Genomic DNA, 57441 nt, shown 5'->3' on the forward strand with positions numbered 1-57441 from the left:
TCGCGAGCTGGTCGAGAAGATGAAAGAGCTCATCCCACGCCAGCAGTTCGACATTGCGATTCAGGCGGCCATTGGCAACCACATCATCGCCCGTGCGACGGTGAAACAGTTGCGTAAAAACGTTCTGGCAAAATGCTATGGCGGTGACGTCAGCCGTAAGAAAAAGCTGCTCCAGAAGCAGAAAGAAGGTAAGAAGCGTATGAAGCAGGTCGGTAACGTCGAGCTGCCGCAGGAAGCGTTCCTCGCCATTCTGCACGTGGGTAAAGACGGAAAATAATCCTATAAGGAGTTGGCATGGCGAACATGTTTGCCCTGATCCTGGTGATTGCCACCCTGGTGACGGGGCTGTTGTGGTGTCTGGATAAGTTTATCTTTGCCCCAAAACGCCGCGAACGTCAGGCCGCCGCACAGGCGGCCACGGGCGACCAGTTAGAGGCGAAAACCCTGAAAAAAGTCAGCCCGAAGCCGGGCTGGCTGGAAACCGGCGCTTCCGTCTTTCCGGTGCTGGCGATTGTGCTGGTGGTGCGTTCGTTTATCTATGAACCTTTTCAGATCCCATCCGGTTCGATGATGCCAACGCTGCTGATCGGTGATTTTATTCTGGTGGAAAAGTTTGCCTACGGCATTAAAGATCCGATTTACCAGAAGACGCTGATCGAAACCGGTCATCCGAAACGTGGCGATATCGTGGTGTTTAAATATCCGGACGATCCGCGTCTGGATTACATCAAGCGCACCGTCGGCGTGCCGGGCGATAAGGTGACGTATAATCCGGTCTCGAAAGAGGTGACGGTTCAGCCAGGTTGCAGTTCCGGTACGGCCTGTGGCAGTGCGTTAGCGGTGACTTACTCCGGCGTTGAGCCAAGTGATTTCGTGCAGACGTTTGCCCGTCGCAACGGCGGCGAAGCCACCAGCGGATTCTTCCAGCTGCCGAAAGGCGAGACCAAAGAGAACGGTATTCGTCTGAACGAGCGTAAAGAGACGCTGGGTGATGTAACGCACCGTATCCTGACCGTCTCCATCGCTCAGGATCAGCTGGGGATGTACTATCAGCAGCAGGGGCAGCAGCTGGCGACCTGGATTGTGCCACCGGGACATTACTTCATGATGGGTGATAACCGCGACAACAGCGCGGACAGCCGTTACTGGGGCTTTGTACCGGAAGCGAATCTGGTTGGCAAAGCGACCACCATCTGGATGAGCTTTGAGAAACAGGAAGGCGAATGGCCAACCGGCGTACGGTTAAATCGTATTGGCGGCATCCATTAATTCCTCATAAATGAGCACGTAGTCTCTTTAATTAGAGGCTACGTGAATTATTTCAGTGATAAATCTCTTCTGACTAACGACAACCCCTGTCGTTGCGTATAGAATATTCCCCCGAAGTTTAAGGTTGGCGCTGATTCAGTGCCACGGCACACGAAACCGCGTTGGCTCCCTCAGGACGGTTTCGTGTGCTGCATTTTTGACGCATTTATTCTATTGGTATCGCATGAACCCCATCGTAATTAATCGGCTTCAACGGAAGCTGGGCTACACTTTTCAGCATCAGGAGTTGTTGCAACAGGCATTAACCCATCGCAGTGCCAGCAGCAAACACAACGAGCGACTCGAATTTCTGGGCGACTCCATTTTAAGTTTTGTTATTGCGAATGCGCTTTATCATCGTTTCCCGCGTGTGGACGAAGGTGATATGAGCCGCATGCGCGCAACGCTGGTACGTGGCAATACGCTCGCCGAAATTGCCCGTGAATTTGAACTGGGTGAGTGCCTGCGACTCGGGCCTGGCGAACTGAAAAGCGGCGGCTTCCGTCGTGAATCTATTCTCGCGGATACCGTCGAAGCGTTAATCGGTGGTGTTTTTCTCGACAGCGACATCCAGAAGGTTGAGCAGCTGATCCTGAACTGGTATCAGTCGCGCCTGGATGAAATCAGCCCGGGTGATAAACAGAAAGATCCAAAAACCCGTTTGCAGGAGTATTTGCAGGGTCGCCATCTGCCGCTGCCATCTTATCTGGTGGTGCAGGTTCGTGGCGAAGCACACGATCAGGAATTTACCATCCATTGCCAGGTCAGTGGCCTGAGTGAACCGGTGGTTGGCACAGGTTCAAGCCGTCGCAAGGCGGAACAGGCTGCCGCCGAACAGGCGTTAAAAATGCTGGAGCTGGAATGAGCGAAGAAAAGAGTTACTGCGGTTTTGTTGCCATCGTCGGACGTCCGAACGTAGGCAAGTCAACCCTGCTGAATAATCTGCTGGGACAGAAGATTTCCATCACCTCCCGCAAGGCGCAGACCACCCGTCACCGTATTGTCGGGATCCATACCGAAGGAGCGTATCAGGCGATTTATGTCGATACCCCGGGTCTGCATATGGAAGAGAAACGCGCCATTAACCGTCTGATGAACAAGGCGGCGAGCAGCTCTATCGGTGACGTTGAGCTGGTGATTTTCGTGGTTGAAGGCACCCGCTGGACGCCGGACGACGAGATGGTGCTGAACAAGCTGCGCGACGGTAAAGTGCCGGTGATCCTCGCGGTCAACAAAGTTGATAACGTGCAGGAAAAAGCCGATCTGCTGCCGCATCTGCAGTGGCTGGGTAGCCAGATGAACTTCCTCGATATCGTCCCGCTCTCTGCCGAGACCGGTCTGAACGTGGATACCATCGCGGGCATCGTACGTAAGCATCTGCCGGAAGCGATTCATCACTTCCCGGAAGATTACATCACTGACCGTTCTCAGCGCTTTATGGCGTCTGAAATCATCCGTGAAAAGCTGATGCGTTTCCTCGGCGCTGAACTGCCATACTCTGTGACCGTGGAAATCGAACGTTTCCAGACCAACGAGCGCGGCGGGTATGACATCAACGGGCTGATCCTCGTTGAGCGCGAAGGGCAGAAGAAGATGGTGATTGGCAACAAAGGCGCCAAGATCAAAACCATCGGTATCGAAGCCCGTAAGGACATGCAGGAGATGTTTGAAGCTCCGGTTCACCTGGAACTGTGGGTGAAAGTGAAATCTGGCTGGGCCGATGACGAGCGCGCGCTGCGTAGTCTTGGTTACGGCGACGACGTTTAAGTCACTAAAACGTGGATGGATGGCAAAGAGCCTTTGTCCTTCACAGCCGTCCGTGGAGCGAAACCAGCCTGATGCTGGACGTCTTCACGGAAGAGTCAGGCCGCGTGCGCCTTGTTGCCAAAGGCGCACGTTCAAAACGTTCTAATCTGAAGGGCGCGCTACAACCCTTCACACCGCTGCTGGTACGCTTTGGCGGACGTGGAGAAGTCAAAACCCTGCGCAGTGCCGAAGCCGTCTCTCTGGCGCTCCCCCTCTCTGGTATTACGCTGTACAGCGGTCTGTATGTGAACGAGCTGATCACGCGCGTTCTTGAACATGAAACCCGCTTCTCTGAACTCTTTTTCGACTATTTGCACTGTCTGCAGGCGCTGGCGGGCGTTACCGGCTCGCCTGAACCGGTGCTGCGTCGCTTTGAGCTGGCGTTGCTCGGGCATCTGGGATACGGCGTCGATTTTCTGCACTGTGCGGGTAGCGGCGATCCGGTCGAAGACGCCATGACCTACCGCTATCGCGAAGAGAAGGGCTTTATCGCCAGCGTCGTTATCGACAACAGCACCTTCACCGGACGGGATCTGCGGGCGCTGGCGGAACGCGAGTTTCCCGATGTCAGCACCCTGCGGGCGGCAAAACGCTTTACCCGCATTGCGCTCAAGCCGTATCTTGGTGGCAAGCCCCTTAAGAGCCGCGAATTATTCCGGCAGTTTGTGCCGAAGCGTTAACGAATCAAAAGAAAACCGAGGATTGTCATGGCTGAATTACTGTTAGGCATCAACATTGACCACATCGCCACCCTGCGTAACGCGCGCGGGACGGCATATCCCGATCCGGTTCAGGCGGCATTCATTGCTGAGCAGGCGGGCGCCGATGGCATTACCGTGCATCTGCGCGAAGATCGTCGTCATATCACCGATCGTGACGTACGTGTCCTGCGCCAGACGCTGGATACGCGCATGAACCTGGAGATGGCGGTCACCGAAGAGATGCTGGCGATTGCCGTTGAGACCAAACCGCACTTCTGCTGCCTGGTGCCGGAAAAGCGTCAGGAAGTGACCACCGAAGGTGGGCTGGACGTGGCTGGTCAGCTGGATAAGATGCGTGACGCCTGCAAACGCCTGGCGGATGCCGGGATCTTGGTGTCGCTGTTTATTGATGCCGATGAAGCGCAGATTAAAGCCGCCGCCGACGTGGGCGCGCCGTTCATCGAGATCCATACCGGCTGCTACGCTGATGCCGAAGACGACGCCACCCGGGAGAAAGAGTTGGATCGCATCGCCAGAGCGGCCACCTATGCAGCGGGCCTCGGCCTTAAGGTTAATGCCGGCCACGGCCTGACCTACCATAACGTCAAAGCCATTGCTGCCATCCCGGAGATGCACGAGCTGAACATCGGCCATGCGATTATCGGTCGTGCAGTGATGAGCGGCCTGAAAGAGGCGGTAGCTGAGATGAAACGCCTGATGCTGGAAGCGCGCAAGTAATGGCTATCCTCGGCTTAGGCACGGATATCGTTGAAATTGACCGTATCGAAGCGGTGATTGCCCGTAGCGGCGATCGCCTTGCCCGCCGGGTGCTCAGCGATAATGAATGGGCCATCTGGAATACGCACCAGCAGCCGGTGCGTTTTCTGGCCAAACGTTTTGCGGTGAAGGAGGCGGCGGCAAAAGCCTTCGGTACCGGGATCCGCAACGGCCTGGCGTTTAATCAGTTCGAAGTGTTTAACGATGAATTGGGTAAACCGCGCCTCAGGCTGTGGGGCGAGGCGTTAACGCTGGCGGAAAAGCTGGGCGTGGTGCATATGCATGTCACGCTGGCGGATGAACGCCATTACGCCTGTGCCACGGTGATTATCGAAAGTTAAATCTTGTCCGCGTGGTGCATCAGGACAAACTTGTCCCACAGTTGCTCTTCGGATTCAGAGTGTGCCGGATCCTTCAGGATGGTATTGGGGATAGGGCACACCTTCTGGCAGGTTGGCGTCTCGTAATGGCCAATGCATTCGGTGCAACGGTCGCTGTTAATCTCATAAATGCTGTCCCCCATCGAAATCGCCTGGTTCGGGCATTCAGGTTCGCACATATCGCAATTGATGCATTTTTTGGTGATTAACAGCGCCATCAGGAAATTCTCAGAAACAACACAAACAGGGCGGGCATTATACGCTCATTCCCTGTTCAAACCAGTTTTTTTACCAGCGCCTCACTGTGGCGAATGCGTTCCGGAGCCCGCTCCAGATCCTGTTGAACCAGCGCCATGAACAGCAGGTCGGTCAGCAGCATCTGCGCGCTGGTGGAGGAGATAGCCGCGCTGCGGGTGGCCTGCTCTTCGGCAATGGTGTAAAGACAGCGGGTGGCCCGCTGCTGCAACGCGTTGGGGGTAAAGCCGGTGATCGCCAGAATTTTCCCGCCCACGCGCAGGGTTTCATCGGCGGCAAGGTTAATCTCCCGACGTTCGCCGGAATAGGAGATAGCCAGCAGCAAATCGTCAGGCGCCATCGCCTGCACGGTGGCCAGCAGGGCATGCATATCCTGTTCGACAATGGCGATCAGGCCGATCTTATTCAGCTTCCAGCCAAAATTGCGCGCCACCAGCCCGGACGCGCCGATCCCGGTGAGGATCACCCGCCGGGCCGCGTGCAGCATGGCGACGCTCTCCAGCAGTTTCTCCTCGCTGTTCACGTCCAGCGTGGCGTGCATCGCCGCAACTTTCTCCTTGATCAGCTTTTCGCCCACCAGGCGCATCGGATCGTCGCCGCGGATCTGGTTGTGCACCGGCATGGACTGCGGATTCGGATTGCTGGCCAGGGCTTCACTCAGCGCCAGCTTCAGCGCTGGAAAACCTTTAAAGCCAATTTTTTGCGCGAATTTGACCACGCTGGACTGGCTCACGCCCGCCTCGCTTGCCAGCTGCTGGGAGCTTAAATGGCGAGCACGATCGGGCTGGGTAAGTAAAAAGTCCGCCAGTTTTTTATCGCTCTGGGCAAAGCCCGCGTATCGCTGGCGGATACGAATTAAACAGTTCATAAAGACTCCTGGCGAAATGTGATGACTGCAGCAAATGCGAATTCTGCTCGCCTGAATGAATTTTATATTCCATTATAATGCGACTATTATGAATTAAAAATTCTTGAGGCACAAAAAAATGAATCTCGGCTCACTGGTATCAGAATCCCGCAATCCACAGACCCTGGATCTCGACGCGCTCTCCACGCTTGACCTGGTTAATCGCTTTAACCAACAGGATACGCTGGTCGCGCAGGCAGTGAAAGAGACATTACCCGAGGTAGCGAAAGCCGTGGATGCCGCCGCCGCCGCGCTGAAAGCGGGCGGGCGTATCATCTACATGGGGGCGGGCACCAGCGGGCGTCTTGGCGTGCTGGATGCCTCTGAATGCCCGCCAACCTTTGGCGTCCCGCATGGTCTGGTCATCGGCCTGATTGCCGGTGGACCGGGAGCGCTGCTAAAAGCGGTGGAAGGGGCCGAGGACAGCAAACCGCTCGGCGAAGACGATCTTAAAGCTCTCAACCTGACCGCGCAGGACCTGGTGGTCGGGCTGGCAGCCTCCGGGCGTACGCCGTACGTGATTGGCGGCCTCGAGTACGCGAACCAGACTGGCTGCACCACCGTGGCAATCTCCTGTAACCCGGGTTCACCCATTGCCCAGGTCGCCGCGATTGCCATCTCGCCGGTTGTCGGCCCGGAGGCATTAACCGGCTCCACCCGCCTGAAATCCGGCACCGCGCAAAAGCTGGTCCTGAACATGATCTCCACCGGGGCGATGGTGAAGTTTGGCAAGGTTTACCAGAACCTGATGGTGGACATGAAAGCTACCAACGTGAAGCTCATCGACCGGGCCTGCCGCATGGTGGTGGAAGCCACTGGCACCACCCGTGACGAGGCGGAAGAGGTGTTGAAACAGACCGGGTATGACGTCAAACCGGCCATTCTGATGATCTTAAGCGGGCTGGATGCCGCAGCGGCGCGCGCCAGACTCGACGCGCATCAGGGATTCTTACGTGCGGCATTAGAAAACTAAAGAGGCGTACATGGAAAAAACAGCAGCCCTCGCCAGCGATATCCTTGCGGGTATTGGCGGGGAGAACAACATTCTGCGTCTGGAAAACTGCATGACGCGGGTGCGGGTGGAAGTTCAGGATGATGACAAGCTCGATCTGGCGCGGCTGAAAAAACTGCCCGGGGTCAGCGGCTACGTGAAGCAGGGGGAGCAGCATCAGCTGATCGTCGGCCCTGGCAAGGCTGCGCAGGTAGTGGACGCCATGCGTTCCCTGATGGGCGGGGCGGTGATGGATGATGCCGAGCGTACCAAAGCCCAGGTGAAGGCCAAATACAAAGCCCCGATGAGCGACGCGCTGCGCCAGCTGGCCAACGTCTTTATTCCGCTGATCCCGGCCTTTATTGCCTCGGGGCTGATCACCGGGATCATCAATATCCTGAAACGCCCGGACATTGTTGGCGACTTCGCGACCCACTACCCCAACCTGCTGGGGATCCTCGGCATTTTCGGCAGCGCGGTCTTTGCCATCATGAACATTCTGGTGGGGGTCAACACCGCCAAAGTGTTCGGCGGCTCGCTGGCAATGGGCGGGGTGATGGCGGGGATCCTCTCCAGCCCACAGCTGGCGCAAATCACCCTGTTTGGGGAAGCGCTGCAGCCTGGGCGGGGTGGGGTGATCGCCGTGCTGTTGGTGGTGGTGTTGATGTGCTGGATCGAGAAACGGCTGCGCAACCTCCTGCCGGGCTCGCTGGAGCTGATCTTTAATCCGCTGCTGACAACCTTAATCACCGGCAGCGTGGCGATTATCGCCCTGCAACCGCTGGGTGGCGTGATCTCGGAATCCATTGCCCATGGCGCCTCCTGGGCTATCGATCGCGGTGGCTTCCTCGTGGGTGGGGTACTTTCGGGCACCTTCCTGCCGCTGGTGTTGACCGGCTTACATCAGGGCCTGGTGCCGATCCACGTTGAGCTGGTGCAGGCGCATGGTTACAACGCGCTGCTGCCTATTCTGGCGATGGCTGGTGTCGGGCAGATCGGCGCGGCAATTGCGGTGCTAATGAAAACCCGGAATGAACGCCTGAAAAAGGTCATCAAAGGGGCGCTGCCGGTCGGGCTGCTGGGGATCGGCGAACCGCTGATCTTCGGCGTGACCCTGCCGCTGGGCAAGCCGTTTATCGGTGCCTGTCTTGGTGGTGCGGTCGGTGGGGCGCTCATCAGTTACTGGAAAGTGGCGACCGTTATTACCTTCGGTATTTCCGGATTACCGCTGGCATTAACCATCGTGACCGGAAAAGTCATGCTCTATCTGTTAGGCTATCTGGTAGCGGTTATCGCCGGGTTCCTGTTTACCTGGCTGTTAGGGTTTACTGATCCAGAGGAGTAAGGTTTGGCCAATCACGAGCGTCGCGTAGTCTTTTTTGATCTGGACGGAACGCTGCATCAGCAGGATATGTTCGGCACCTTTATGCGTTATTTACTGCGCCGACAACCCCTGAATGCCCTGCTCGTGTTGCCTCTGTTACCCATCATCGGCGGCGTGTTGCTAGTTAAAGGCCGCGCCGCCCGCTGGCCGATGAGCCTGCTGCTGTGGGGCTGTACCTTCGGCCACAGCGAAGCGCGTCTTAAACAGCTGGAGAAAGAGTTTGTCAGCTGGTTTCGCGGGCATGTCACCGCCTTCCCGGTGGTGCAGGAGCGGCTCACCAACTACCTCAACGCCAACGATGCTGACATCTGGCTGATTACCGGCTCGCCGCAGTCGCTGGTGGAACAGGTCTATTTCGATACCCCCTGGCTGCCGCGCGTCAACCTGATTGCCACCCAGATGGGACGCGCATACGGTGGCTGGGTGCTGACCATGCGCTGCCTCGGCCACGAGAAGGTGGTGCAGCTGGAGAAGAAAATTGGTACCCCGCTGCGCCTCTACAGCGGCTACAGCGACAGCAAGCAGGATAACCCCCTCCTGTACTTCTGCCAGCACCGCTGGCGCGTCACGCCCCTTGGCGAACTTCAGCAACTGGAATGATTTTGTGATTATGCATAGCGGGTGTGTATAATGCGCCCGCTTTTCAGACTGGAGTATGCTGCGTTGTCCGACCTTGAACTTAATCATGAATACTGGATGCGCCATGCGCTCCAGCTTGCCAAACGCGCCTGGGAAGAGGGCGAAGTCCCGGTGGGCGCCGTGCTGGTCCACAATAACCAGGTGATTGGCGAAGGCTGGAACCGCCCGATTGGGCGTCACGATCCTACTGCCCATGCCGAAATTATGGCCCTGCGCCAGGGCGGTCTGGTGCTGCAAAACTACCGCCTGCTGGATACCACCCTCTATGTCACGCTCGAACCCTGCGTGATGTGCTCCGGCGCCATGATCCACAGCCGAATCGGCACGGTGGTGTATGGCGCGCGGGATGAAAAAACCGGGGCGGCAGGTTCGCTGCTGGATGTGCTCAGACATCCCGGCATGAACCATCAGGTCAACGTGATGGGCGGGGTGCTGGCACCAGCGTGTTCGGAGATGCTAAGTGAGTTCTTTCGAATGCGGCGTCAGCAGAAAAAGCAACAAAAGGCAGAATCGAAGTTATCGGGCGAGTAAGTTCATCCGGCGATACCACCGGATAACTTTGCGCCAGCTGCTGTGCCGCCTGCGCCTCTCTCTCTTTCTCCATCAGATACCCCACCAGGCTTATCTGGTATTTGCGGATATTCTCCACGTAGGCGTACGCCTCGTGTCCACGCGCATAGCCATAGGTTAATTTGCTGTAATACGGCTTCAGGCTCAGCATCGGCAGGCGCTGTTTGACGTCTGCCCAACTGTTGGGGTTGCCTTTGGTTTTGGCCGTCAGGGCGCGGGCGTCGATCATATGGGCATAGCCCATGTTGTAGGCCGCCAGCGCAAACCAGATCCGCTCCTCTTCCGGCACCGTCTCCGGCACCTTATCCATCATCGCCTGCAGATAGCGCGCCCCGCCGCTGATGCTCTGCTCGGCATCGGTACGGTCGGTCAGGCCCAGGCTCTGGGCAGTGTTTTTGGTCAGCATCATCAGGCCGCGCACCCCGGTAGGCGAGGTGGCGAGGGCATCCCAGTGCGACTCCTGATAGGAGATAGCGGCCAGCAGGCGCCAGTCAATCTCCTGGGCGTACTTCTCAAACAACGGCTGTAGATCGGGCAGCACATTATCCACCGCCCGCAGGAAGCTGCGGGTATCGACGTAGTCAAAGTCATCCCCATGGCCGAGGTATTTCTCCTCCAGACGCGCCAGGGTGCCGTCCTCATTCATCCCGTTGAAGAAATCGAGCATCGCGGCAGAGAGCGTCTGGTCACCATCGAGCGGGCTGAACCAGGTGACGGGCTGCTCGTCAGTGACGTCCAGCGCCACTGCCAGTTCAGGATGAACACGCTGGAACAGGCTGATGGCTACCGAGTCAGCGATAGTGTAGGGCAGTTTGCCGTCGATGACCTGCTGCAGCAGCGCCGTAGTGCCGAGCTTCTCATCCACCGTCCAGTTGAGGTCAGGGTACTTCTTCTCTTTCAGCGCCCGCAGGTCGTCAATCACCACATGCCCCGGGGCGACGGTGAGCTGTTCAGCGCTGAGGCTGGCAAGGGTGCGCGGGCGCAGGCTGCCGACGCGATAGACCAGCTGCTGCGAGACGGAGTAATAGGTGGGGCCAGGCTGATAGTTTTTGCTGCGCTCGCTGTTATAGACCAGTCCGGCGGCCAGCATATCGGCTTTGCCATTATCCAGGTCGTCAAACAGCTGGCTGATGTTCTGGCGCACGGTGATCCTGAGCTTAACGCCCAGATAGTCAGCAAAGTGCTGTGCCAGCTCGTAGTCCAGGCCAATCGCTTTGTTGTTGATGGCGCTGTAGGTCAACGGCGAGGAGAGGGTACTGACGCGCAGCTCCCCCCGCGCCTGAATGGCGGCGATGCGATTTTCGGCCTTGCCGAACCAGGGGATTGAAGGCCAAAGGGCCGCTGCCAGCAGCAAGGTTACGATGCCGATGAACAGATAATTAATCTTTAATTTTTTCAATAAGTTGATTCTATGCGCTGTCTATTATTCTGCTTTGTCGTCGCCACAGTAAAAACAAGTATTACCAAAGATTTCGCGGCATTTTGCGTAAAGTTACGCCACTTGGCAACTTATTAGCGGGATAGGCAACACCAATGGTTAAATGACGGCGTCGATTTTATTACGACGCAAACGGTTTCGTCGGCGCTCAGGATCCACTATAATGGCGCCCGTTTTCCCCCCTTGCGCACACTGTAAGCGCCTCCGGCGCTTCGAAGACGAGAGACTTATGATGGAAATTCTGCGTGGTTCGCCTGCACTGTCTGCCTTCCGTATCAACAAACTGCTGGCACGTTTTCAGGCGGCCGACCTTCCGGTAAGCAATATTTACGCTGAGTATGTCCATTTTGCTGACCTGAATGCTCCCTTAACGGCAGAGGATTTGGTCCGGCTTGAACGCCTGCTGAAGTATGGCCCAAGCCTGAGCAGCCATACCCCAAACGGTAAACTTCTGCTGGTTACGCCTCGTCCGGGCACCATCTCCCCCTGGTCTTCTAAAGCAACCGATATCGCCCGCAACTGTGGTCTGAGCCAGATTGACCGTCTGGAGCGCGGCGTGGCGTATTACGTTGAAGCCTCTACCCTGACTGACGCGCAGTGGGCCGTTGTGGCAACCGAACTGCACGACCGCATGATGGAGAGCGTGTTTGCCTCTCTGGACGACGCGCAGCAGCTCTTCTCCCACCACCAGCCAGCCCCCGTCCAGAGCGTGGACCTGCTGGGTGAAGGCCGTCAGGCGCTGATTGATGCCAACCTGCGTCTGGGCCTGGCGCTGGCGGAAGATGAAATCGACTACCTGCAGGACGCGTTCGTTAAGCTCAACCGCAACCCGAACGACATCGAACTCTATATGTTCGCCCAAGCTAACTCCGAGCACTGCCGCCACAAGATCTTCAACGCCGACTGGGTTATTGACGGCGAGCAGCAGCCGAAGTCGTTGTTCAAAATGATCAAAAACACCATGGAGAAAACCCCTGACCACGTGCTGTCTGCTTATAAAGACAACGCCGCGGTGATGGAAGGTTCCGAGGTGGGCCGCTTCTTCGCCGATCGCGAAGCAGGGCGCTATGACTTCCATCACGAGCCTGCGCATATCCTGATGAAGGTCGAAACCCATAACCACCCGACGGCGATCTCGCCGTGGCCGGGTGCAGCGACCGGTTCCGGCGGCGAAATTCGTGACGAAGGCGCTACCGGTCGTGGGGCAAAACCAAAAGCGGGTCTGGTGGGCTTCTCCGTTTCCAACCTGCGTATTCCGGGCTTTGAACAGCCATGGGAAGAGGATTTCGGTAAGCCGGAGCGCATTGTGACTGCGCTTGATATCATGACCGACGGCCCGCTGGGCGGCGCGGCGTTTAACAACGAATTTGGTCGTCCGGCCCTGAACGGCTATTTCCGTACCTACGAAGAGAAAGTGGAGAGCCACAACGGCGAAGAGCTGCGCGGCTACCACAAACCGATCATGCTGGCGGGCGGGATCGGCAACATCCGCGCCGATCACGTGCAGAAAGGCGAGATCGTGGTGGGTGCGAAGCTGATCGTACTCGGCGGTCCGGCGATGAACATCGGTCTGGGCGGCGGGGCGGCTTCCTCTATGGCCTCCGGCCAGTCTGATGCGGATCTCGATTTTGCCTCCGTACAGCGCGACAACCCGGAGATGGAGCGCCGTTGCCAGGAAGTGATCGACCGCTGCTGGCAGCTGGGCGACGCCAACCCAATTCTGTTTATTCACGACGTCGGCGCGGGCGGTCTCTCCAACGCCATGCCGGAGCTGGTGAGCGACGGCAACCGCGGCGGTCGCTTCAATCTGCGCGACATCCTGAGCGATGAGCCAGGCATGAGCCCGCTGGAGATCTGGTGTAACGAATCCCAGGAGCGCTACGTGCTGGCGGTGGCCCCGGATCAGCTGCCGCTGTTCGATGAGCTGTGCCGCCGCGAGCGCGCCCCGTATGCGGTGATCGGTGAAGCCACCGAAGAGATGCACCTCTCCCTGAGCGATACCCATTTCGACAACCAGCCGATTGACCTGCCGCTGGATGTGCTGTTGGGTAAAACGCCGAAGATGACCCGCGATGTACAGACCCGCAAAGCCAGCGGCAAAGCCCTCGATCTGCAGGGTGTGACCGTTGCCGAGGCGGTTAACCGCGTTCTGCATCTCCCGGCCGTGGCGGAGAAAACCTTCCTCGTCACCATCGGCGACCGTACCGTGACCGGCATGGTTGCCCGCGATCAGATGGTTGGCCCGTGGCAGGTGCCGGTGGCGAACTGCGCGGTGACCACCGCTAGCCTCGACAGCTACTACGGTGAAGCGATGGCGCTGGGCGAACGCTCCCCGGTTGCCCTGCTGGACTTCGCCGCCTCTGCCCGTCTGGCGGTAGGTGAAGCGCTGACCAATATCGCTGCCACCCAGATTGGCGACATCAAACGCATCAAACTCTCCGCAAACTGGATGGCCGCAGCCGGTCACCCGGGTGAAGACGCCGGGCTGTACGAAGCGGTGAAAGCGGTGGGTGAGGAGCTCTGTCCGGCGCTGGGTCTGACCATTCCGGTGGGTAAAGACTCCATGTCGATGAAGACCCGCTGGCAGGAAGGCAGCGAGCAGCGCGAGATGACCTCTCCGCTGTCGCTGGTTATTACGGCGTTTGCCCGCGTGGAAGATGTGCGTCATACCATCACTCCGCAGCTTTCTACCGAAGACAACGCCCTGCTGTTGATTGACCTGGGTAAAGGTCACAACACGCTGGGTGCCACCGCGCTGGCGCAGGTTTACCGTCAGCTGGGTGACAAGGCGGCAGACGTACGCGACGTAGCGCAGCTGAAAGGCTTCTACGACGCCATTCAGGCGCTGGTGGCGCAACGCAAACTGCTGGCCTACCACGACCGTTCTGACGGCGGCCTGCTGGTTACCCTGGCGGAGATGGCCTTCACCGGCCACTGCGGCGTGGAAGCCAACATTGCCAGCCTGGGCGACGACCGTCTGGCGGCGCTGTTCAACGAAGAGCTGGGTGCGGTAATTCAGGTGCGTGCTGCCGATCGCGAGGCGGTAGAAGCCCTGCTGGCACAGCACGGTCTGGGTGACTGTGTGCACTATCTGGGTAAAGCGGTGACCGGGGATCGCTTTGTTATTGAATCCAACGGTCAGGCGGTATTTGCCGAAAGCCGCTCTACGCTGCGCATGTGGTGGGCAGAAACCACCTGGCAGATGCAGCGTCTGCGTGACAACCCGGTGTGCGCCGATCAGGAGCACGAGGCGAAAGCCAACGACACCGATCCGGGCCTGAACGTGAAGCTCTCTTTCGACATCAATGAAGACATCGCCGCGCCGTATATTGCGAAGAGCGCCCGTCCGAAAGTGGCCGTTCTGCGCGAGCAGGGCGTGAACTCCCACGTTGAGATGGCGGCTGCCTTCCACCGTGCGGGCTTCGATGCCATCGACGTGCACATGAGCGACCTGCTGGCAGGCCGTACCGGTCTGGCTGATTTCCAGGCGCTGGTGGCGTGCGGCGGCTTCTCTTACGGCGACGTGCTGGGAGCCGGTGAAGGCTGGGCGAAATCGATTCTCTTCAACGACCGCGTCCGCGACGAGTTCGAAACCTTCTTCCACCGTCCGCAGACCCTGGCTCTGGGCGTCTGTAACGGCTGTCAGATGATGTCGAACCTGCGCGAGCTGATCCCGGGCAGCGAAGCCTGGCCGCGCTTTGTGCGTAACCAGTCCGACCGCTTCGAAGCGCGTTTCAGCCTGGTGGAAGTGACCCAGAGCCCATCTCTGCTGCTGCAGGGGATGGTGGGATCGCAGATGCCAATCGCCGTTTCCCACGGTGAAGGGCAGGTGGAAGTGCGTAACGCCGCTCACCTGGCAGAGCTGGAGAGCAAAGGCCTGGTGGCGCTGCGCTTTGTCGATAACTTCGGTAAAGTCACGCAGACCTACCCGGCGAACCCGAACGGCTCTGCCAACGGGATCACCGCAGTGACCAGCGAAAGCGGCCGCGTTACGGTGATGATGCCGCACCCTGAGCGCGTGTTCCGCACCGTCAGCAACTCCTGGCACCCGGAGAACTGGGGCGAGGACAGCCCGTGGATGCGTATCTTCCGCAACGCGCGTAAGCAGTTGGGTTAAATCCAAAACGGCAACCACGGTTGCCGTTTCGTTTTGTAGGCCGGGCAAACGCCGTGCCGCCCGGCAATTCCCCGGTGTCGCAAATGTGCGACAACCCTCACATTATCATGTCGCCAATTGGCGACATTTAACCTGTTGATTTTCATAGCACCCAGAATAACTCTGCAAGGGTGTTGCTAATAAGCGACAGATAGCCTGAAAATCATCCCATCCGAAATTACCGCTGGTATCTATAAAAAATCATATAAATTAACACTTTAATATTTTTATTTGCATTCTGGCACATCTGTTGCATAATAATAACCAGTGGCTCATTCACCCTCTTATGTCAGCCCCTTCGGGACGCGCTACATAAACTTCGAATGACGCACAAAAAGGTGCCTGCCGTCCAACTACTGATCATAGCGTTGCTTTATCAGACCCAGGGCGAAACGTCGAGTTAGGCACCGCCTCATTCCATAATAAAGCCGGGTTTTTAACCCGGCTTTGTTGTATCTGAAGGGTTGTCCAGCTAGCATCCTCTTACCTCCTCGCGACAGAGAGTAATGCGTTGAAACGCTGGCCTGTTTTCCCTCGCTCCTTGCGACAGTTAGTCATGATGGCATTCCTGCTGATCCTGCTGCCTTTGCTGGTCCTGGCATGGCAGGCATGGCAGAGCCTGAACGCCCTCAGCGCCCAGGCGGCGCTCACCAACCGTACTACCCTGATTGATGCCCGCCGCAGCGAGGCGATGACCAATGCCGCGCTGGAGATGGAGCGCAGCTACCGGCAGTATTGCGTCCTCGACGACCGAACCCTGGCAACCGTCTATCAAAATCAGCGTAAGCGCTACAGCGAAATGCTCGATGCCCATGCCGGGGTATTGCCGGATGACAAGCTCTATCAGGCCTTACGCCAGGATATTAATGCCCTGGCGCAGCTCCAGTGCCTTAACAGCGGCCCCGATGCGATGTCTGCCATGCGGCTGGAAGCCTTTGCCAATGCCAACGCCGAGATGGTGCAGGCGACCCGGGCGGTGATCTTCTCCCGCGGGCAGCAGCTCCAGCAGGAGATTGCCGAGCGCGGCCAGTTCTTTGGCTGGCAGGCGCTGGTGCTATTTCTGGTCAGCCTGGTGCTGGTCCTGCTCTTCACCCGCATGATCATCGGCCCGGTCAAGGGCATCGAGCGGATGATCAACCGGCTGGGGGAGGGGCGCTCGCTGGGCAATACCGTGGTCTTTACCGGCCCGCGCGAGTTGCGCTCGGTCGGGCAACGGATCATCTGGCTCTCTGAGCGGCTGGCGTGGCTCGAATCCCAGCGCCACCAGTTTTTACGCCACATCTCCCACGAACTGAAAACCCCGCTCGCCAGCATGCGCGAGGGGACCGAACTGCTGGCCGATGAGGTCGCCGGACCGCTGACGCCAGAGCAGGGGGAGATTGTGGAGATCCTCGATGCCAGCAGCCGCAATCTGCAAAAGCTGATTGAGCAACTGCTCGACTACAACCGCAAACTGGCCGACGGCATCCCCGAGCTGGAGCGCGTCGAGCTGGCGCCGCTGGTGGATATGGTGCTCTCCGCCCACAGCCTGCCTGCCCGGGCTAAAATGATGCATACTGAACTGGCACTCTCGACGCCCGCCTGTTTAGCCGAACCCATGCTGCTGATGAGCGTCCTGGATAATCTTTATTCCAACGCGGTGCACTATGGCATTGAATCCGGTACCATTTATGTTCGCAGTTTTACGCGCGACTCACGCGTCTGTATCGATGTCGCCAACACCGGAAACCCGATCCCCGACGATGAAAAAACGATGATCTTCGAACCCTTTTTCCAGGGGAGCCATCAACGCAAAGGGGCGGTTAAGGGAAGCGGTCTGGGGCTGAGCATCGCCCGCGACTGTATTCGTCGTATGCAGGGAGAGCTTAATCTTGTCACTGACGACCGTACCGATGTCTGTTTTCGCATCGAACTGCCGCTTGAGTCGGAAAAATCACTGAAATGAATCTAAGTCTGGTGAGTATGTCACACGTCTTTTCCCGCGCCATTAACGCGGTCTTTTCCGGCCACTTTATTCGCCTGAGCCTTCCCTGCCTGCTGCTGACCGGCTGCGTCACCCACGCACCCGCGCCAGCGATTAGCGACAAGCAGGATGAAAAATTGCCTGAACATCAGCTGGCGGACTTCCTCTCTACCGACTGCAATAATATCTGGCAGCTGCACGGTCAGGAGACCGACAGCAACCCGCTCTTCTGGCTGCGCGGCATGGACTGCGCGGACCGCCTCTCACCCGCCGCCGCGCGCGCAGAGGCCCGGGGCTGGACCGATGACACCTGGCAGGAGAGCTTTAAGCGCGGGATCCTGCTGGCGAATGCCAAAATTAACCCGGTGGAGCGGCGGGTATTGACCACCCGGCTGGATGCGCTGAGCCCGCAGATCCCCGCCCAGGTGCGCCCGCTTTACCAGCTCTGGCGACACGGGCAGGTACTACAGCTGCAGCTGGCGGAAGAGCGTTCCCGCTACGGCAAGTTACAGCAGACCACCGATGGCGAACTGGATAACCTGCGCCAGCAGCAGCAATATTTACGCACGCAGCTGGACACCACCACGCGGAAGCTGGAAAACCTGACCGATATTGAACGGCAGCTCTCCACCCGCAAGCCGGTCAGTAACTATCTGCCGGATGCGCCGAAGAGTGCGACACCATCCGCTGACGGCGACGCGGCGGATACCCCGAACCAGGAGGATGGAAAGCCATGACAAGCCGAAAACCTGCGCATCTTTTGCTGGTGGATGATGACCCCGGTTTGCTGAAGCTGCTGGGCATGCGTCTGGTGAGCGAGGGCTACAGCGTGGTGACCGCCGAAAGCGGTCAGGAAGGGCTGAAAGTGCTGGGGCGCGAGAAGGTCGATCTGGTCATCAGCGATCTGCGGATGGATGAAATGGACGGCATGCAGCTGTTTACCGAGATCCAGAAGCTCCAGCCCGGCATGCCGGTGATTATCCTTACCGCCCACGGCTCGATCCCCGATGCCGTGGCGGCCACGCAGCAGGGCGTCTTCAGCTTCCTCACCAAGCCGGTGGATAAAGACGCGCTTTATAAAGCCATTGATGACGCGCTGGAACACGCCGCGCCGTCCGGGGACGAGACGTGGCGGGAGTCATTTGTCACCCGCAGTCCGATCATGCTGCGGCTGCTGGAGCAGGCGCGGATGGTGGCGCAGTCTGATGTCAGCGTGCTGATTAACGGCCAGAGCGGCACCGGGAAGGAGATCCTCGCCCAGGCGATCCACAATGCCAGCCCGCGGGGCAAAAATGCCTTTATCGCCATCAACTGCGGGGCGCTGCCCGAGCAACTGCTGGAGTCGGAGCTGTTTGGTCATGCGCGCGGGGCCTTCACCGGCGCGGTCAGCAGCCGGGAAGGGCTGTTCCAGGCCGCAGAAGGCGGCACGCTGTTCCTCGATGAAATTGGCGATATGCCCGCTCCCCTGCAGGTCAAGCTGCTGCGCGTGCTGCAGGAGCGCAAGGTCAGGCCGCTGGGCAGTAACCGTGATATCGACATCAACGTGCGCATTATCTCGGCCACCCACCGGGATCTGCCCAAGGCGATGGCGCGCAACGAGTTCCGCGAAGACCTCTTCTATCGCCTTAACGTCGTCAACCTGAAGATCCCGGCGCTGGCGGAGCGGGCGGAAGATATTCCCCTGCTGGCCACCCAGCTGTTGCGCCAGTCCGCCGAGCGGCATAAGCCCTTCGTGCGGGCCTTCTCCACTGATGCCATGAAGCGGCTGATGACCGCCAGCTGGCCCGGTAACGTGCGCCAGCTGGTGAACGTGATTGAGCAGTGCGTGGCGCTCACCTCCTCGCCGGTGATCAGCGATGCGCTGGTGGAGCAGGCCCTGGAGGGGGAGAACACCGCCTTGCCGACCTTCGTCGAGGCCCGTAACCAGTTCGAGCTCAACTATCTGCGTAAGCTACTGCAGATCACCAAAGGCAACGTCACCCATGCCGCACGGATGGCCGGACGTAACCGCACCGAGTTTTATAAGCTGCTGTCGCGCCATGAGCTGGAAGCAAACGATTTTAAAGAGTGATACGCTAAATTCCGCCTGAATATGATACTGTGAGCAACCGATTACGAGGCAGCTGACAGGCATAAGTTTAAGGAACACCATGAAAAAGATTGATGCGATTATTAAACCTTTCAAACTGGATGATGTGCGCGAAGCGCTGGCGGAAGTCGGCATCACCGGCATGACGGTAACGGAAGTGAAAGGCTTTGGTCGTCAGAAGGGCCACACGGAACTCTACCGTGGCGCGGAATACATGGTCGATTTCCTGCCGAAGGTAAAAATTGAAATCGTGGTGTCGGACGACATCGTCGAGACCTGCGTGGATACCATTATCCGCACTGCGCAGACCGGCAAAATCGGCGACGGCAAAATTTTCGTCTTTGACGTGTCGCGCGTGATCCGTATCCGTACCGGCGAAGAAGACGACGAGGCGATTTAATCCCGCGTCGTTTGTTGCCCGTTGGCCCGCGCAAGCTGAGTCCAACCGGACGGACACGTAAAATGCCGCTTGCAGCAGCCATTGGTATAGGGTGTACAAGACTATGCTGAATTCTTGAGGTTTAAGCCTTACTATGGCTATAAACATTAGCCTAACTGGTTAACCTTCGATTAAACCACCTCTCCAGGTGGTTTTTCGTTTACAGGGCAAGAAATACACGCTCTCAAAAAAGGATCTCAAGAAGATCCTTTTCTATTTTGGCTTCTCACCAGGCTATCTGACGGCTTTTCAGGTACGGAAAATGTCTGACCAGAATCGTATTTCCGTCGTGAACAGTCACAATCTCTACCGGTGTAAAATACTGCCAGAGCAGATAGCCACAGCCTGCGACAGCGATAACGTCCGCTATCAACCGCTTATTCACCCCGCCTCCAGTTTAATATGACTCATATTTCAGCCCGTAATTCCTACTCCATCTCACATCGAAAAGTGGTTTTCTATCAATACACCGAGCCTCTGTCGACATGTCATTGAAACAAAAAACCTCATCTGTAAACCACAGCAAGCTTTCGTTCGGTTCAGTACGATATCCATTCCCAAAATCCATAATCAAAACGTGATAGAAGCCGTCTTCATCTTTGTGTGGAATCCCGTATTTTTCCTGAATCATGTCCTTATTAGCTTCCCACCAGTCTATCCGACGGCTTTTCAGGTACGGAAAATGTCTGACCAATATTTTATAACTGTCATGAACTGCTACAATCTCCACTGGGGTCTGATACTGCCATAGCAGATAACCCCCGGAAGCTGCAGCAATGATGCCCGCGATCAGCCGTTTATTCACCTCTCCTCCCGCTAATTTCCACGGTCGCATTCATCTCGGTGATAAATGGCCTGTAGCCATATTTCATATAGCGCTGCAGCACAAACCAGATACGAAAAAGTCGCCCCTCACGGTAAATAGGGTTCAGGATATCTGCATCATCAAGTCCGAAGTGATCCTGAATTCGGTAATGCACCTTTGCTCGGTAGTGGTCACCCATCACCTCCAGTGATTCCAGCGTAATATGCGTGGCCCAGGTATCATGGACGGTAATCACCAGCCCGTTAGTCCGGTCGACCAGATGGTCAAATTTAGGTAATACAGCATCATTGACGTCATTAAAGTTGCCCTTGTCGTCGAATAATACGCTTTCTTTACGCTGCGGGATAAAGCCATATTCGTAGCTCACAGCATCATCCAAAGCCTTTTTAATCTTCAACAACGAGCTTTTTTCAGAACGGTCATTCAAAATCTGCTCTTTAAGCGCCTTATCCAACAGAGGGCTACTGTACGGCCTACCGCTGTTACCCTGCATATGGCTGATCATCTCTGTGATGATGTCCTGATATTCCCCCTGAAACGAGAATACCTTCGCCAGCCCCCGGAACTCATCAAACATCAGCCGGGCGCTTTCATCCCGGCTGATAATGACCGGCTTACTCTCCGTCAGGTTGCCCGGATAAAATCCGCCATACGGACTGGTGGGAGCTGACGGTGCAAGGGTTAGCGTATACGGGTTCACTTTTGCCGAGACATCCGTCAGGCCAAAGCGCCCTTTCAGCACCTCCTCGCTCAGATCGCCGCAATGCATGTCCTTCGCGTCATAATCATCCATAAGGCGCTTCGTGGTATAAATCCGCACCGGAAGCGGCAGAGGTTCAGGCGGTGCTTCTGCCGGTACAGCAGCCGTTGGCCGGGCTTTCGCCGTCTGGGCGTATTGCACCGGCTCTGCCCCGGATGCAACCGTCATCATCATCGGGTCTGACACCTCAACCACACCCGGCGCGATGAGCCAGTTTGTCCCTGTCGTGCACCCGCAGCGAATGGCGGAACCGTCTACCGCAACCGCCACCATATTTGTCTGCCGGTGATCTCCGCTGACGATCACCCCGACCTCGCCGCATTTCGGGCAGTGCGAGGTTTTATCCCCGATATAGAGTTTCAGCTTCCCCATCACCGACATGCCGGGACGGGAGGCATAGCAGACAGAGCCCGTGGACGTTTTATCCCCGTCAAGCCCGACGTTTTTACCGTGAACGATACAGCCTCTGTTGACCCACATCGTCTTCAGACTCCTTTCGCCAGAAACGACTCGTCCATCGGCATACCGTCACGCTCAACCAGCATACCGGTTGCCTGCGGTGTACTGATAATCTGGTCGCCGTTGCTCAGAAGGCTGTCCACAAGCGCAATCCCGCGCTCGTTTTTAGTGATGTTCTTTCCGCAGCCGTTGATAATCCGTGCGTTAGTGCCGTCAGGGTAAACCACCTCATCGCCTTCCAGCGCGATATTGACCCTGCGCCCGCCCTCAAGCTCAATCTCACCACCATTCCATGCTGCCCGCACCACACCACCTCGTGCTGTCAGACTGCCATCAACGGCAATCCGGAAAATCGCCGTCGCCGGATGATCACACATAAAAGCTTCCTGTGCTTCGACAAGCTCCCGTGCGCTATCCGGCATCGCCGCTTTCTGCTCTGCTGAGAACGGCGGCATTGATAATGAAGCCGCCATTTCTGGGGGCAGTTCATTGGTGTATTGCTGTGACATATAAAATCCTTTTTGTTTGTGTGGTTAATAAGTATCCCATCATACACTGGGTAGCTTCAGGGTAAATAGCTTTACCTGTCGCCAATATTGGACCTCCTCAGCGGGAAAATTTCTCTTACAGCCTGTCGGAAAAGCCAGTGATGAAGGTGGTATACGTTCTCAAAGCTCGATGCAGAAGGTGCGCCTTTATTGCGCTCGGAGCGGGGCTGACAGTATCTGATGGCAGGCTATCAGGCTTAATTGAAGGCCAGAGCATGAAGCGAAGCATATTGTGCAAAGGGAAATGCTTGAATAATGCTCTGATAGAGAAATCTATCTGGAGCGGACAAACCTGAAATTAAAAGGCCTGAGTCCGGTAGACTACCGAACCCAGGCCCTGAAAACCGCTTAACATGAACAGTCCAACTTTATGGGCTTATTCCAGAAGAGGGGCTTTTTGCATTACAGCACCTTATGCGGGCCGAAGCATTCGTAATGAATGTTCGCTTTATTCACCCCCAGCTCAACCAACTGCGCCGCGGCATACTGCATAAACGCCACCGGGCCACAAACGTAGAACTGCATCTCCGGCGCGTGGAAGTGATCTTTATGCTGGCTTAACGCCATCAGACCTTCGCTGTCGAAGCGCGCTGCGGCGCGGTCATCGTCTGTCGGCAGGCGATACCAGGTATGCGCGGTAAAGTGCGGCAGACCGGCAGCCAGAGTTTTCACTTCATCAGAAAACGCATGCACTTCGCCATTTTCTGCGGCGTGGAACCAGTTCACCTGCGCCTGATGCTGCGATTTCGCCAGGGTATCCAGCATCGCCAGCATTGGAGTCTGACCGACACCCGCGGAGATCAGCGTCACTGGCGTATTAGCATCCACCGCCATAAAGAAATCACCCGCCGGTGCGGCCAGATGTACCACATCACCGACGTTGGCTTCGTTGTGCAGCCAGGTCGAGACCTGACCACCTTCCTCGCGTTTCACCGCAATACGATAGCCTTTGCCGTTTGGCTTGCGGGTCAGGGAGTACTGGCGGATCTCCTGATGCGGGAAGCCTTCAGGCTTCAGCCACACGCCCAGATACTGGCCCGGCTGGTAATCGGCAACCGGCTGACCGTCGACCGGCTCAAATTCAAAGCTGGTAATAAGCTGGCTGCGCGGCGTTTTTTCCACGATACGGAAGGCGCGGGTGCCTTCCCAGCCGCCGTTCTTACTGGCGTTTTCGCTGTAGATCTGCGCTTCACGGTTGATAAACACGTTAGCCAGCACGCCGTAAGCTTTTCCCCACGCGTCCAGCACCTCCTGGCCCGGGCTGAACATCTCATCCAGCGTCGCCAGCAGATGGCTGCCCACGATGTTGTACTGCTCGGGTTTGATCTGGAAGCTGGTGTGTTTCTGGGCAATTTTTTCCACCGCTGGCAGCAGCGCCGGCAGGTTCTCAATGTTGCTGGCGTAGGCGGCAATGGCGTTGAATAACGCTTCACGCTGATCGCCGTTACGCTGGTTGCTCATGTTGAAAATCTCTTTGAGCTCCGGGTTGTGCGCGAACATACGATCGTAAAAATGGGCGGTAAGTTTTGGGCCGGTTTCAACCAGCAGGGGAATGGTGGCTTTAACGGTAGCGATGGTTTGAGCGTCTAACATAGCAGCTTCCTTCAAATGTTACTTTAATGATGTATTTTAGATGCATCTTATAAAAAATAACCCTGCGTTGTAAATGGTTCTTTGCAACGTGAATTAACTGCATCACAAACCTGAAAAGAAATCCAGTTTACAGGGTGAGAGCGTTATTGCTCAAACCCTTGCGTGGCGGGTAGGTAAACGTTTGCGTAAAATCGTTTGTCAAGACCTGTTATCACTCTGCTAATCAGTTATACTGTTGCCCGTCGTCCAACTGGACCGCCTTTTTCAGGCAAAAATTTACTTGTTAGCTGAGTCAGGAGATGCGGATGTTAAAGCGTGAAATGAACATTGCCGATTATGATGCCGAACTGTGGCAGGCTATGGAGCAGGAAAAAGTACGTCAGGAAGAGCACATCGAACTGATCGCCTCCGAAAACTACACCAGCCCGCGCGTGATGCAGGCGCAGGGCTCTCAGCTGACCAACAAATACGCTGAAGGTTACCCGGGCAAGCGCTACTACGGCGGTTGCGAGTACGTGGATATCGTTGAGCAGCTGGCGATCGACCGTGCCAAAGAGCTGTTTGGCGCCGACTACGCCAACGTGCAGCCGCACTCCGGCTCTCAGGCTAACTTCGCGGTTTACACCGCGCTGCTGCAGCCGGGCGATACCGTTCTGGGTATGAACCTGGCACAGGGCGGCCACCTGACTCACGGCTCCCCGGTTAACTTCTCTGGCAAACTTTACAACATCATCCCTTACGGCATTGATGAGTCCGGTAAAATTGACTACGAAGACATGGCGAAGCAGGCTAAAGAGCACAAACCGAAGATGATCATCGGTGGCTTCTCTGCTTACTCCGGCGTGGTTGACTGGGCAAAAATGCGTGAAATCGCCGACAGCATCGGCGCATACCTGTTCGTCGACATGGCGCACGTTGCCGGTCTGATCGCCGCAGACGTGTACCCAAACCCGGTTCCACACGCTCATGTGGTGACTACCACTACCCACAAAACCCTGGCAGGTCCACGCGGTGGCCTGATCCTGGCGAAAGGTGGCGATGAGGATCTGTATAAGAAACTGAACTCTGCGGTATTCCCAAGCGCGCAGGGCGGCCCGCTGATGCACGTGATCGCAGCGAAAGCTGTGGCGCTGAAAGAAGCGATGGAGCCCGAGTTCAAAGTTTACCAGCAGCAGGTAGCGAAAAACGCCAAAGCGATGGTGGAAGTGTTCCTGAACCGTGGCTACAAAGTGGTCTCCGGCGGGACGGAAAACCACCTGTTCCTGCTGGATCTGGTGGATAAAAATCTGACCGGTAAAGAAGCTGACGCCGCCCTGGGCCGCGCCAACATCACCGTCAACAAAAACAGCGTACCAAACGATCCGAAGAGCCCGTTCGTGACTTCCGGTATCCGTATCGGTTCACCGGCTGTCACTCGCCGCGGCTTTAAAGAAGCGGAAGTGAAAGAGCTGGCTGGCTGGATGTGTGACGTGCTGGACAACATCAATGACGAAGCCGTTATCGAACGCGTGAAAGCCAAAGTGCTGGATATCTGCGCGCGCTTCCCGGTTTACGCATAATTCTGCCCCGCAGAATAAAAAGGCCGCGAATGCGGCCTTTTTTTATGGCTAACGCCGGTCGATGGAGATAGCCCCCGGCCCGGCGACCGCCAGCAGCAGAAACCCGCCAGCGATACTGATGTTCTTGAAGAAGTTAATCATGTTCGGCATCACCGCATCGCCACTCATATCCCAGTAGTGGTGACCAATCACCGCCGTACCCAGGGTATAAAAAACAAACAGCACCGCCAGTGGACGGGTAAAAAAGCCGAGCACGATCAGAATGGCGGCGGGCACCTCCATGATCACCGCCACGATGGCCGCCAGCATCGGCATCGGGGCGCCGAGCTTCGCCATGTACTGCACCGTGCCGTCAAAATCAAACATCTTCGGCACGCCAAAAATAATAAACAGCAGGATCAGGGCGAGGCGGGCGATCAACAGGATCAGCGCCCGGGAGTGACCGAAATCGAAATAGCGTAATCTGTTCATGGCAGGCTCGATATGAGTGGGATTTATCTTAAAGCTAATACACAAAATGCCGGTCCGCCATCCAGGTTTTCGTCATAAATCAGGCATCAGGGTGATGTAAATTTTCCTGTCTGCGACAGGTTCCCGTCAGCCTGCCTCCAGCGCATCCTCCACAAACAGATAACCAATACCGATAATCTGCTGCTGCCGGGTTAAGCCGCCAAAAGCGATTTCCGTTTGCCGGTTACGCACCGCATCCCCCTGATCGAAGGGGGTAAAGCCGATCTGGCGATTAATGGTTTGCAGCCAGCGTTCGCCGAAGGTGCAGCTGCGACCATAGAACCAGATTTGGTTGATGTTGAGCACATTGAGCAGATTGTAGAGCGTCAGCCCGATGGCGTTAGCGGCCTCGTCGGCCCAGCGCTGAATATTCACGTCACCCTGACGCCAGGCATCCAGCAGCTGCAGGCTGGTAAGGGTATCCGGGTCGAGACTCAGGGAGCCGGGTTGTGATTTCAGCCACAGCCGCGCCTGTTTTTTTAAGGCCGACAGGGAGGCGACCGTCTCCAGGCAGCCGTATCGCCCGCAGGCGCAGGCCACGCCGTCGCGATCAAAAATGGTGTGGCCAATCTGCCCGCTGCCGTTAAGCGTTCCGCGATAGACCTGGCCATTAATGACGAACGAGGAGCCGATGCCGTAATCGACGTTAATCACGCAAAAATCGTCGCGGTTGGCCGGGTTTTGCCATTTTTCCGCCAGGGCCAGCATCACACAGTCGTTATCCACCATCACCGTGATGCCGAGTTTTTCTTCCAGCAGATACTTAATCTCGATCGGTTTTTTCCACGGCGCCTGGGGCATGATCTGGGACACCCCGGTGGCGGTATCCACCTGGCCGTGGATCCCGAGAGCCAGGTTAATCCGCTGCCCCGGCCAGCGTTTACGCTGCTGCTGCCACAGGCCTTCGATGGCCTGCAACAGCGCCTCTGGGGTGCGGGCGTTGACGTCGGTCCAGGTAAAATCGCCCAGGGGTGACATGCGCCCGTCGATCAGCTGGCTTTCAATGCTGGTGGGGCTGACATTCATGCAGAGTATCAGTGGACCCTCATCCGGGATCTGGTAGTGACCGCTGTTCATCCCTCGGGTGCTGAGGTTTTCGCTGGAATGCGCCAGCTTATTGTCAGCCACCAGCTCATCCAGAATCTTACTGACGGCGGGGATCGACAGCCCGGTGTGCTGGGCCAGCTGCGATTTACTCAGACGCTTATAGCGCCAGATAAGCGCCATGATCGTGCGGCGGTTATGCTGCCGCACCCGCTGGTTGTTCAGACCGGCTATCTGCATTTCACTAAACTCCGTTAATAGTATTGCGTGAGCATTACGCAATCAGCGCGCTGAATTCCTCTCTACACTGCCATCTTATCGTCTTTCACTGTTATTTGTTTACTGGAGTGTGAATATGTCTGGAGCAGTTAACGTCTGGCGGGAAACCATCGCCTTACCGACATGGACCACAGGCGCAGAAGATACCAACCCGATGTTCCTGGAAAAACGCGTGTACCAGGGTTCCTCCGGCGCGGTCTATCCCTACGGCGTGACCGATACCCTGACCGGGACCCGCGAGATACGTGATTACCAGGCGGTATGGATGGAAAACGACTTCATTCGCATCATGCTGCTGCCGGAGCTGGGCGGACGTATTCATCGCGCATATGACAAAGTTCAGGAGCGTGATTTCGTCTACTACAACGAGGTGGTGAAACCGGCGCTGGTGGGCCTGCTGGGGCCATGGATCTCCGGCGGGATCGAGTTTAACTGGCCGCAGCACCATCGCCCGACCACCTTTATGCCGGTTGACGTGACCATCCAGCAGCAGGATGGCGGGGCGCAGACCGTCTGGCTGGGTGAGGCCGAGCCAATGCGCGGCCTGCAGGTAATGACTGGCTTTACGCTCTACCCGGATCGGGCATTGATTGAGATCACCGGCAAAGTCTTCAACGGCAACGCCACGCCGCGCCACTTCCTGTGGTGGGCCAACCCGGCGGTGAAGGGCGGGGACGATCATCAGAGCGTCTTCCCGCCGGACGTTACGGCGGTGTTTGACCACGGCAAGCGCGCGGTCTCGGCTTTCCCGATTGCCACCGGCACCTACTATAAAGTCGACTACTCGGCGGGCGTGGATATCTCGCGCTACAAAAACGTGCCGGTCCCGACCTCCTACATGGCAGAAAAATCGGCCTACGATTTTGTCGGCGCCTACCATCACGGGGAGCGGGGCGGCCTGCTGCACGTGGCCGATCACCACGTCTCGCCGGGTAAAAAGCAGTGGTCCTGGGGCCATGACGATTTTGGTCGCGCCTGGGATCGCAATCTGACCGATGAAAACGGCCCCTATATTGAGCTGATGACCGGCGTCTTCACCGATAACCAGCCTGATTTCACCTGGCTTGCGCCGTATGAAGAGAAGATCTTCGTGCAGAATTTCCTGCCCTATAGCGAGCTGGGGCAGGTGCAGAACGCCAACACCCAGTTGGCGCTTAAGCTGGAGCGGTGCGAGCAGCAGCTTCACCTCGGCCTGTACGCCATCGCCCCGCTTCAGGGCGTGCGCCTCGAACTGACCGCAGAGGGCAAGCCGGTGTGGGAAACGCAGCTGACCCTGATGCCGGGTGAAAGCTGGCAGCAGGCGCTGGCGGACGAGTGGCCGCAGCGCTTAACCCTGACCATAAAAGAGGCCTCGGGCCGCACGCTGCTGCATTATCAGGAGCATATCGCCAAGGAAACCCCGCTGCCGGACCCGGCCACCGCACCCGCCATGCCGGAAAACATCAGCAACAGCGATGAACTCTATTTTATTGGTCAGCATCTGGAGCAGTACAACCACGCCAGCCGCTATGCGGAAGATTACTACCGCCGTGCGCTGGAGCTGGATGCCCACGACTATCGCAACAACGTCGCGCTGGGCACCCTGGCGCTGAACCGCGCCGACTGGGGGCTGGCGCAGCGCTGTGCCGAAGCCGCCCTGGTGCGTGCGCATAAGTTAAATAAGAACCCGCGGGATGGCGAAGCCAGCCAGCTGCTGGCGACAGCGCTGGAGCGGCAGGGGGACGACGATGCCGCCTGGGATCACTACTACAAAGCCTCCTGGAGCGGAAACTGCCGCGATGCCGCGTTCTGGTCGCTGGCGCGGCTGGCGATGAAGCGCGGGAATTACGCTGAGGCGCTGGAAAAAGTCGACATCAGCCTCGGGATCAATGCCAGCAACAATCTGGCGATGGGGCTCAAAGCGCTGGCCCTGGCTCAGGTTGAGGGCGAACGCACCGCGCAGGACTACATTGACGGCTGCCTGCAAACCCATCCTCTCAGCTACGCCCTGCACTATGCCCGTTGGGCGATCGCCCGGGACGAGGTTTCACGTGACAAGCTGTTGCAGGTGACGGGTCGTCGTGGGGCCAACGCCTGCGTGCTGGCGGGCTGGTTAACCGCGATGGGGATGCAAGACGCCGCGCGCGAAATGCTGGATCTGCTCGACAGCCAGGAGACCTTGCCTCAGCTCTGGCGGGCCGCATTAAGCGATGAGCCCGCCACGCGTGCCCATTACATTGCCGCCGCGCGCCGCTGTGAGCCCAACCGGGTGCGTTTCCCGAACGCACTGGATGAAGTGCAGATGCTGCAGCGCCTGCAGGATGATCCGTTCGCCCGCTATCTGCTGGGCTGCTTCTGGTACAGCAAACGTCGATATGACGATGCGGTCGCCTGCTGGCAAACCACCCTGGCGCAGGAGCCGCAGTTTGCTCCGGCGCACCGCCTGCTGGGGATCTACGCCTGGAATAAAGAGCACAACCTGGCGCTGGCGGAGCAGCATCTGCAACGCGCCGTGGAGCTGGAACCTGACAACCCGCGTTTCCTGTTTGAGCTGGATTATCTCAATAAGCTCACCGGCCAGCCGGTGGCAAAACGCCTCGCCATGCTTACCGGGCGGGAAAATGTGGTCCTCAAACGCGATGACCTGACCGCCGAACTGTTAAGTCTGTGGAACGGTTCCGGGCGCTACGACGCTGCGGCGCAGGTGCTTCAGGCGCGTCAGTTCCATCCGTGGGAAGGCGGGGAAGGCAAGGTGACCGGGCAGTATCTGCTCAACCAGCAGCACCGCGCCTTGCAGCACATTGCCCGCGGCGAGTTCCGCGAGGCGATTAGCCTGCTGCAGGCGGCCCTGCGCTATCCGCACAACCTCGGGGAGGGGCGTCTGCCGGGGCAAACCGATAACGATATCTGGTATCTGTTGGGCTACTGCCACGCCCGTGGCGATGAGCAGGCCGAGGCGCAGCGCTGCTTTACCCGGGCGGCACAGGGAGAATCAACCCTTGCGGCCGGGCGCTACTACAACGATCAGCCAGCGGATTACCTGTTCTGGCAGGGGATGGCCCTGCGGCAGCTGGGGGACAGCGCGGCGGCGGAGCGTCACTTCCAGGGGTTCCTGGCCTGGGTGCAGGCGCATCGCGACGACGTGCCGGAGGCGGATTTCTTTGCAGTCTCGCTGCCGGATCTGGTGGTGCTGGATACGCCAGCCGGGCAGCAACATCAGCAGCACTGCCTGTTCATTGAGGCGCTGGGTCATGCCGGACTGGGTGACAGCGCAGCCTGCAAACGCCAGCTGGCGGCCTTGCTGGCACTTAACCCGGCCCATGACAAAGCGCATCTGATTCAGCATGCGCAGGCAGCCGGTATTTTCCATTAACTGACTCTGCAGGTGGGGAAACCCACCTGTTAACCCTCTGTACCCTGCGTTTCCCTTAAAGAGGAATCAACATGAATAACAGTGCGCAGACACAACTGAAAATGGGCTACGTCTGGACTATCTGTCTGGTCGCCGCCTGCGGTGGATTGCTGTTTGGCTACGACTGGGTGGTAATTGGCGGGGCCAAACCCTTCTATGAAGCCTGGTTCTCGATTACCGACCCGGCGCAATCCGGCTGGGCGATGAGTTCCGCCCTGGTGGGCTGTATTTTCGGGGCTTTAATCTCTGGATGGTGCGCCGATAAATTTGGCCGTAAGTGGCCGCTGATCCTCTCGGCGGTGCTGTTCAGCGCCTCGGCGTGGGGCACGGCGGTGGCGAGCAGCTTTGACATGTTCGTGGTCTATCGCATCGTCGGCGGGGTGGGGATTGGCCTCGCCTCCGCCCTCAGCCCGCTCTACATCGCCGAGGTCAGCCCGGCGGATAAGCGCGGTCGCTTCGTGGCCATTAACCAGCTGACCATCGTGGTGGGGGTACTGGCGGCGCAGCTGATTAACCTGATGATTGCCGAGCCGGTGGCACCTGGTGCCACCCATGAGGCTATCGTCCAGAGCTGGAACGGGCAAACCGGCTGGCGCTGGATGTTCGGTGCCGAGCTGGTTCCGGCCCTGGCGTTCCTGGTCCTGATGTTCTTTGTTCCGGAATCCCCGCGCTGGCTGATGAAGGCCGGCAAGCCGGAACGTGCCCGCGCCATGCTGGAGCGTATTGGCACCCCGGAGTACGCCAGCCAGACCTTAAAAGAGATCGCCCACACCCTGGAAAAAGACACCCAGAAAGTGGCGTACTCCACGCTGCTGCAGCCCCAGGTCAAACCGATCGTCATTATTGGCATGGTGCTGGCGATGTTCCAGCAGTGGTGCGGGATCAACGTCATCTTCAACTATGCCCAGGAGATCTTCGCCTCGGCCGGGTTTGATATCAACGACACCCTGAAGTCGATTGTGGCGACCGGCATCATCAACCTGGTCTTTACCCTCGCCGCGCTGCCGCTGGTGGACAAAATTGGCCGTCGCAAGCTGATGCTGTTAGGCGCCTCGGGCTTAACCATTATTTATGTGCTGATTGCCAGCGCCTACGCGATGAACATCATGGGCTGGCCGGTTCTGCTGCTGGTGCTGGCGGCGATTGCCATCTACGCCCTGACGCTGGCCCCGGTGACCTGGGTGCTGCTGTCGGAGATCTTCCCCAACCGCGTCCGCGGCCTGGCGATGTCGATGGGGACCCTGGCGCTGTGGATCGCCTGCTTCCTGCTGACCTACACCTTCCCGCTGCTCAATGCCGGGCTGGGTGCGGCGGGCAGCTTCCTGCTCTACGGAGCGATCTGCGCCGCCGGGTATCTCTACATTCTGCGTAAAGTCCCGGAAACCAAAGGCGTGACCCTGGAGGCGCTGGAGGAGCAGCTGGAGAAACAGCACAGCAAAGTGGCCGCAACGGCGGATGCCGGGCGCGTACACTGATGGACCTGCTGTTGATAGAAAACGCGCATCTGCGGATGCGTGTTAACCCGCAGGGCGGCGGGTTGCAGGGACTCTTCTCCCTCACCCACGGGCAGCCCGTGCTGTGGGATGAGGGCGACAGCGCGCTGTTTCCGATGGTGCCGCTGGCCAACCGGGTGGCGGGTAATCGCTTTGCCTTTCAGGGGCGGGATATTACCCTGCCGCAAAGCCCGGTGGACCAGCGCTTCTTTTTGCACGGCGATGGCTGGCAATCTCCCTGGCAGGTGGCCTCGCTCACCGATACGGAGTGTGTTCTGAGGCTGCGCCGCCAGCATGACTGCGGCTTCGATTATCAGGCGGTGCTGCGCTATCAGTTGCGCGAGCATGTTCTGCGGGCGGAGCTGATGCTCACCCATCTCGGCCCGCAGCCGATGCTGTATGGCCTGGGCTTTCATCCATGGTTTTACGTTGACGAACACAGCCGCCTGCAGTTTTCCGCCAGCGGCTACTGGCCGGAAGGGGAGCACCATTTACCGCTGGCGTGGCAGGGCGATATCCCGCCGGAAATCGATTTCAGTACCGCCCGGCAGGGGAGGGATGGCTGGCTGAATGTCGGCTACTCCGGCTGGAACGGCGTGGCAACGATCCTGCGTGATGTGATGAATATCACAATTACCGCGCAAACTCCGTGGCTGATGCTGTTCAGAATGTCGGGTAAATCACTCCTGTGCCTCGAACCGCAGAGCCATCCGGTCAACGCTCACCATATGGCCGGGCAGCCTGGGCTGGTGGTCTTAGGCCCGGGCGACAGCACCCGTTTTGCGATGGAGATTGCCGTCGAAAGCGCCGCCTGAGCCTGTTAATCAGCTGTTAATACCCGCTTGCGCCAGCCTGTTTTTACCGCCAGACTATCGCCTCCAAAACGGGAGGGATTCATGGTTTTGCATTCCACGCGCTGGCTGGCGCTCAGCTACTTCACCTACTTTTTTAGCTACGGTATTTTTCTGCCTTTCTGGAGCGTCTGGCTCAAAGGGATTGGCCTCACTCCGGAGATGATTGGCGTTCTGCTTGGCTCGGGCCTGGTGGCGCGTTTTCTCGGTAGCCTGCTTATTGCCCCGCGCGTCAGCGATCCCTCCCTGTTAATCAAAGCCGTGCGCGTGCTGGCGCTGCTTACCCTGGTGTTTATGGCCGGCTTCTGGGTTAGCCAGCAGTTTGCCTGGCTGGTGGTGGTGATGGTGGGCTTTAACCTCTTCTTCTCGCCGCTGGTGCCGCTGACCGATGCGCTGGCCAATACCTGGCAGAAGCAGATCACCATGGACTATGGCCGGGTGCGGCTGTGGGGCTCTATCGCCTTTGTGATTGGCTCGGCGCTGGTGGGCAAGCTGGTCAGTCTGTATGACTATCAGGCCATTCTGGCCCTGCTGAGCGTCGGAATTGCCTCGATGCTGCTTGGGATGCTGCTGCGCCCATCGGTGATGCCGCAGGGCGAAAGCCGTCAGCAGGAGAGCGCCGGCTGGCCGGCATGGCGCTCGCTGGTGGCCCAGAGCTGGCGCTTCCTCGCCTGCGTCTGCCTGCTGCAGGGGGCGCATGCCGCTTACTATGGCTTCAGCGCGATTTACTGGCAGGGAGCCGGGTATTCGGCCTCGGCCGTAGGCTACCTCTGGTCGCTGGGCGTGGTGGCGGAAGTGATCATCTTTGCCCTCAGCAACCGGCTGTTCCGCCGCTTTGGTGCCCGGGAGCTGCTCCTGCTCTCTGCCGTCTGCGGCGTTGTTCGCTGGGGGATCATGGGCTGGACTACCGAGCTGCCGTGGCTGATTGTCGCGCAAATCCTGCACTGCGGCACCTTTACGGTGTGCCATCTGGCGGCGATGCGTTATATCTCGGCCCGCGAAGGCAGCGATGTGATCCGCCTGCAGGCGGTCTACTCGGCGGTGGCAATGGGAGGCAGTATTGCGATCATGACCGTCTTCGCCGGCTTCCTGTACCAGCATCTCGGTCATGGGGTATTCTGGGTGATGGCGCTGGTGGCGCTCCCCGCGATCCTGCTGCGTCCGCGGGTGGCAGCGCGCTAAGATTCCAGCATGGCGCGAATATGTTCCTGCTGCTGCGCATTCAACGCCTCGATGGCGTGGATGAGCGGCGGTGAGAACAGCGGCAGGGCGGTGGTGTAGGGCGTGACCACCAGGGCGGCCTCGCGCGGGGCGCCCTCCTTCTGAAAGGCCTGTAGCGTCACATAACGAATGTTCAGCGGCAGCAGGGTTAACTCCCGCAGCTGCTGCTCAATCAGCTCCTCGCAGGCTTTATCCTCCCCGGTCAATAACACCACCTGTTTTTCATGCAGATCGCTCTCCTGCATCAGCCAGGCGCCAAAGATCACCGCCACCAGGCTCGACTCCTCCTCGGAGAAGCGCAGACCAAACTCCGACTCCAGCTCGAACAGCACCTCCCGGGTGGTACGCATCAGGCGCGGATAGAGGCGGTGGATCTCCTCGGGGAGGCTGTTGTCGATACCGATGCCAAACAGCGAGCGGTCCAGCGCCTGGGAAATATGCACATAAAGCTGATCGGTCAGCCCCTTCTCGTCGCTGAACTGCATGCCGGTTTGCCCATGAAAGCGGGCGATCATGCGGGTGATGGTGCGGCGCAGCCGGTCATCTTCCTGGTGCGCATCGCGAAGGGGATCCGGCGTGCGGAGCATCATAAACAGCAGCGCCAGGAAAGGTTGCTCATCGGCGTGGGGCACCAGCGCCACGCGGCGCTGCCAGTGGCGCACAATCTCCTGCGCCATCAGATATTCGTTGCGTGACTGGGTCCAGTTGCGCTGGATCACTGAAAATTCCGGGCTCTGGCCAAGATGGTGCTGAAGCAGGCAGTACTGCAGATAGAGCTGCAAAAACTGCGTGTCCCGGGATTCAAACTGACGCTGCAGGCGGCGGGAGCAAAAATTAATCAGCGCCCGCAGGTTGGTATCGTCATATAAAGTGCGGGCGATGCCGAGCTGCTTTAGCGCGATTTTCAGAGATGGGGTAAACTGCTGCGCGACGAAGTGGGGGCAGAGGCGTAACGCCCGGCGCAACCAGTGCAGCAGGCATAAACGTTGGTTCAGGTGGCTACCTTCAAGCAGGTAGCAGCCATCATGCTGTGTCGCAATGTCGAGCTGGTGATAGCGCTGGATCTCCATGCGCATCTCGTCGATATCCTGCCGGCAGAGGGCATCATCGACACCATTGATTTCACCGATGCGTTGCAGGTTGGCACGGAATCCTGGCACATAGAGCATCAACAGAACCTGGCAGCGGCGCTGCGAACTGGAAAGTGCAGATGGCATTTCGAGAGTCGTCATCATCTGTCGGGTTCCAGTGAGTGTGTTTGATAAGAATAGCTAAAGGATCTACGCCATAGCACAGGATGCCGGGCTTTCCTTCAGGAATGCGGGTGAACATCACAGAATTTTTGACGTGAGGAAGAGATGCAAACAGTGAAACGCAGCGCAACGACGCTTTTTTTGGCGGTTTTGTCTTTTGCCGCCGCCGCGCACCCTCACAGCTTTATCACCCTGAAAACTCAGATCATGGTGAAAGACGACCAGCTTACCGGGCTGAAGATGCGCTGGGTGATGGATGAGCTGACCTCCGCCGATCTGCTTTATGATGCCGGAAACGCAAAGCCGGGGGATGAGATCTGGAAGAAGCTGGCGGCAGAGGTGATGGCCAACGTGCTCGGTCAGCACTACTTTACCGAGTTCTGGCACAACGGGGAGAAGGTGAAATTCCTCAACCGGCCCACCCAGTACGGTATGACCCGCGTTGATCATCAGGCGGTGCTGACCTTTATCCTGCCGCTGGCGGAGCCGCAGCCGCTGGCCGGGCAGAAATATACCTTTTCCACCTTCGATCCCTCCTACTACGTGGACATGAGCTACGCCGAGGATAACGATGTGTCGCTGCCCGCTGAGCTGCAAAAAAGCTGCGCCCTCACCATCGATACCCCGGAGCCCAGCGATGAGACGCTGAGTTTTGCCAGCTCGCTGGATAAAGACGATGCGCCCCCGGAAGATATGGATCTCGGCAAACAGTTTGCCCAGACGGTGACCTTACAATGTCAGTAATTCGCGCGCGCCGCGTAGCGGATCTCTGGCCGCTGGCGCTGTTTCTGCTTGTGGCGGTGTCAGGGGCCATCTGGCTGTGGCAGGCATGGCCGCAGGTAATGCGTCAGAGCATTCTCTGGCAGCGGGACGTCAATCAGCAGATGAGCGGCTTGCTGAAGGCGGTGGCCGAAAATCCGACGGCGGCGGGCGGGTCGCTGCTGGTATTCAGCTTTTTATACGGCGTGCTGCATGCCCTGGGGCCGGGCCACGGCAAAATCGTGATCGCCACCTGGCTTGCCACCCATCCCTCAAAACTGAAATCGAGCATCGGCTTAACCCTGGCCTCCTCTTTATTACAGGGTGTGGTGGCGATCGCCCTGGTGGTGGGGGTGTTAACCCTGTTGCAGCTCCCGGCGCGGGATCTGCATATGAGCAGCTTCTGGCTGGAGAAGGGAAGCTATGCCCTGGTGGGCGTGCTGGGATTCATGCTCTGCTGGCGGGCGCTAAAAAAACTGCGGGCGTTGCTGCGTAAACCGACCTTTAAAGCCTTTACTCCGCATCACGTGCACGACGCCAACTGCGGCTGCGGCCATCAGCATCTGCCGAGCCCGACGCAGATCCAGCGCGCTGACGACTGGCGGGCGCGGATGATGATTATTCTGTCGATGGGGATGCGACCCTGTTCCGGGGCGATCATGGTGCTGCTGTTCAGTAAGGTGATCGGGGTGTTCAGCTGGGGCGTGGCCTCGGCGCTGGCCATGGCGGCGGGAACGGGGCTCACTATCTCTTCCCTGGCGCTGCTGGTGCACGGTTTTCGTCAGCTGGCGGTCAGGCTTAGCGGTAATAAAGCGCCTGTACTGTGGCGACAGATCGGGTGGACAACGCTGGCACTAGCCGGTGGGGTGGTGTTGCTGGTGGCGGCGGTGATGATGTGGATCAGTGCGGTGCCGGTAGGGCGGGGGATGCGACCGTTTTAGCAATATTGCCCGGTAAGCGAAGCGCCACCGGGCAATATTCACAGAATTAACGCTTCAGCGCTTCACTCAGTTCGTCACGCATGTTCGCCAGCATGGATTTCACCACACGTGGGTTACCTGCAACGATGTTGCCAGACAGCATGTAGTTGTGGCCGCCGGTGAAATCACACACCAGAGCACCTGCTTCGCGAGCAATCAGTTCGCCAGCAGCAAAGTCCCATGGCTTCAGGCCAATCTCAAAGTAACCGTCCACGCGGCCAGCGGCAACGTAGGCCAGATCCAGCGCAGCAGAACCGGAGCGACGGAAGTCAGCGCACTCGGTGAACAGTTTGCCCAGGATTTTCATGTACGCAGGTGCGTGCTGTTTGGCTTTGAACGGGAAACCGGTCGCCAGGATGGTGCCGTCGAGATCGCGAGCGTTGGTGCCGCGCAGACGGTAGCCGTTCAGCTGTGCGCCCTGACCGCGGGTGGCGGTGAACAGTTCGTTACGCATTGGATCGTAAACCACCGCCACTTCAGTACGGCCTTTGATGCGTACGGCGATAGAAACAGAGAAGTGGGGCAGACGTTTAACGAAGTTGGTGGTGCCATCCAGTGGATCAATAACCCATTGAACATCCTGATCTTCGCCCACGTGCTCACCGCTTTCTTCGGTGATGATGGTGTGTTGCGGGTAAGATTTGCGAATGGTTTCGATAATCATCGCTTCTGCGGCTTTATCGACGTTAGTCACAAAGTCATTGCTGCCTTTCTGGCTGGTTTCTACGGAATCTGGAGTTTCGTAGTGTTTGGCAATTACATTACCCGCCTTGCGCGCTGCGCGCACGGCGATGGTCAACATAGGATGTTGCATCGGTTACTCTCACTGGATGTTAAAGAACGGGGGATACGAAAACGGCGCAGAGTATAGCAGCGGGATCGGATTATGTCTTCCGTTTATGGTAGCATGGGCGAATATTCTTCAGACACTGAATTCAAACGTAAAAAAATTATGCTGCAAAATATCCGAATCGTACTGGTCGAAACCTCACATACCGGCAATATGGGCTCGGTGGCCCGCGCGATGAAAACCATGGGCTTAACCAATCTCTGGCTGGTTAACCCGCTGGTCAAACCCGACTCGCAGGCTATCGCGCTCGCCGCGGGTGCCAGCGACGTCATTGGCAATGCGCAGATCGTTGATACCCTGGATGAAGCCTTAGCGGGTTGCAGCCTGGTGGTTGGCACCAGCGCGCGTTCGCGCACTCTGCCGTGGCCGATGCTCGATCCGCGTGAATGTGGGTTGAAAAGCGTTTCCGAAGGTCAGCATGCGCCAGTGGCGCTGGTGTTTGGCCGTGAGCGCGTGGGGCTGACCAACGATGAGCTGCAGAAGTGCCATTATCACGTCGCCATTGCCGCTAACCCGGAGTACAGCTCGCTGAACCTGGCGATGGCCGTGCAGGTTATTGCCTATGAAGTACGTATGGCATGGCTGGCAACCCAGGAGAAAGAGACCTACGCCGCGCCAGAAGAGACCCCGTATCCGCTGGTGGATGACCTGGAGCGTTTCTATGGTCATCTGGAGCAGACCCTTCTCAGCACCGGCTTTATCCGCGCCGGGCATCCGGGACAGGTGATGAATCGCCTCCGCCGTCTCTTTACCCGTGCGCGTCCGGAAAGCCAGGAGCTGAACATCCTGCGCGGTATTCTGGCGTCGATTGAGCAGAAGAATAAAGAGTAATGCGGTGGTGCCGGGTGGCGCTGCGCTTACCCGGCCTACAGGACCGTAGGCCCGTGCAAGCGAAGCGCCGCCGGGCAAAAACTGATGAGCGCACAGAAGGTTAAATACCTGACTAAAACAGTCAAGTAAATAGTTGACCAATTTAGTCGGGAATGTCAGACTTGGCCCTGCTATGCAATACCCCCACTTTACAATAAAAACCCCGGGCAGGGGCGAGTTTGAGGTTAAGTAAGACATGAGACTGACATCTAAAGGGCGTTATGCCGTGACCGCGATGCTGGACGTTGCGCTCAACTCCGAATCGGGCCCGGTTCCGTTGGCTGATATTTCTGAACGTCAGGGAATCTCCCTCTCTTATCTGGAACAGCTTTTCTCCCGACTGCGTAAAAATGGCCTGGTTTCCAGCGTCCGCGGTCCTGGCGGCGGATATCTGTTAGGTAAAGACGCGGGCAGTATTGCCGTTGGCGAAGTGATTAGCGCAGTTGACGAATCCGTCGACGCGACCCGTTGCCAGGGTAAAGGCGGCTGTCAGGGCGGCGATAAATGCCTGACTCACGCGCTGTGGCGCGATCTGAGCGACCGTCTGACCGGCTTCCTGAATAACATCACCATTGGTGAACTGGTTAACAACCAGGAAGTGCTGGACGTCTCTGGTCGTCAGCACTCGCACGAGTCCCAACGTAATACCCGCGCGCAGGACGCTATCGACGTCAAATTACGCGCGTAATAAAAAATAAGTATTTCAGAATCAGGCCGGGGCATTACTCGCCCCGCGTACTCGGTCGTACATCCAGCCGGTTGCCTGATTCCTTGCATTGAAGCGATGTACGGAGTTTAAAGAGCAATGAAATTACCGATCTATCTCGATTACTCCGCAACCACGCCGGTGGACCCGCGTGTTGCCGAGAAAATGATGCAGTGTCTGACCCTGGACGGAAACTTTGGTAACCCGGCTTCCCGTTCTCACCGTTTTGGCTGGCATGCTGAAGAGGCGGTAGATATCGCCCGTAATCAGATTGCCGAGCTGGTTGGCGCTGACCCGCGTGAAATTGTTTTCACCTCCGGCGCGACCGAATCCGATAACCTGGCGATCAAGGGTGCGGCCAATTTCTATCAGAAAAAAGGCAAGCACATCATCACCAGCAAAACCGAACACAAAGCCGTGCTGGACACCTGTCGTCAGCTGGAGCGTGAAGGGTTTGAAGTGACCTACCTCGCACCGCAGCGCAACGGTATCATCGACCTGAAAGAGCTCGAAGCGGCCATGCGTGATGACACCATCCTGGTCTCCATCATGCACGTGAACAACGAAATCGGCGTGGTGCAGGATATCGCTACCATCGGCGAACTGTGCCGTGCCCGCGGTATCATCTACCACGTGGATGCGACCCAGAGCGTGGGCAAACTGCCTATCGACCTGAGCCAGCTGAAAGTGGACCTGATGTCCTTCTCCGGCCACAAAATCTATGGCCCGAAAGGCATTGGCGCGCTGTACGTGCGTCGTAAGCCACGTATCCGTATCGAATCCCAGATGCACGGTGGCGGTCACGAGCGCGGTATGCGTTCCGGTACTCTGCCTGTTCACCAGATCGTTGGGATGGGTGAAGCCTACCGTATCGCCAAAGAAGAGATGGAAACCGAGATGGCACGCCTGCGTACGCTGCGTAACCGTCTGTGGGAAGGCGTGAAGGATATGGAAGAGGTCTACCTGAACGGCGATCTCGAGCAGGGCGCACCAAACATTCTTAATGTCAGCTTCAACTATGTTGAAGGCGAGTCGCTGATCATGGCCCTGAAAGACCTGGCCGTCTCCTCCGGTTCTGCGTGTACTTCCGCAAGCCTCGAGCCGTCCTACGTGCTGCGCGCACTGGGCATGACCGACGAACTGGCACACAGCTCTATCCGTTTCTCTTTAGGTCGTTTCACTACCGATGAAGAGATTGACTACACCATCAAGCTGGTTCGCAACTCCATTGGCCGTCTGCGTGACCTTTCTCCACTGTGGGAAATGTTCAAAGAAGGCGTGGATCTGAACAGCATTGAATGGTCACATCACTAATCGGTTTGTAAGGAGAATTCAACATGGCATACAGCGAAAAAGTTATCGATCATTACGAGAATCCACGTAACGTGGGCTCCTTCGACAACAGTGATGACAGCGTGGGCAGCGGCATGGTGGGTGCACCAGCCTGTGGCGACGTGATGAAGTTGCAGATTAAAGTCAACAATGAAGGTATCATTGAAGACGCGCGCTTCAAGACCTACGGTTGCGGTTCCGCAATCGCTTCCAGCTCCCTGGTCACCGAGTGGGTGAAGGGCAAATCCCTGGACGAAGCGCAGGCAATTAAAAATACCGATATTGCTGACGAACTCGAACTGCCGCCGGTGAAAATTCACTGCTCTATCCTGGCGGAAGATGCGATTAAAGCCGCAATCGCGGATTACAAAAGCAAACGTGAAGCAAAATAATTAGTTGAGGTTGTTATGTCGATTACCCTTAGCGACAGCGCTGCCGCGCGAGTAAGCTCCTTCCTGGCAAACCGTGGCAAAGGCTTTGGCCTGCGACTGGGTGTACGCACTTCCGGCTGTTCCGGTATGGCGTATGTACTGGAATTTGTTGACGAACCTGCGGCGGAAGATACCGTGTTCGAAGACAAAGGCGTGAAGGTAGTGGTCGATGGTAAAAGCCTGCAGTTCCTGAACGGCACTCAGCTGGACTTTGTCAAAGAAGGCCTTAACGAAGGGTTTAAATTCACCAACCCGAACGTGAAAGATGAGTGCGGCTGCGGCGAAAGCTTCCACGTCTAATTGCGTATCACCTGCTAACCCCACCGCAGCCAGACTGTGTGTGGGGTTTGTTTTAATCAGCTAACCCTGAGATTGTTATGGATTACTTCACCCTCTTTGGGTTACCAGCCGGGTATGAAATTGATACTCAGGCGCTGGCGGCCCGTTTCCAGGATCTGCAACGTCAGTACCATCCGGATAAGTTCGCCAGCGGCACTCAGGCGGAACAGCTGGCGGCGGTGCAGCACTCTGCGACCATCAATCAGGCGTGGCAAACCCTGCGCAATCCGCTGAGCCGGGCAGAATATCTGCTCTCGCTTCATGGGTTTGATCTCGCCAGTGAGCAACACACCGTCCGCGACACCGCTTTCCTGATGGAACAGCTGGAGCTGCGTGAAGAGCTGGATGAGATCGACCAGGCCAAAGACGAAGCGCGTCTGGAACGTTTTATTAAGCGCGTAAAAGGGATGTTCGATGCCCGCCATCAGCAGATGGTTGACCAATTGAATAACGAGACGTGGGATGTGGCGGCGGACACTGTGCGCAAGCTGCGTTTTCTCGATAAACTGCGAAGCAGTGCTGAACAACTCGAAGAAAAGCTGCTCGATTTTTAATTTCGGAAGCAATTATGGCCTTATTACAAATTAGTGAGCCGGGCTTAAGTGCCGCACCGCACCAGCGTCGTCTGGCGGTAGGCATCGACTTAGGCACCACCAATTCGCTGGTGGCGACCGTGCGCAGCGGCCAGGCTGAGACGCTGGCGGATGCGCAGGGTCAACACCTGCTGCCGTCTGTGGTCCACTATCAGCCCCAGGGCCACAGCGTGGGTTACGACGCCCGCGCCAATGCGGCACAGGATCCTGCCAACACCATCAGCTCGGTAAAACGCATGATGGGCCGTTCCCTGGCAGACATCCAGAGTCGTTACCCGCATCTGCCGTATCAGCTGCAGGCCAGTGAAAACGGCCTGCCGATGATCGCCACCACTGCCGGTTTACTCAACCCGATCCGTGTCTCTGCCGATATCCTTAAGGCGCTGGCCGCTCGCGCGACCGCGACCCTGGAAGGCGAGCTGGATGGCGTAGTGATCACCGTTCCGGCCTATTTCGATGACGCCCAGCGTCAGGGCACCAAAGACGCGGCGCGTCTGGCGGGCCTGCACGTGCTGCGTCTGCTCAACGAGCCGACTGCGGCTGCCATTGCCTACGGCCTCGACTCCGGTCAGGAAGGGGTGATTGCCGTCTTCGACCTCGGCGGCGGGACCTTCGATATTTCCATTCTGCGCCTGAGCCGCGGGGTGTTTGAAGTACTGGCCACCGGCGGCGACTCTGCTCTCGGCGGCGACGACTTTGACCACCTGCTGGCGGATCATATCTGTGAGCTGGCGGGGATTACCGATCGGAGTGATGCGCGCCTGCAGCGTCAGCTGCTGGACGCCGCCATTGCCGCCAAAATCGCCCTCAGCGATGCCCCGTCCGTGACCGTTGAGATCGCAGGCTGGAAAGGCGACATCAGCCGCGAGCAGTTCAACGAACTGATCGCCCCGCTGGTGAAGCGCACTCTGCTGGCCTGCCGTCGCGCGCTGAAAGATGCAGGCGTCGAGGCACAAGAGGTGCTGGACGTAGTGATGGTCGGCGGTTCGACCCGCGTGCCGCTGGTGCGTGAGCGCGTGGGCGAGTTCTTTGGCCGCACGCCATTAACCTCTATCGACCCGGATAAAGTGGTCGCCATTGGCGCCGCCATCCAGGCCGATATCCTGGTCGGCAACAAGCCGGACAGCGAAATGCTGCTGCTGGACGTCATCCCGCTGTCCCTCGGTTTAGAAACCATGGGTGGCCTGGTTGAGAAGGTGATCCCGCGTAACACCACCATTCCGGTGGCGCGTGCGCAGGAGTTCACCACCTTCAAAGACGGCCAGACCGCGATGTCGATCCACGTCCTGCAGGGCGAGCGCGAGCTGGTCCAGGATTGCCGCTCGCTGGCGCGTTTCGCGCTGCGCGGCATTCCGGCGCTGCCTGCGGGCGGGGCGCATATCCGCGTCACCTTCCAGGTGGATGCGGACGGCCTGCTGAGCGTCACGGCGATGGAAAAATCGACCGGTGTCGAATCCTCCATCCAGGTGAAACCGTCCTACGGTCTGACCGATGGCGAAATCGCCACCATGATTCAGGACTCAATGAGTTTTGCTGCGCAGGATGTGAAGGCGCGCATGCTGGCTGAACAGAAAGTTGAAGCCGCACGCGTGCTGGAAAGCCTGAACAGCGCACTCACTGCTGATGCCGCGCTGTTAAGCGCCGCTGAACGTCAGGCCATTGACGACGCCGTCGCGCAACTGAGCGCGGTAGCGGAAGGCGATGACGCTGACGCCATAGAACAAGCGATTAAAAACGTTGATAAACAAACCCAGGAGTTCGCCGCACGCCGTATGGACCAGTCTGTCCGTACCGCGCTGAAAGGCCACTCCGTGGACGAGGTTTAATATGCCAAAGATTGTTATTTTGCCTCATGCGGACCTCTGTCCGGATGGTGCAGTTCTGGAAGCTGAGACTGGCGAAACCATCCTTAACGTTGCCCTGCGCAACGGTATCGAAGTGGAACACGCCTGTGAAAAATCCTGTGCCTGCACGACCTGCCACTGCATCGTCCGCGAGGGCTTTGACTCTCTTGCGGAGAGCACAGAAGATGAAGATGACATGCTGGATAAAGCATGGGGTCTGGAGCCGGAAAGTCGTCTGAGCTGTCAGGCGCGCGTCACCGATGAAGATCTGGTGGTCGAACTTCCGCGTTATACGCTTAACCACGCACGCGAGCATTAATATGGGACTGAAGTGGACAGACAGCCGTGAAATCGGCGAGGCGCTGTACGACGCTAATCCGGATCTCGATCCGAAAACCGTACGCTTCACCGATATGCATCAGTGGATTTGCGATCTGGAAGAGTTTGACGACGATCCTAACGCATCCAATGAAAAAGTTCTGGAGGCGATTCTGCTAGTCTGGTTAGACGAAGCAGAATAAAAACGTTACGGGCTGCCTTCAGGCGGCCCGTTTGCTTGTTGCTAATAAGGATAAATAAAAATGACCGAAGCGATGAAGATTACGCTCTCTACTCAGCCTGCCGATGCGCGCTGGGGTGAAAAAGCGACTTACAGCATTAATAACGACGGTATTACCCTGCACCTGAACGGCAGCGACGATTTAGGCCTGATCCAGCGCGCGGCGCGTAAAATTGACGGTCTGGGCATTAAACATGTCACCCTCGACGGCGAAGGCTGGGATGTGGATCGCAGCTGGGCCTTTTCGTCAGGTTACAAAGGCCCGAAAGGCACCCGTAAAATTGAGTGGGCCAGCCTCGACGCGGCGGCACAGAAAGAGCTGGAAAGCCGTCTGACCATCATCGACTGGGTGCGTGACACCATTAACGCCCCGGCGGAAGAGTTAGGCCCGGAGCAGCTGGCGCAGCGCGCGGTGGATCTGCTGAGCAACGTCGCTGGCGACAAGATGTCTTATCGCATCACTAAAGGCGAAGATCTGCGCGAGCAGAACTACATGGGTCTGCACACCGTAGGCCGTGGTTCTGAACGCCCGCCGGTTCTGCTGGCGCTGGATTACAACCCGACCGGCGACAAGCAAGCCCCGGTGTATGCCTGCCTGGTGGGTAAAGGCATCACCTTCGATACCGGCGGTTACAGCCTGAAGCAGAGCGCGTTCATGGACTCGATGAAGTCCGACATGGGCGGCGCGGCTACCATTACCGGCGCGCTGGCTTTTGCCATCACCCGCGGCCTGAACAAGCGCGTGAAGCTGTACCTGTGCTGCGCCGACAACATGGTCAGCGGTAATGCCTTCAAGCTGGGCGATATCATTCGCTACCGCAACGGCAAGAACGTCGAAGTGATGAACACCGACGCCGAAGGCCGTCTGGTGCTGGCCGATGGCCTGATTGATGCTTCTGCGCAGAAACCTGAGCTGATCATCGACATGGCGACCCTGACCGGCGCGGCGAAAACGGCGCTGGGCAACGACTACCATGCCCTGTTCAGCTTCGACGACAAGCTGGCGGCCCGTCTGCTGGCCAGCGCCGCTGCCGAGAACGAGCCGTTCTGGCGTCTGCCGCTGGCCGAGTTCCACCGCAGCCAACTGCCGTCGAACTTTGCCGAACTGAACAACACCGCCAGCGCGGCCTATCCGGCCGGTGCCAGCACCGCCGCCGGTTTCCTGTCGCACTTCGTTGAGAACTATCACGAAGGCTGGCTGCACATCGACTGCTCCGCCACCTACCGTAAAGCAGCGGTTGAGCAGTGGTCTGCTGGTGCCACCGGTCTGGGCGTGCGCACCATTGCGAACCTGTTGACCGCAGAGTAATTGGCTTGCCCGGCGGCGCTGTGCTTGCACGGGCCTACGGAGTCATTGTATTGCCCGGCGGCGCTGTGCTTGCACGGGCCTACGGAGTCATTGTATTGCCCGGCGGCGCTACGCTTGCACGGGCCTACGGGTTTTGTAGGCCGGGTAAGCGAAGCGCCACCCGGCGTTTTTTGAAGTTGTGAGTCTATGTCAGAAACCAAAAACGAATTAGAAACCCTGCTGGAGAAAGCGGCCACCGAGCCCGCTCATCGTCCGGCATTTTTCCGCACGCTGCTGGAGTCCACCGTCTGGGTGCCCGGCACCGCCGCGGAAGGTGAGCAGGTTGTTGAGGACAGCGCCCTGGATCTGCTGCACTGGGAAAAGGATGATGGCACCTCGGTTATCCCGTTCTTCTCCTCCCTGGAAGCGTTGCAGGAAGCGGTTGAAGATGAGCAGGCGTTCGTGGTGATGCCGGTGCGTACGCTGTTTGAGATGACGCTGGGCGAAACCCTGTTCCTGAATGCCAAACTGCCGACCGGGAAAGAGTTTACCCCGCGCGAAATCAGCCATCTGATCGGTGAGGAGGGCAACCCGCTCAGCACTCAGGAGGTGCTGGAGGGCGGTGCATCTCTGCTGCTGTCGGAAGTGGCCGAGCCACCGGCGCAGATGATCGACTCCCTGACCACCCTGTTTAAAACCCTCAAACCGGTGAAACGGGCGTTTCTCTGCTCCATCAAAGAGCAGGCTGACGAACAGCCGGTACTGCTGATTGGCATTGAGGCAGATGGCGACATCGAGGAGATCATCCAGGCGACAGGCAGCGTGGCGACCGATACCCTGCCGGGCGACGAACCGATCGATATCTGTCAGGTGGTGAAAGGGGAGAAGGGCATCAGCCACTTTATCACCGAGCACATCACGCCGTTCTATGAACGTCGCTGGGGTGGCTTCCTGCGCGATTTCAAAAACAACCGCATTATCTGAACCATCACGGGGTGATCTTCACCCCGTTGCTTCCAGCAGCAGTAAATCCATCAGCAGCACCAGGTTCGACTCAAACGACGTCACCCCTGCGGCCTCGGCAGCGAAATGCACCGCTTCGTCGTACAGCGCAAAATGCAGATCCGCCATCCCCGCCAGCGTGTTTGCCGACGCCCGGGTAAAGGCCACCACCGTCATCCCCACGTTCTGCGCGATCCGCGCCTTATCCAGTACCTGCTCCGTTTCGCCACTGCGCGACACCGCGATGAAGACCTGATAGCGCGAGGCGTTGCTGAGAAAAATATTGCGGCTGTCGCCAGGACCGGAGATAAACGCCGTCTTGCCCAGCACCTGCAGTTTTTTGGTCAGGTACTCGGCAAACAGGTAGGAAAAGCCCGCCCCGTAGAGAAAGAAGCTCTCTTTCTCCCGCAGCAGTTCGCCAAAGCGGCGACGTTTTTCCGGTGTCGCCCACTGCAGGGTCTGCTGATAATTAGCAATAAACTGATTAAACAGTGCGGGGAGTTCCGCCGTCTGGCTGGCTTCAGCTGCAATGTGCGGCGTATCGCTCAGCAGCTGCTTGCAGTGCCAGGTGAACTCGCTAAAGCCGCTGAAGCCCAGCTTGCGGCACAGACGCATAATGGTGGCGGTAGAGACGAAGGTCGCCTGCGCCAGCTCCCGCACGGTGATTTGGCCCACCAGCAGGGGATGTTCGGTGAGATGGGCCAGCACGCGATACTCTGCGCGGGTCAGAGACTCCCCACGCGTTAACAGTGTCGCCAGACGGTTATCCATTACTGAGCCGGTTCAACCGGCAGATCGTCCCGGGCACCCCATTCACTCCACGCCCCGTCGTACAGCGTGACGTCGGTTTTGCCGAGGGTCGCCAGCGCCAGAATGACGACGCAGGCGGTGACCCCGGAGCCACAGCTGGCGACGATCGGCTGATGCAGATCCACGCCCTGACGAGAGAAAATCTCCCGCAGCTCGTCGGTGGTTTTCAGTTCGCCTTCAAACACCAGATCGCCCCACGGCACGTTAAGTGCGCCGGGGATATGGCCGCGTTTGAGGCCCGGGCGCGGCTCGTCGGCCTCGGCGTTAAAGCGCGGGGCAGGGCGGGCATCGACAATCTGCGCGGTCTGCTCGTGGCTTGCCAGCAGCACGTCGGTGACGCGCTTGATCGCCCCGGCATCGAAGGTGGCTTCGAAATCGCCATCCGGCAGAGAGATATCGCCCTGCTGGAGAGGCAGCTCAGCCCGCTGCCAGCCGGCAAGACCGCCCGCCAGAATCGACACTTTCTCCACGCCGAAGGTTTTCAGCATCCACCATGCTCGCGGAGCGGAGAAGAGGTTACCCTCATCGTAAACGACCAGATGCTTATCGCGGCTGATGCCCAGCTCGCGCATCGCCACGGCAAAGGCTTCCGGGCGCGGCATCATGTGCGGCAGGGGAGAGGTATGATCGGAGAGCGCTTCGATATCAAAAAATACCGCGTCCGGCAGATGTCCGGCGCGGTATTCTGCGGGCATATCGCGAAGGTGTTCCTGACCGGCAGGAGCCATACGAGCATCAATGATTTGAACTTCAGGGTCATCACTGTGCTCAATCAGCCAGTCGGCTGAGACAAAATACGAGGTGGACATGGGTGCCTCCATTAATGAATCCATTGATGGATTGTCGGTGTTTTTTCTGACACCGACAAGCGGACCACGTTCAACTCGCGAGCAAGCCCTTATTTTTTCACTGCTTCCCCATCCTGCCAGGCTTTTTGCAGCGCCGGCCAGTATTCCCGGTTAGCCTCGATCATCTCATCCAGGATCGCTTTGGCATGCTCCATCGTCGGCACGGTGCGGTTCAGGGTGAACGCCTGCAACGCTTTTTCGTAGCTGCCTTCGATGGTGGCTTCTACCAGCAGTTGCTCCGAGGCCAGCTGCTGTTGCAGCAGGGTCTGGTGGAACAGCGGCACCTGACCGATGCGGATCGGCTCAGGCCCTTCGCTTGTAATATACGCCGGAACCTCAACCATCGCGTCGTACGGCAGATTGGTAATCGCCCCCCGGTTTTCCACCATCACCAGATGACGCTGACGCAGGTTAAACGCCAGCGAGCGGGCCACATCCACGATAAACTCGCCGTGCACTCCCACGTGGAAGGCATCCGACAGGATCCCGGTCTGTTTATACTCTTCCGCGGCGGCAAACAGCTTTTTCTCACGTCCGTTCATCACTTCGTTGGCGCGGGTGTAGTCCGGGTTCTGGTGCTCCACGATCTGGTTCGGCATCAGGTAGTATTGCAGATACGGGTTCGGCAGATATTCCGGGAAGTTATCCATGATCGGCTTGATGTTGCGCCAGGTTTTCACCCACGATGGATCCGAGTGCTGCGGGTCGGTTTTGGCCGCATCTTCGGTCAGCAGACCAAATCTGGCGATATGGCGACGCAGCTCCGGCAGCCTGTCCTCGCCGTCCACCAGCACGCGGGTAAACCAGCCGAAGTGGTTGAGGCCGAAGTAGTCCACCTCCAGCTTGTGGCGATCCACGCCCAGAATGGCTCCCATGTTACGCATCGCCGCCACCGGCATATCGCAAATGTTCAGTACCCGGGCCTCCGGGCGCAGGCGACGCACGCCTTCGGCAACAATGGCTGCCGGGTTGGAGTAGTTAACGATCCACGCCTTCTCATGGGCATAGCGGTCAACCATGTCGATCAGCTCAACCATCGGCAGGATGGTGCGCAGGCCGTACGCCAGTCCGCCCGGGCCACAGGTCTCCTGGCCGACCACGCCGTGACGCAGGGGGATCTTCTCATCCTGCTCGCGCATTTTGTACTGGCCGACGCGCATCTGGGCGAAGACGAAATGGGCCCCGCTGAACGCCACTTCCGGGTCGCTGGTGACGCTAAACTTAATGTCCTGGCTGTGATCGCGAATCACTTTCTCGACCACCGGCGCGATGGTGCTCTGCCGCGCTTCATCGATGTCGTAGAGACGAATTTCGGCCAGCGGGAATTTGTCCAGCTGCACCATCAGGCTTTTCACAATCCCGGGCGTATAGGTGCTGCCGCCACCGGCGATAGAGAGAATAAATGGGGGGGTAATCATGTTTATCTCCTTCAGAGAACCGTCTCGACCGCTTCTCGCATTTTTTTGACATGCAGCCCGTAGACCACCTGAACGTTGTTACCTTGCTTGATAATGCCTTTCGCGCCCGTCGCCTTGAGCCGCGGCTCGTCGATGATGGCTACGTCTTTGACCGTGACGCGCAGGCGGGTGTAGCAGTTGTCTACTACCTCAATGTTTTCGCGTCCGCCGAGGCCGACGACAATCGCCTCGCCCAGACCATCATTGCTGCCTTTCGCCTGATACTCCTGTTTGCTGTACAGACGGGTCTCCTGATCTTCCTCTTCACGCCCTGGTGTCTTCATGCGGAAATGCAGGATCAGGAAGCGGAAGACCACGAAGTAGAGGCTGAACATGATCAACCCGACCAGGATGTACATCGGCCAGTTGGATTTTTCGGTGCCCAGCGGCAGGTTATAGAGAATGAAATCGATGATGCCGTTGGCCCCGATGGCGTGAACCCCCAGCAGATAAAAGAGCATCATGCCGATCCCGGTCAGCACCGCGTGAACCACAAACAGCAGCGGGGCGACGAACAGGAAGGAGAACTCAATCGGCTCGGTCACCCCCACCAGCAGCGAGGTGAGTGCCGCCGGGATCAGAATCGCTTTCGCCGCGGCTTTACGCTCCGGCTTCGCGGTCATGTACATCGCCAGCGCGGCGGCAGGCAGGCCAAACATTTTGCTGATGCCGCGGGCATCCCATACCACGGTGCTGCTGAGCTGCTTCACCTCCGGACAGGCCATCTCGGCAAAGTAGATATTGCGCGCGCCCTGATAGGTGGCGCCGCAGACCTCCTGGGTGCCGCCCAGCTCGGTATAGAGGAAAGGGGTATAGACCAGATGGTGCAGACCGGTCGGCACCAGGATGCGCTCAAGGAAGCCGTAAATCGCCACCCCAAACGCCCCGGAGCCTTTAATGGCTAAGGCCATGGCGCTGATGCCGTGCTGGGCAAAGGGCCACAGCTCGCTCATTACCACCCCCAGCAGCATCGAGACCGGGAGCATAATGATGGCGACGAAGCAGTGCCCCGAGTAGATCGCCATCGCGCCGTTAAACTGCACGCCGGAGTATTTGTTATACAGATAACCTGACAGCGCCCCGGTAAGGATCCCGGCAAAGACGCCCATCTCCAGCACCTGTACCCCCAGCACCATGCTCTGCCCGGCAGCTTTCATCTGATCAGCGGGAGCCAGCGCCCCCTGTAGCTGCATGGTCACGTTCATGGCGTTGATAAACACCACGAAGGTCACCAGGCCGATCAGCGCCGCGTAACCTTTGTCACGCGTTGCCAGACCGATGGGGATCCCCACGGCAAACACCAGCGCCAGGTTGACCAGCACCGAGACGGCGGATTTTGAAATCAGCTGGCCGATGCTCTGGATCAGTGGATGGCCGAGGAATGGCAGATACCCGGCAAGGGCGCCATTACCTAATACATTACCAAAAGCAATGAACAGACCGACTATCGGCAGGATAAGTACAGGTCCGTACAATGATTTTCCGAAATTTTGTAGGGCGTTCACGGCTCGTTTCATGTCGTTCTCTCTTATTGAACCGCGCACTCAGGGTGCGTCATAGCATTAAAATTAGCAGGGCAAGCGCGACCTTATCCAGCTATCTTATTGTTTTAAAAACAAATGACGTTAAAGGTTACATGTAACCTTTAACGCTGTGATCGCGGCAGCAACGAAATCTTTATCGGCACAGAAAAGTTTGCGAGGCGTTGTCCAGAATTGGAATCAACGCTTTTGTATTAATGAAACTTGCGGATAATACTTATCCCGACGACGACCAACAGGCCCGCAAGGCCAGGGATAAAGGATGAAACCGTTTCGCCTTGCCGCGCTGTCATTAGCGCTGCTTACCTCCATCACGCTTGTCGGCTGTGATGAGAGTGACGATAAGACCTCTTCAGCGGCACCCGCCACCGCCACTGCTTCCACCTCTATGCCAGCGCCTGCTTCTGCGCCGGTCAAACCGGACAACGCCACGCTGGAGAAGCTGGCAGCACAAAGCCAGGGCAAAACGCTGTCCCTGTTGGATGCGTCTGAGATCCAGCTGGAGGGTGCCGCTGCGCTGGTGCTGACCTTCTCGGTGCCGCTCGATCCTTCGCAGGATTTCGCCCGCACGGTGCATGTGGTCGATAAAAAAAGCGGCAAGGTTGACGGAGCCTGGGAGCTGGCGCCGAACCTGAAAGAGCTGCGCCTGCGTCATCTGGAGCCGAACCGTAACCTGGTGGTTACCGTCGAGCGCGATCTGCTGGCGCTGAATAAAAGCACCTTTGGCAGCGACGTCGAAAAAGCCATTACAACCCGCGATATTGCGCCGAGCGTGGGCTTTGCCAGCCGCGGCTCGCTGCTGCCGGGTAAGGTGGTGGAAGGGCTGCCGGTGATGGCGCTGAACGTTAATAATGTCGATGTGAATTTCTACCGGGTCAAACCCGAGTCACTGGCCGCCTTTGTCAGCCAATGGGAGTACCGCAGCTCGCTCACCAACTGGGAATCCGACAATCTGCTGAAGATGGCGGAGCTGGTCTACACCGGCCGTTTTGACCTTAATCCGGCCCGCAATACCCGCGAAAAACTGCTCCTGCCGCTGGCGGATATCAAGCCACTGCAGCAGGCGGGTGTCTATATCGCGGTGATGAATCAGGCCGGGCATTACAACTACAGCAATGCTGCCACCCTCTTTACCCTCAGCGATATCGGTCTCTCCGCACACCGCTACCATAACCGGTTGGATATCTTTACCCAGAGCCTGGAGAACGGCGCGGCGCAGTCGGCGATCGAGGTGCAACTGCTCAACGATAAAGGGCAGACTCTGGCGCAGGCCACCAGCGACGCCGACGGTCACGCGACCCTGCAGACTGACAAAGAAGCCGCGCTGCTCCTCGCCCGTAAAGACGGGCAGACCACGCTGCTGGATCTCACCCTCCCGGCGCTGGATCTGGCGGAGTTTGCTATCTCCGGCGCGCCGGGCTTTAGTAAACAGTTCTTTATGTTTGGCCCCCGCGATCTCTACCGCCCGGGCGAAACGGTGATCCTCAACGGCCTGCTGCGCGACAGCGACGGCAAACCGCTCCCCGACCAGCCGGTGAAGCTCGAAGTGCTGCGCCCGGACGGGCAGGTGGCGCGCACCGTGGTCAGCCAGCCTGCTAACGGGCTTTACCGCTTTGACTATCAGCTTGATAGCGGGGCACAAACCGGGATGTGGCATGTTCGTGCCAGCACCGGCGATAACCAGCAGCGGATGTGGGATTTCCACGTCGAAGACTTTATGCCAGAACGCATGGCGCTCAATATTGCCGGGCAAAAAACGCCACTATCCCCGCAGGATCCTGTCGCGTTCGATGTCACCGGGTATTACCTCTACGGTGCCCCTGCCAACGGCAACAGCCTGCAGGGCCAGCTCTTCTTGCGTCCGCTGCGGGAAGCCGTGGCCGCCCTGCCGGGCTTCCAGTTCGGGGATATTGCCGAAGAGAACCTGAGCCGCAGCCTCGATGAGGTGCAGTTAACCCTCAACGAGCAGGGACGTGGGCAGGTGAGCAGCGACAGCCAGTGGAAAGAGACCCACTCTCCGCTGCAGGTTGTTTTGCAGGCCAGCCTGCTGGAGTCCGGTGGCCGTCCAGTTACCCGCCGGGCAGAGCAGGCCGTCTGGCCAGCCGCAACTCTGCCGGGCATCCGTCCGCAGTTCGCCAGCAAAGCGGTCTATGACTACCGCACCGATACCACCGTCAATCAGCCGATTGTCGAGGAGAACAGCCAGGCCGGGTTTGATATCGTTTACGCCGATGCCAGCGGGGTGAAAAAAGCCGTCTCGGGCCTGCAGGTGCGTCTGATCCGCGAGCGCCGCGACTACTCCTGGAACTGGTCGGAGAGCGACGGCTGGCAGTCACAGTTTGATCAAAAAGATCTGATCGAGGGCGAGCAAGCGCTGGATCTGGCCGCCGACGAAACCGGAAAAGTCAGCTTCCCGGTGGAGTGGGGCTCCTATCGTCTGGAGGTGAAAGCCCCGGACGAGGCGGTCAGCAGCGTGCGCTTCTGGGCAGGCTACAGCTGGCAGGACAACAGCGACGGAACGGGGGCAGCACGCCCGGATCGCGTTACCCTGAAACTGGATAAACCGGCCTATCAGCCCGGGGATAGCATCAAGCTGCACATTGCCGCCCCGGCAGCAGGGAAAGGCTATGCCATGATCGAATCCAGCGAAGGGCCGCTGTGGTGGAAAGAGATCGAGGTCCCGGCCGAGGGGCTGGATATGACTATCCCGGTGGATAAAGCCTGGAAACGTCACGATCTTTATCTCTCCACGCTGGTGGTTCGCCCCGGCGATAAATCCAAATCCGCCACGCCAAAACGGGCGGTGGGCTTGCTGCATCTGCCGATGGGTGATGAAAACCGTCGCCTGAGCATTGCGCTGGATAACCCACAGAAAATGCGTCCGAACCAGACCCTGGCTGTCAAAGTGAAGGCCAGCGTGAAAGAGGGGGCGACCCCGCAGAAAATCAACGTGCTGGTCTCGGCGGTGGACAGTGGAGTACTCAATATTACCGATTACGTCACTCCCGATCCGTGGCAGGCATTCTTTGGTCAGAAGCGCTATGGCGCGGACATCTACGACATCTACGGCCAGGTGATTGAAGGCCAGGGGCGTCTGGCGTCGCTGCGCTTTGGTGGTGATGGGGATGAACTCAAGCGTGGCGGTAAACCGCCGGTCAACCATGTCACTATCATTGCCCAGCAGGCGCAGCCGGTAGAGCTGGATGCCAACGGTGAAGGGACCGTTTCGTTACCGATTGGTGACTTCAACGGCGAGCTGCGTCTGATGGCTCAGGCCTGGACCGATGACGATTTCGGCAGCAGTGAGAGCAAGGTTATCGTTGCCGCGCCCGTTATTACCGAGCTGAACACTCCACGCTTCCTGGCCAGCGGCGATAACGCCAGGCTGGCGCTGGATCTAACCAACCTGACGGATAAACCGCAAACCCTGAACGTGGCGCTGACCGCGGGTGGAAATCTGGCGCTGGAAGGTAGCCAGCCGCAGCCGGTGCAGCTGGCGGCCGGTGAACGCTCAACGCTGTTTATTCCGGTGCGGGCGCTGGATGGTTACGGCGAGGGCGAAATCGTCGCCCAGGTAAGCGGCCTGACGCTTCCCGGTGAAACCTTTGCACCACAGCAGAAGAGCTGGAAGATCGGCGTACGTCCGGCGTTCCCGGCGCAGACGGTGAACAGCGGCACGATGCTCAAGCCGGGTGAAAGCTGGCACGCGCCGGAACAGCATCTTGCTCATTTCTCTCCGGTGATACAGGGGCAGCTCCTGCTCAGCGGCAAGCCGCCGCTCAACCTGGCCCGCTATATTCGCGAGCTGCAGGCCTATCCATATGGCTGTCTGGAGCAGACCACCAGCGGCCTGTTCCCGTCGCTCTATACCAGTGCCGCCCAGCTGAACGCCCTGGGCATAAAGGGCGACACCGACGAGAAGCGCCGGGCGGCTATTGAGATTGGCATCTCCCGCCTGCTGCAGATGCAGCGTAACGACGGCGGTTTTGCCCTGTGGGATAAGGAAGGGCCGGAAGAGTACTGGCTCACCGCCTATGTCACCGATTTCCTGGTGCGCGCGGGCGAGCAGGGTTACAGCGTTCCGACGGATGCAGTTAACAATGCCAACAACCGTCTGCTGCGCTACCTGCAGGACCCGGGCATGATGGCGGTCCGCTACAGCGACGACACCCCGGGTAGCAAGTTCGCTATTCAGGCCTATGCCGCGCTGGTGCTGGCGCGTCAGCAGAAAGCCCCTCTCGGCGCATTGCGTGAAATCTGGGAGCGTCGTGCCCAGGCAAAATCTGGTCTGCCGCTGATGCAGCTGGGACTGGCGCTGAAGCTGATGGGGGATGCACCCCGCAGTCAGCAGGCGCTGGATCTGGCGATCAAAACCCCGCGTAGCGAAACCCAGAGCTGGATGGCCGATTACGGCAGCCCGCTGCGGGATAACGCGATGATGCTCAGCCTGCTGGAAGAGTACAACCTGCTGCCGGATGCGCAGAACACGCTGTTGAATGCGCTCTCTCAGCAGGCGTTCAGCCAGCGCTGGCTCTCTACCCAGGAGAGCAATGCCCTGTACCTGGCGGGGCGTTCCCTGCAGAACCTCTCCGGGGCATGGCAGGCGACCACCACACTGGCAGAAGGTAGTACCAGCGGAGATAAACCACAGGTGCAGAACCTTAACGCCGATCAGCTGGCTGCTCTGCAGGTGACCAACACCGGTACTACGCCGCTGTGGGTACGCCTGGACAGCAGCGGTTACCCGCAATACGCGCCGCAGCCTGCTTCTAACGTCTTGAAAATTGAACGTCAGATTCTGGCGACCGATGGCAGCAGCAAATCCCTCTCGTCCCTGAAGAGCGGTGAGCTGGTGCTGGTCTGGCTGAACGTTACCGCCAGCCAGAGCGTGCCGGATGCGCTGGTGGTTGACCTGCTGCCTGCCGGGCTGGAGCTGGAAAACCAGAACCTTGCCAGCAGCAGCGCCAGCCTGCAGGAGAGCGGCAGTGAAGTACAGAACCTGCTCAACCAGATGCAGCAGGCCGATATTCAGCATATGGAGTTCCGCGACGACCGCTTTGTCGCTGCCGTGCCGGTCAATGAATACCAGCCGGTGACCCTGGTCTATCTGGCGCGCGCGGTCACCCCGGGAACCTATACCGTGCCTGTGCCGCTGGTGGAATCGATGTACGTGCCGCAGTGGCGGGCAACGGGTGCGGCCAGCGGCCCGCTGACTGTCGTTCCGTAACGTGCAGTATCGGAAATGGATACGCTCCCGCTGGCTATGGCTGGTGGGGGCGATACTTCTGCTGTGGGGCGGCGTCATTGCTGCCGATCGCCTGTGGCCACTCCCGCTACACGAGGTCAATCCTGCCCGGGTGGTAGTGGACGAGAAGGGCATCCCGCTGTGGCGATTTGCCGATCGCGACGGGATCTGGCGCTATCCGGTCACCATCGAAGAGGTTTCCCCCCGCTATCTCGAAGCCCTGATCCAGTATGAAGATCGCTGGTTCTGGGATCATCCCGGCGTAAATCCGTTCTCGGTGCTACGCGCCGCCTGGCAGGATCTTACTGCCGGGAAGGTGGTCTCGGGCGGGAGTACGCTGACCATGCAGGTTGCCCGTCTGCTGGATCCTCATCCCCGGACCTTCGGTGGCAAAGCG

52 protein-coding genes (2 of these 52 running past the window's edge) are annotated in these 57441 nt (G+C 58.2%); 36 read left to right on the forward strand and 16 right to left on the reverse strand.

Annotated elements, in window-relative coordinates; translation table 11 throughout:
* From lepA to acpS, 7 genes are all read left to right on the forward strand, one after another.
* Positions 1-277: the end of a translation elongation factor 4 gene (lepA, locus tag LG383_RS02685; RefSeq protein ID WP_106994560.1), read on the forward strand. 1523 nt of this gene lie to the left of the window's left edge; the window shows 277 of its 1800 coding nt (coding positions 1524-1800); its start codon lies off the left edge, out of view; the stop codon is at positions 275-277.
* Between the two features lie 17 nt (positions 278-294).
* On the forward strand, positions 295-1269 hold the full coding sequence (gene lepB / locus LG383_RS02690) for a signal peptidase I (protein ID WP_106994561.1): 975 nt from the start codon (positions 295-297) through the stop codon (positions 1267-1269).
* Between the two features lie 223 nt (positions 1270-1492).
* Complete coding sequence (gene rnc / locus LG383_RS02695) at positions 1493-2173, forward strand: ribonuclease III (RefSeq protein WP_106994562.1); 681 nt, start codon at positions 1493-1495, stop codon at positions 2171-2173.
* The gene (gene era, locus LG383_RS02700) at positions 2170-3075 is read left to right on the forward strand and encodes a GTPase Era (protein ID WP_106994563.1); all 906 of its coding nucleotides are present in this window, start codon (positions 2170-2172) and stop codon (positions 3073-3075) included. Before rnc ends, era begins: the two co-directional genes overlap by 4 nt.
* Before the next feature lie 11 nt (positions 3076-3086).
* Complete coding sequence (recO, locus tag LG383_RS02705; protein WP_225758269.1) at positions 3087-3794, forward strand: DNA repair protein RecO; 708 nt, start codon at positions 3087-3089, stop codon at positions 3792-3794.
* A 27-nt stretch (positions 3795-3821) separates the two neighbouring features.
* Positions 3822-4553, forward strand: a complete 732-nt coding sequence (gene pdxJ, locus LG383_RS02710; RefSeq protein ID WP_225758270.1) for a pyridoxine 5'-phosphate synthase — start codon at positions 3822-3824, stop codon at positions 4551-4553.
* Positions 4553-4933 (forward strand): holo-ACP synthase, encoded by a 381-nt coding sequence (gene acpS / locus LG383_RS02715; RefSeq protein WP_225758271.1) that lies wholly within the window; start codon positions 4553-4555, stop codon positions 4931-4933. Before pdxJ ends, acpS begins: the two co-directional genes overlap by 1 nt.
* On the opposite strand, the gene LG383_RS02720 is transcribed toward acpS, so the two are convergent.
* The gene (locus LG383_RS02720) at positions 4930-5190 is read right to left on the reverse strand and encodes a YfhL family 4Fe-4S dicluster ferredoxin (RefSeq protein WP_106994567.1); all 261 of its coding nucleotides are present in this window, start codon (positions 5188-5190) and stop codon (positions 4930-4932) included. The genes acpS and LG383_RS02720 overlap by 4 nt on opposite strands.
* Before the next feature lie 56 nt (positions 5191-5246).
* A complete protein-coding gene (locus LG383_RS02725; protein ID WP_166183391.1) occupies positions 5247-6095 on the reverse strand; it encodes a MurR/RpiR family transcriptional regulator in 849 nt (282 codons plus the stop codon).
* A gap of 118 nt (positions 6096-6213) precedes the next feature.
* On the opposite strand from LG383_RS02725, the gene murQ reads away from it, so the two are divergent.
* Genes murQ through tadA form a run of 4 tightly spaced genes read left to right on the forward strand, consistent with a single transcriptional unit; the run spans position 6214 to position 9679 of the window.
* Entirely contained in the window at positions 6214-7107 is an 894-nt protein-coding gene (murQ, locus tag LG383_RS02730) for an N-acetylmuramic acid 6-phosphate etherase (RefSeq protein WP_225758272.1), read from the forward strand.
* A gap of 10 nt (positions 7108-7117) precedes the next feature.
* Complete coding sequence (locus tag LG383_RS02735) at positions 7118-8470, forward strand: PTS transporter subunit EIIC (RefSeq protein WP_106994570.1); 1353 nt, start codon at positions 7118-7120, stop codon at positions 8468-8470.
* Positions 8471-8473: 3 nt separating this feature from the next.
* On the forward strand, positions 8474-9109 hold the full coding sequence (yfhb, locus tag LG383_RS02740) for a phosphatidylglycerophosphatase C (protein ID WP_106994571.1): 636 nt from the start codon (positions 8474-8476) through the stop codon (positions 9107-9109).
* Positions 9110-9139: 30 nt separating this feature from the next.
* Positions 9140-9679: a tRNA adenosine(34) deaminase TadA gene (gene tadA, locus LG383_RS02745; protein WP_225758273.1), complete on the forward strand. Its 540-nt coding sequence runs from the start codon at positions 9140-9142 to the stop codon at positions 9677-9679.
* On the opposite strand, the gene mltF is transcribed toward tadA, so the two are convergent.
* Positions 9561-11117 (reverse strand): membrane-bound lytic murein transglycosylase MltF, encoded by a 1557-nt coding sequence (gene mltF / locus LG383_RS02750; RefSeq protein WP_146145531.1) that lies wholly within the window; start codon positions 11115-11117, stop codon positions 9561-9563. The two genes, tadA and mltF, sit on opposite strands and share 119 nt — an antisense overlap.
* Positions 11118-11385: 268 nt before the next feature.
* Here mltF and purL point away from each other — a divergent pair, with 268 nt between their 5' ends.
* From purL to glnB, 5 genes are all read left to right on the forward strand, one after another.
* Positions 11386-15273, forward strand: coding sequence for a phosphoribosylformylglycinamidine synthase (gene purL / locus LG383_RS02755; RefSeq protein ID WP_225758274.1), 3888 nt, complete (start codon positions 11386-11388; stop codon positions 15271-15273).
* Positions 15274-15823: 550 nt separating this feature from the next.
* Positions 15824-17257 (forward strand): two component system sensor histidine kinase QseE/GlrK, encoded by a 1434-nt coding sequence (gene qseE / locus LG383_RS02760; RefSeq protein ID WP_106994574.1) that lies wholly within the window; start codon positions 15824-15826, stop codon positions 17255-17257.
* Positions 17254-18012: a two-component system QseEF-associated lipoprotein QseG gene (gene qseG / locus LG383_RS02765; protein ID WP_225758275.1), complete on the forward strand. Its 759-nt coding sequence runs from the start codon at positions 17254-17256 to the stop codon at positions 18010-18012. The genes qseE and qseG overlap by 4 nt, the downstream gene beginning before the upstream one ends.
* Complete coding sequence (glrR, locus tag LG383_RS02770; protein ID WP_166183382.1) at positions 18009-19346, forward strand: two-component system response regulator GlrR; 1338 nt, start codon at positions 18009-18011, stop codon at positions 19344-19346. Before qseG ends, glrR begins: the two co-directional genes overlap by 4 nt.
* Positions 19347-19425: 79 nt before the next feature.
* Positions 19426-19764 (forward strand): nitrogen regulatory protein P-II, encoded by a 339-nt coding sequence (gene glnB / locus LG383_RS02775; protein ID WP_106994577.1) that lies wholly within the window; start codon positions 19426-19428, stop codon positions 19762-19764.
* 265 nt (positions 19765-20029) lie between these two features.
* Here glnB and LG383_RS02780 read toward each other — a convergent pair whose 3' ends face one another.
* The 5 genes from LG383_RS02780 to hmpA form a co-directional block, all read right to left on the reverse strand.
* Positions 20030-20188 carry a DUF943 family protein gene (locus tag LG383_RS02780; RefSeq protein WP_225758276.1) on the reverse strand — a complete coding sequence of 53 codons (159 nt, stop codon included), beginning with the start codon at positions 20186-20188 and terminating at the stop codon, positions 20030-20032.
* A 12-nt stretch (positions 20189-20200) separates the two neighbouring features.
* On the reverse strand, positions 20201-20608 hold the full coding sequence (locus LG383_RS02785) for a DUF943 family protein (protein WP_225758277.1): 408 nt from the start codon (positions 20606-20608) through the stop codon (positions 20201-20203).
* A complete protein-coding gene (locus LG383_RS02790; RefSeq protein WP_370635118.1) occupies positions 20601-21869 on the reverse strand; it encodes a PAAR domain-containing protein in 1269 nt (422 codons plus the stop codon). Before LG383_RS02790 ends, LG383_RS02785 begins: the two co-directional genes overlap by 8 nt.
* A gap of 5 nt (positions 21870-21874) precedes the next feature.
* Positions 21875-22357 (reverse strand): hypothetical protein, encoded by a 483-nt coding sequence (locus LG383_RS02795; RefSeq protein ID WP_225758278.1) that lies wholly within the window; start codon positions 22355-22357, stop codon positions 21875-21877.
* A 441-nt stretch (positions 22358-22798) separates the two neighbouring features.
* Positions 22799-23989 carry an NO-inducible flavohemoprotein gene (gene hmpA / locus LG383_RS02800; RefSeq protein WP_225758279.1) on the reverse strand — a complete coding sequence of 397 codons (1191 nt, stop codon included), beginning with the start codon at positions 23987-23989 and terminating at the stop codon, positions 22799-22801.
* Between the two features lie 305 nt (positions 23990-24294).
* On the opposite strand from hmpA, the gene glyA reads away from it, so the two are divergent.
* Positions 24295-25548, forward strand: coding sequence for a serine hydroxymethyltransferase (glyA, locus tag LG383_RS02805; RefSeq protein WP_225758280.1), 1254 nt, complete (start codon positions 24295-24297; stop codon positions 25546-25548).
* Positions 25549-25596: 48 nt separating this feature from the next.
* Here glyA and LG383_RS02810 read toward each other — a convergent pair whose 3' ends face one another.
* Both LG383_RS02810 and LG383_RS02815 read right to left on the reverse strand, forming a co-directional pair.
* Entirely contained in the window at positions 25597-26019 is a 423-nt protein-coding gene (locus tag LG383_RS02810; RefSeq protein WP_225758281.1) for a DoxX family protein, read from the reverse strand.
* 126 nt (positions 26020-26145) lie between these two features.
* Positions 26146-27342, reverse strand: coding sequence for an ROK family transcriptional regulator (locus LG383_RS02815; protein ID WP_225758282.1), 1197 nt, complete (start codon positions 27340-27342; stop codon positions 26146-26148).
* A gap of 115 nt (positions 27343-27457) precedes the next feature.
* On the opposite strand from LG383_RS02815, the gene LG383_RS02820 reads away from it, so the two are divergent.
* The 4 genes from LG383_RS02820 (at position 27458) to LG383_RS02835 (ending at position 34298) form a co-directional block, all read left to right on the forward strand.
* Entirely contained in the window at positions 27458-30733 is a 3276-nt protein-coding gene (locus LG383_RS02820; protein WP_225758283.1) for a DUF5107 domain-containing protein, read from the forward strand.
* Positions 30734-30804: 71 nt separating this feature from the next.
* Positions 30805-32247 (forward strand): sugar porter family MFS transporter, encoded by a 1443-nt coding sequence (locus tag LG383_RS02825; protein ID WP_225758284.1) that lies wholly within the window; start codon positions 30805-30807, stop codon positions 32245-32247.
* The gene (locus LG383_RS02830) at positions 32244-33080 is read left to right on the forward strand and encodes an aldose 1-epimerase (RefSeq protein ID WP_225759497.1); all 837 of its coding nucleotides are present in this window, start codon (positions 32244-32246) and stop codon (positions 33078-33080) included. The genes LG383_RS02825 and LG383_RS02830 overlap by 4 nt, the downstream gene beginning before the upstream one ends.
* Positions 33081-33161: 81 nt before the next feature.
* Positions 33162-34298, forward strand: a complete 1137-nt coding sequence (locus tag LG383_RS02835; RefSeq protein ID WP_106994585.1) for a 3-phenylpropionate MFS transporter — start codon at positions 33162-33164, stop codon at positions 34296-34298.
* Here the strand turns inward: LG383_RS02835 and csiE are convergent.
* Positions 34295-35572, reverse strand: coding sequence for a stationary phase inducible protein CsiE (gene csiE, locus LG383_RS02840; protein ID WP_106994586.1), 1278 nt, complete (start codon positions 35570-35572; stop codon positions 34295-34297). The genes LG383_RS02835 and csiE overlap by 4 nt on opposite strands.
* Positions 35573-35695: 123 nt before the next feature.
* On the opposite strand from csiE, the gene LG383_RS02845 reads away from it, so the two are divergent.
* Positions 35696-36334 carry a DUF1007 family protein gene (locus LG383_RS02845; RefSeq protein WP_106994587.1) on the forward strand — a complete coding sequence of 213 codons (639 nt, stop codon included), beginning with the start codon at positions 35696-35698 and terminating at the stop codon, positions 36332-36334.
* Complete coding sequence (locus tag LG383_RS02850; protein WP_225758285.1) at positions 36325-37290, forward strand: nickel/cobalt transporter; 966 nt, start codon at positions 36325-36327, stop codon at positions 37288-37290. Before LG383_RS02845 ends, LG383_RS02850 begins: the two co-directional genes overlap by 10 nt.
* A gap of 46 nt (positions 37291-37336) precedes the next feature.
* On the opposite strand, the gene suhB is transcribed toward LG383_RS02850, so the two are convergent.
* Positions 37337-38143, reverse strand: a complete 807-nt coding sequence (gene suhB, locus LG383_RS02855) for an inositol-1-monophosphatase (RefSeq protein ID WP_207630082.1) — start codon at positions 38141-38143, stop codon at positions 37337-37339.
* Positions 38144-38281: 138 nt separating this feature from the next.
* Between suhB and trmJ the strand changes: the two genes are divergently transcribed.
* The 11 genes from trmJ (at position 38282) to sseB (ending at position 47125) form a co-directional block, all read left to right on the forward strand.
* Positions 38282-39010: a tRNA (cytosine(32)/uridine(32)-2'-O)-methyltransferase TrmJ gene (trmJ, locus tag LG383_RS02860; RefSeq protein WP_106994590.1), complete on the forward strand. Its 729-nt coding sequence runs from the start codon at positions 38282-38284 to the stop codon at positions 39008-39010.
* Positions 39011-39245: 235 nt separating this feature from the next.
* On the forward strand, positions 39246-39737 hold the full coding sequence (iscR, locus tag LG383_RS02865; protein ID WP_225758286.1) for a Fe-S cluster assembly transcriptional regulator IscR: 492 nt from the start codon (positions 39246-39248) through the stop codon (positions 39735-39737).
* Between the two features lie 117 nt (positions 39738-39854).
* The gene (locus tag LG383_RS02870; protein ID WP_032613128.1) at positions 39855-41069 is read left to right on the forward strand and encodes an IscS subfamily cysteine desulfurase; all 1215 of its coding nucleotides are present in this window, start codon (positions 39855-39857) and stop codon (positions 41067-41069) included.
* Between the two features lie 23 nt (positions 41070-41092).
* Positions 41093-41479 carry a Fe-S cluster assembly scaffold IscU gene (iscU, locus tag LG383_RS02875; RefSeq protein WP_004866383.1) on the forward strand — a complete coding sequence of 129 codons (387 nt, stop codon included), beginning with the start codon at positions 41093-41095 and terminating at the stop codon, positions 41477-41479.
* 15 nt (positions 41480-41494) lie between these two features.
* The gene (iscA, locus tag LG383_RS02880; protein ID WP_039029731.1) at positions 41495-41818 is read left to right on the forward strand and encodes an iron-sulfur cluster assembly protein IscA; all 324 of its coding nucleotides are present in this window, start codon (positions 41495-41497) and stop codon (positions 41816-41818) included.
* A 77-nt stretch (positions 41819-41895) separates the two neighbouring features.
* Complete coding sequence (gene hscB / locus LG383_RS02885) at positions 41896-42411, forward strand: co-chaperone HscB (protein ID WP_106994592.1); 516 nt, start codon at positions 41896-41898, stop codon at positions 42409-42411.
* Positions 42412-42425: 14 nt separating this feature from the next.
* Positions 42426-44276, forward strand: coding sequence for a Fe-S protein assembly chaperone HscA (gene hscA, locus LG383_RS02890; protein WP_225758287.1), 1851 nt, complete (start codon positions 42426-42428; stop codon positions 44274-44276).
* A gap of 1 nt (position 44277) precedes the next feature.
* Entirely contained in the window at positions 44278-44613 is a 336-nt protein-coding gene (fdx, locus tag LG383_RS02895; protein WP_106994594.1) for an ISC system 2Fe-2S type ferredoxin, read from the forward strand.
* A gap of 1 nt (position 44614) precedes the next feature.
* Positions 44615-44815 (forward strand): Fe-S cluster assembly protein IscX, encoded by a 201-nt coding sequence (gene iscX, locus LG383_RS02900; protein WP_106994595.1) that lies wholly within the window; start codon positions 44615-44617, stop codon positions 44813-44815.
* A 60-nt stretch (positions 44816-44875) separates the two neighbouring features.
* Positions 44876-46162, forward strand: a complete 1287-nt coding sequence (gene pepB, locus LG383_RS02905; RefSeq protein WP_106994596.1) for an aminopeptidase PepB — start codon at positions 44876-44878, stop codon at positions 46160-46162.
* A gap of 186 nt (positions 46163-46348) precedes the next feature.
* Positions 46349-47125: an enhanced serine sensitivity protein SseB gene (gene sseB, locus LG383_RS02910; RefSeq protein WP_106994597.1), complete on the forward strand. Its 777-nt coding sequence runs from the start codon at positions 46349-46351 to the stop codon at positions 47123-47125.
* An 18-nt stretch (positions 47126-47143) separates the two neighbouring features.
* Here sseB and LG383_RS02915 read toward each other — a convergent pair whose 3' ends face one another.
* The 4 genes from LG383_RS02915 to LG383_RS02930 form a co-directional block, all read right to left on the reverse strand.
* The gene (locus LG383_RS02915) at positions 47144-47914 is read right to left on the reverse strand and encodes a MurR/RpiR family transcriptional regulator (protein ID WP_166183357.1); all 771 of its coding nucleotides are present in this window, start codon (positions 47912-47914) and stop codon (positions 47144-47146) included.
* The gene (gene sseA, locus LG383_RS02920) at positions 47914-48762 is read right to left on the reverse strand and encodes a 3-mercaptopyruvate sulfurtransferase (RefSeq protein ID WP_225758288.1); all 849 of its coding nucleotides are present in this window, start codon (positions 48760-48762) and stop codon (positions 47914-47916) included. Before sseA ends, LG383_RS02915 begins: the two co-directional genes overlap by 1 nt.
* Positions 48763-48851: 89 nt before the next feature.
* Positions 48852-50219: a 6-phospho-alpha-glucosidase gene (locus tag LG383_RS02925; protein ID WP_166183353.1), complete on the reverse strand. Its 1368-nt coding sequence runs from the start codon at positions 50217-50219 to the stop codon at positions 48852-48854.
* Positions 50220-50230: 11 nt separating this feature from the next.
* On the reverse strand, positions 50231-51775 hold the full coding sequence (locus LG383_RS02930) for a PTS transporter subunit EIIC (protein ID WP_106994601.1): 1545 nt from the start codon (positions 51773-51775) through the stop codon (positions 50231-50233).
* Positions 51776-52061: 286 nt separating this feature from the next.
* On the opposite strand from LG383_RS02930, the gene LG383_RS02935 reads away from it, so the two are divergent.
* The gene (locus LG383_RS02935; RefSeq protein WP_225758289.1) at positions 52062-57026 is read left to right on the forward strand and encodes an alpha-2-macroglobulin; all 4965 of its coding nucleotides are present in this window, start codon (positions 52062-52064) and stop codon (positions 57024-57026) included.
* A gap of 1 nt (position 57027) precedes the next feature.
* Positions 57028-57441, forward strand: partial view of a peptidoglycan glycosyltransferase PbpC gene (gene pbpC / locus LG383_RS02940; RefSeq protein ID WP_106994603.1) — the start only. 1911 nt of this gene lie beyond the right edge of the window; the window shows 414 of its 2325 coding nt (coding positions 1-414); the start codon lies at positions 57028-57030; the stop codon falls past the right edge of the window.

The organism is Leclercia sp. Marseille-Q4284 (genome assembly GCF_916618945.1).
GTDB classification, from domain to species: Bacteria; Pseudomonadota; Gammaproteobacteria; order Enterobacterales; family Enterobacteriaceae; genus Enterobacter; species Enterobacter tamurae.

What these genes read in the sequence shown, in the direction of transcription:
- lepB (WP_106994561.1), top strand. Translation starts at nt 295, where the DNA reads ATGGCGAACATGTTTGCCCTGATCCTGGTGATTGCCACCCTGGTGACG.
- rnc (WP_106994562.1), top strand. Translation starts at nt 1,493, where the DNA reads ATGAACCCCATCGTAATTAATCGGCTTCAACGGAAGCTGGGCTACACT.
- era (WP_106994563.1), top strand. Translation starts at nt 2,170, where the DNA reads ATGAGCGAAGAAAAGAGTTACTGCGGTTTTGTTGCCATCGTCGGACGT.
- pdxJ (WP_225758270.1), top strand. Translation starts at nt 3,822, where the DNA reads ATGGCTGAATTACTGTTAGGCATCAACATTGACCACATCGCCACCCTG.
- acpS (WP_225758271.1), top strand. Translation starts at nt 4,553, where the DNA reads ATGGCTATCCTCGGCTTAGGCACGGATATCGTTGAAATTGACCGTATC.
- LG383_RS02720 (WP_106994567.1), bottom strand. Translation starts at nt 5,190, where the DNA reads ATGGCGCTGTTAATCACCAAAAAATGCATCAATTGCGATATGTGCGAA.
- LG383_RS02725 (WP_166183391.1), bottom strand. Translation starts at nt 6,095, where the DNA reads ATGAACTGTTTAATTCGTATCCGCCAGCGATACGCGGGCTTTGCCCAG.
- murQ (WP_225758272.1), top strand. Translation starts at nt 6,214, where the DNA reads ATGAATCTCGGCTCACTGGTATCAGAATCCCGCAATCCACAGACCCTG.
- LG383_RS02735 (WP_106994570.1), top strand. Translation starts at nt 7,118, where the DNA reads ATGGAAAAAACAGCAGCCCTCGCCAGCGATATCCTTGCGGGTATTGGC.
- tadA (WP_225758273.1), top strand. Translation starts at nt 9,140, where the DNA reads ATGCGCCCGCTTTTCAGACTGGAGTATGCTGCGTTGTCCGACCTTGAA.
- purL (WP_225758274.1), top strand. Translation starts at nt 11,386, where the DNA reads ATGATGGAAATTCTGCGTGGTTCGCCTGCACTGTCTGCCTTCCGTATC.
- qseG (WP_225758275.1), top strand. Translation starts at nt 17,254, where the DNA reads ATGAATCTAAGTCTGGTGAGTATGTCACACGTCTTTTCCCGCGCCATT.
- glrR (WP_166183382.1), top strand. Translation starts at nt 18,009, where the DNA reads ATGACAAGCCGAAAACCTGCGCATCTTTTGCTGGTGGATGATGACCCC.
- glnB (WP_106994577.1), top strand. Translation starts at nt 19,426, where the DNA reads ATGAAAAAGATTGATGCGATTATTAAACCTTTCAAACTGGATGATGTG.
- LG383_RS02790 (WP_370635118.1), bottom strand. Translation starts at nt 21,869, where the DNA reads ATGTGGGTCAACAGAGGCTGTATCGTTCACGGTAAAAACGTCGGGCTT.
- LG383_RS02795 (WP_225758278.1), bottom strand. Translation starts at nt 22,357, where the DNA reads ATGTCACAGCAATACACCAATGAACTGCCCCCAGAAATGGCGGCTTCA.
- hmpA (WP_225758279.1), bottom strand. Translation starts at nt 23,989, where the DNA reads ATGTTAGACGCTCAAACCATCGCTACCGTTAAAGCCACCATTCCCCTG.
- glyA (WP_225758280.1), top strand. Translation starts at nt 24,295, where the DNA reads ATGTTAAAGCGTGAAATGAACATTGCCGATTATGATGCCGAACTGTGG.
- LG383_RS02810 (WP_225758281.1), bottom strand. Translation starts at nt 26,019, where the DNA reads ATGAACAGATTACGCTATTTCGATTTCGGTCACTCCCGGGCGCTGATC.
- LG383_RS02815 (WP_225758282.1), bottom strand. Translation starts at nt 27,342, where the DNA reads ATGCAGATAGCCGGTCTGAACAACCAGCGGGTGCGGCAGCATAACCGC.
- LG383_RS02820 (WP_225758283.1), top strand. Translation starts at nt 27,458, where the DNA reads ATGTCTGGAGCAGTTAACGTCTGGCGGGAAACCATCGCCTTACCGACA.
- LG383_RS02825 (WP_225758284.1), top strand. Translation starts at nt 30,805, where the DNA reads ATGAATAACAGTGCGCAGACACAACTGAAAATGGGCTACGTCTGGACT.
- LG383_RS02835 (WP_106994585.1), top strand. Translation starts at nt 33,162, where the DNA reads ATGGTTTTGCATTCCACGCGCTGGCTGGCGCTCAGCTACTTCACCTAC.
- csiE (WP_106994586.1), bottom strand. Translation starts at nt 35,572, where the DNA reads ATGATGACGACTCTCGAAATGCCATCTGCACTTTCCAGTTCGCAGCGC.
- LG383_RS02845 (WP_106994587.1), top strand. Translation starts at nt 35,696, where the DNA reads ATGCAAACAGTGAAACGCAGCGCAACGACGCTTTTTTTGGCGGTTTTG.
- LG383_RS02850 (WP_225758285.1), top strand. Translation starts at nt 36,325, where the DNA reads ATGTCAGTAATTCGCGCGCGCCGCGTAGCGGATCTCTGGCCGCTGGCG.
- suhB (WP_207630082.1), bottom strand. Translation starts at nt 38,143, where the DNA reads ATGCAACATCCTATGTTGACCATCGCCGTGCGCGCAGCGCGCAAGGCG.
- trmJ (WP_106994590.1), top strand. Translation starts at nt 38,282, where the DNA reads ATGCTGCAAAATATCCGAATCGTACTGGTCGAAACCTCACATACCGGC.
- iscR (WP_225758286.1), top strand. Translation starts at nt 39,246, where the DNA reads ATGAGACTGACATCTAAAGGGCGTTATGCCGTGACCGCGATGCTGGAC.
- LG383_RS02870 (WP_032613128.1), top strand. Translation starts at nt 39,855, where the DNA reads ATGAAATTACCGATCTATCTCGATTACTCCGCAACCACGCCGGTGGAC.
- iscU (WP_004866383.1), top strand. Translation starts at nt 41,093, where the DNA reads ATGGCATACAGCGAAAAAGTTATCGATCATTACGAGAATCCACGTAAC.
- iscA (WP_039029731.1), top strand. Translation starts at nt 41,495, where the DNA reads ATGTCGATTACCCTTAGCGACAGCGCTGCCGCGCGAGTAAGCTCCTTC.
- hscB (WP_106994592.1), top strand. Translation starts at nt 41,896, where the DNA reads ATGGATTACTTCACCCTCTTTGGGTTACCAGCCGGGTATGAAATTGAT.
- hscA (WP_225758287.1), top strand. Translation starts at nt 42,426, where the DNA reads ATGGCCTTATTACAAATTAGTGAGCCGGGCTTAAGTGCCGCACCGCAC.
- fdx (WP_106994594.1), top strand. Translation starts at nt 44,278, where the DNA reads ATGCCAAAGATTGTTATTTTGCCTCATGCGGACCTCTGTCCGGATGGT.
- iscX (WP_106994595.1), top strand. Translation starts at nt 44,615, where the DNA reads ATGGGACTGAAGTGGACAGACAGCCGTGAAATCGGCGAGGCGCTGTAC.
- pepB (WP_106994596.1), top strand. Translation starts at nt 44,876, where the DNA reads ATGACCGAAGCGATGAAGATTACGCTCTCTACTCAGCCTGCCGATGCG.
- sseB (WP_106994597.1), top strand. Translation starts at nt 46,349, where the DNA reads ATGTCAGAAACCAAAAACGAATTAGAAACCCTGCTGGAGAAAGCGGCC.
- LG383_RS02915 (WP_166183357.1), bottom strand. Translation starts at nt 47,914, where the DNA reads ATGGATAACCGTCTGGCGACACTGTTAACGCGTGGGGAGTCTCTGACC.
- sseA (WP_225758288.1), bottom strand. Translation starts at nt 48,762, where the DNA reads ATGTCCACCTCGTATTTTGTCTCAGCCGACTGGCTGATTGAGCACAGT.
- LG383_RS02925 (WP_166183353.1), bottom strand. Translation starts at nt 50,219, where the DNA reads ATGATTACCCCCCCATTTATTCTCTCTATCGCCGGTGGCGGCAGCACC.
- LG383_RS02930 (WP_106994601.1), bottom strand. Translation starts at nt 51,775, where the DNA reads ATGAAACGAGCCGTGAACGCCCTACAAAATTTCGGAAAATCATTGTAC.
- LG383_RS02935 (WP_225758289.1), top strand. Translation starts at nt 52,062, where the DNA reads ATGAAACCGTTTCGCCTTGCCGCGCTGTCATTAGCGCTGCTTACCTCC.